The organism is Desulfosporosinus sp. FKA, assembly GCF_002196785.1.
Classification (GTDB): Bacteria; Bacillota; Desulfitobacteriia; order Desulfitobacteriales; family Desulfitobacteriaceae; genus Desulfosporosinus; species Desulfosporosinus acididurans.
Genome location: NZ_NAHZ01000016.1, coordinates 57,672 through 112,379, shown reverse-complemented (window position 1 = coordinate 112,379; position 54,708 = coordinate 57,672). Strand labels below are relative to the sequence as shown.

The 54,708-nt window shown below is 42.3% G+C and carries 46 protein-coding genes (1 of these 46 cut by a window edge); 33 read left to right on the top strand and 13 right to left on the bottom strand.

What is annotated here, in order from left to right; translation table 11 throughout:
• Positions 1 to 3,367 (bottom strand): cell wall-binding repeat-containing protein (locus B5771_RS04980; RefSeq protein ID WP_088186556.1); only part of this gene is annotated, 3,367 nt, incomplete at its 3' end.
• 964 nt (positions 3,368 to 4,331) lie between these two features.
• A complete protein-coding gene (locus B5771_RS04975) occupies positions 4,332 to 4,634 on the bottom strand; it encodes a hypothetical protein (RefSeq protein ID WP_088186555.1) in 303 nt (100 codons plus the stop codon).
• A gap of 258 nt (positions 4,635 to 4,892) precedes the next feature.
• Between B5771_RS04975 and rlmN the strand changes: the two genes are divergently transcribed.
• The 7 genes from rlmN (at position 4,893) to B5771_RS04945 (ending at position 8,804) form a co-directional block, all read left to right on the top strand.
• Positions 4,893 to 5,954 (top strand): 23S rRNA (adenine(2503)-C(2))-methyltransferase RlmN, encoded by a 1,062-nt coding sequence (gene rlmN, locus B5771_RS04970; protein WP_088186554.1) that lies wholly within the window; start codon positions 4,893 to 4,895, stop codon positions 5,952 to 5,954.
• An 18-nt stretch (positions 5,955 to 5,972) separates the two neighbouring features.
• The gene (locus tag B5771_RS24695; RefSeq protein ID WP_242966739.1) at positions 5,973 to 6,221 is read left to right on the top strand and encodes a DegV family protein; all 249 of its coding nucleotides are present in this window, start codon (positions 5,973 to 5,975) and stop codon (positions 6,219 to 6,221) included.
• A complete protein-coding gene (locus tag B5771_RS04965; protein WP_242966738.1) occupies positions 6,178 to 6,846 on the top strand; it encodes a DegV family protein in 669 nt (222 codons plus the stop codon). The genes B5771_RS24695 and B5771_RS04965 overlap by 44 nt, the downstream gene beginning before the upstream one ends.
• Before the next feature lie 387 nt (positions 6,847 to 7,233).
• On the top strand, positions 7,234 to 7,665 hold the full coding sequence (locus tag B5771_RS04960) for a DUF2089 domain-containing protein (RefSeq protein WP_088186553.1): 432 nt from the start codon (positions 7,234 to 7,236) through the stop codon (positions 7,663 to 7,665).
• 17 nt (positions 7,666 to 7,682) lie between these two features.
• A complete protein-coding gene (locus B5771_RS04955; RefSeq protein WP_047810080.1) occupies positions 7,683 to 8,138 on the top strand; it encodes a hypothetical protein in 456 nt (151 codons plus the stop codon).
• Positions 8,128 to 8,454, top strand: a complete 327-nt coding sequence (locus B5771_RS04950) for a hypothetical protein (protein ID WP_088186552.1) — start codon at positions 8,128 to 8,130, stop codon at positions 8,452 to 8,454. Before B5771_RS04955 ends, B5771_RS04950 begins: the two co-directional genes overlap by 11 nt.
• Before the next feature lie 14 nt (positions 8,455 to 8,468).
• On the top strand, positions 8,469 to 8,804 hold the full coding sequence (locus tag B5771_RS04945; RefSeq protein ID WP_088186551.1) for a phage holin family protein: 336 nt from the start codon (positions 8,469 to 8,471) through the stop codon (positions 8,802 to 8,804).
• A 160-nt stretch (positions 8,805 to 8,964) separates the two neighbouring features.
• Here B5771_RS04945 and B5771_RS04940 read toward each other — a convergent pair whose 3' ends face one another.
• On the bottom strand, positions 8,965 to 11,322 hold the full coding sequence (locus tag B5771_RS04940) for an N-acetylmuramoyl-L-alanine amidase (RefSeq protein ID WP_088186550.1): 2,358 nt from the start codon (positions 11,320 to 11,322) through the stop codon (positions 8,965 to 8,967).
• Between the two features lie 195 nt (positions 11,323 to 11,517).
• Here B5771_RS04940 and ilvB point away from each other — a divergent pair, with 195 nt between their 5' ends.
• Positions 11,518 to 13,206, top strand: a complete 1,689-nt coding sequence (gene ilvB / locus B5771_RS04935) for a biosynthetic-type acetolactate synthase large subunit (protein ID WP_088186549.1) — start codon at positions 11,518 to 11,520, stop codon at positions 13,204 to 13,206.
• A gap of 4 nt (positions 13,207 to 13,210) precedes the next feature.
• Positions 13,211 to 13,705: an acetolactate synthase small subunit gene (gene ilvN, locus B5771_RS04930; protein WP_047810085.1), complete on the top strand. Its 495-nt coding sequence runs from the start codon at positions 13,211 to 13,213 to the stop codon at positions 13,703 to 13,705.
• Between the two features lie 184 nt (positions 13,706 to 13,889).
• Here the strand turns inward: ilvN and B5771_RS04925 are convergent, their stop codons facing one another.
• Together B5771_RS04925 and B5771_RS04920 are read right to left on the bottom strand one after the other, a co-directional pair.
• Positions 13,890 to 15,116, bottom strand: coding sequence for a multidrug effflux MFS transporter (locus tag B5771_RS04925; protein ID WP_088186548.1), 1,227 nt, complete (start codon positions 15,114 to 15,116; stop codon positions 13,890 to 13,892).
• 73 nt (positions 15,117 to 15,189) lie between these two features.
• Positions 15,190 to 16,422: an MFS transporter gene (locus B5771_RS04920; protein ID WP_088186547.1), complete on the bottom strand. Its 1,233-nt coding sequence runs from the start codon at positions 16,420 to 16,422 to the stop codon at positions 15,190 to 15,192.
• A gap of 288 nt (positions 16,423 to 16,710) precedes the next feature.
• On the opposite strand from B5771_RS04920, the gene pheA reads away from it, so the two are divergent.
• The gene (gene pheA / locus B5771_RS04915; RefSeq protein ID WP_088186546.1) at positions 16,711 to 17,547 is read left to right on the top strand and encodes a prephenate dehydratase; all 837 of its coding nucleotides are present in this window, start codon (positions 16,711 to 16,713) and stop codon (positions 17,545 to 17,547) included.
• 233 nt (positions 17,548 to 17,780) lie between these two features.
• On the opposite strand, the gene B5771_RS04910 is transcribed toward pheA, so the two are convergent.
• Positions 17,781 to 18,107 carry a helix-turn-helix transcriptional regulator gene (locus B5771_RS04910; RefSeq protein ID WP_047810089.1) on the bottom strand — a complete coding sequence of 109 codons (327 nt, stop codon included), beginning with the start codon at positions 18,105 to 18,107 and terminating at the stop codon, positions 17,781 to 17,783.
• Positions 18,108 to 18,275: 168 nt separating this feature from the next.
• Here B5771_RS04910 and B5771_RS04905 point away from each other — a divergent pair, with 168 nt between their 5' ends.
• The 4 genes from B5771_RS04905 (at position 18,276) to B5771_RS04890 (ending at position 22,601) form a co-directional block, all read left to right on the top strand.
• Positions 18,276 to 18,665, top strand: a complete 390-nt coding sequence (locus B5771_RS04905; RefSeq protein ID WP_242966737.1) for a response regulator — start codon at positions 18,276 to 18,278, stop codon at positions 18,663 to 18,665.
• Positions 18,666 to 18,975: 310 nt separating this feature from the next.
• Positions 18,976 to 20,019 carry an agmatine deiminase family protein gene (locus B5771_RS04900; RefSeq protein ID WP_088186544.1) on the top strand — a complete coding sequence of 348 codons (1,044 nt, stop codon included), beginning with the start codon at positions 18,976 to 18,978 and terminating at the stop codon, positions 20,017 to 20,019.
• 13 nt (positions 20,020 to 20,032) lie between these two features.
• Entirely contained in the window at positions 20,033 to 20,908 is an 876-nt protein-coding gene (gene aguB, locus B5771_RS04895; protein WP_088186543.1) for an N-carbamoylputrescine amidase, read from the top strand.
• 154 nt (positions 20,909 to 21,062) lie between these two features.
• The gene (locus B5771_RS04890) at positions 21,063 to 22,601 is read left to right on the top strand and encodes a Na+/H+ antiporter (RefSeq protein WP_088186542.1); all 1,539 of its coding nucleotides are present in this window, start codon (positions 21,063 to 21,065) and stop codon (positions 22,599 to 22,601) included.
• Between the two features lie 15 nt (positions 22,602 to 22,616).
• On the opposite strand, the gene B5771_RS04885 is transcribed toward B5771_RS04890, so the two are convergent.
• The 5 genes from B5771_RS04885 to B5771_RS04865 all read right to left on the bottom strand — a co-directional run bounded on the left by B5771_RS04885 (position 22,617) and on the right by B5771_RS04865 (position 27,888).
• A complete protein-coding gene (locus B5771_RS04885) occupies positions 22,617 to 24,137 on the bottom strand; it encodes a hypothetical protein (RefSeq protein ID WP_088186541.1) in 1,521 nt (506 codons plus the stop codon).
• A 135-nt stretch (positions 24,138 to 24,272) separates the two neighbouring features.
• A complete protein-coding gene (locus B5771_RS04880; RefSeq protein WP_088186540.1) occupies positions 24,273 to 25,556 on the bottom strand; it encodes an ArsB/NhaD family transporter in 1,284 nt (427 codons plus the stop codon).
• A gap of 94 nt (positions 25,557 to 25,650) precedes the next feature.
• Entirely contained in the window at positions 25,651 to 25,989 is a 339-nt protein-coding gene (locus B5771_RS04875; RefSeq protein WP_047810096.1) for a P-II family nitrogen regulator, read from the bottom strand.
• 59 nt (positions 25,990 to 26,048) lie between these two features.
• On the bottom strand, positions 26,049 to 27,572 hold the full coding sequence (locus tag B5771_RS04870) for an ammonium transporter (RefSeq protein ID WP_088186539.1): 1,524 nt from the start codon (positions 27,570 to 27,572) through the stop codon (positions 26,049 to 26,051).
• A 109-nt stretch (positions 27,573 to 27,681) separates the two neighbouring features.
• Positions 27,682 to 27,888, bottom strand: a complete 207-nt coding sequence (locus B5771_RS04865) for a hypothetical protein (RefSeq protein ID WP_088186538.1) — start codon at positions 27,886 to 27,888, stop codon at positions 27,682 to 27,684.
• 343 nt (positions 27,889 to 28,231) lie between these two features.
• Between B5771_RS04865 and B5771_RS04860 the strand changes: the two genes are divergently transcribed.
• From B5771_RS04860 to B5771_RS04815, 10 genes are all read left to right on the top strand, one after another.
• Positions 28,232 to 29,284 (top strand): LacI family DNA-binding transcriptional regulator, encoded by a 1,053-nt coding sequence (locus B5771_RS04860; protein WP_083996074.1) that lies wholly within the window; start codon positions 28,232 to 28,234, stop codon positions 29,282 to 29,284.
• 148 nt (positions 29,285 to 29,432) lie between these two features.
• Positions 29,433 to 30,455, top strand: a complete 1,023-nt coding sequence (locus B5771_RS04855) for a TRAP transporter substrate-binding protein (protein ID WP_242966741.1) — start codon at positions 29,433 to 29,435, stop codon at positions 30,453 to 30,455.
• Between the two features lie 65 nt (positions 30,456 to 30,520).
• Complete coding sequence (locus B5771_RS04850; protein ID WP_053006382.1) at positions 30,521 to 31,009, top strand: TRAP transporter small permease; 489 nt, start codon at positions 30,521 to 30,523, stop codon at positions 31,007 to 31,009.
• Positions 31,006 to 32,298, top strand: a complete 1,293-nt coding sequence (locus tag B5771_RS04845; protein ID WP_088186536.1) for a TRAP transporter large permease — start codon at positions 31,006 to 31,008, stop codon at positions 32,296 to 32,298. Before B5771_RS04850 ends, B5771_RS04845 begins: the two co-directional genes overlap by 4 nt.
• A 114-nt stretch (positions 32,299 to 32,412) precedes the next feature.
• Positions 32,413 to 33,474 carry an oxidoreductase gene (locus B5771_RS04840; RefSeq protein WP_088186535.1) on the top strand — a complete coding sequence of 354 codons (1,062 nt, stop codon included), beginning with the start codon at positions 32,413 to 32,415 and terminating at the stop codon, positions 33,472 to 33,474.
• Between the two features lie 87 nt (positions 33,475 to 33,561).
• On the top strand, positions 33,562 to 34,968 hold the full coding sequence (gene uxaC, locus B5771_RS04835; protein WP_088186534.1) for a glucuronate isomerase: 1,407 nt from the start codon (positions 33,562 to 33,564) through the stop codon (positions 34,966 to 34,968).
• A gap of 26 nt (positions 34,969 to 34,994) precedes the next feature.
• Positions 34,995 to 35,648: a bifunctional 2-keto-4-hydroxyglutarate aldolase/2-keto-3-deoxy-6-phosphogluconate aldolase gene (locus B5771_RS04830; RefSeq protein WP_047810104.1), complete on the top strand. Its 654-nt coding sequence runs from the start codon at positions 34,995 to 34,997 to the stop codon at positions 35,646 to 35,648.
• Between the two features lie 2 nt (positions 35,649 to 35,650).
• Positions 35,651 to 36,598, top strand: a complete 948-nt coding sequence (locus B5771_RS04825; protein WP_088186533.1) for a sugar kinase — start codon at positions 35,651 to 35,653, stop codon at positions 36,596 to 36,598.
• Between the two features lie 30 nt (positions 36,599 to 36,628).
• Positions 36,629 to 38,077 (top strand): tagaturonate reductase, encoded by a 1,449-nt coding sequence (locus B5771_RS04820; protein ID WP_088186532.1) that lies wholly within the window; start codon positions 36,629 to 36,631, stop codon positions 38,075 to 38,077.
• 12 nt (positions 38,078 to 38,089) lie between these two features.
• Positions 38,090 to 39,580 carry an altronate dehydratase family protein gene (locus B5771_RS04815; RefSeq protein ID WP_088186531.1) on the top strand — a complete coding sequence of 497 codons (1,491 nt, stop codon included), beginning with the start codon at positions 38,090 to 38,092 and terminating at the stop codon, positions 39,578 to 39,580.
• Between the two features lie 273 nt (positions 39,581 to 39,853).
• Here B5771_RS04815 and B5771_RS04810 read toward each other — a convergent pair whose 3' ends face one another.
• A complete protein-coding gene (locus B5771_RS04810) occupies positions 39,854 to 43,087 on the bottom strand; it encodes a DEAD/DEAH box helicase (protein WP_088186530.1) in 3,234 nt (1,077 codons plus the stop codon).
• Positions 43,088 to 43,364: 277 nt separating this feature from the next.
• Between B5771_RS04810 and B5771_RS04805 the strand changes: the two genes are divergently transcribed.
• Entirely contained in the window at positions 43,365 to 43,952 is a 588-nt protein-coding gene (locus B5771_RS04805) for a hypothetical protein (RefSeq protein ID WP_047810109.1), read from the top strand.
• Between the two features lie 214 nt (positions 43,953 to 44,166).
• Here B5771_RS04805 and B5771_RS04800 read toward each other — a convergent pair whose 3' ends face one another.
• Positions 44,167 to 45,312 (bottom strand): aldo/keto reductase, encoded by a 1,146-nt coding sequence (locus tag B5771_RS04800; protein ID WP_088186529.1) that lies wholly within the window; start codon positions 45,310 to 45,312, stop codon positions 44,167 to 44,169.
• 247 nt (positions 45,313 to 45,559) lie between these two features.
• Between B5771_RS04800 and B5771_RS04795 the strand changes: the two genes are divergently transcribed.
• The 8 genes from B5771_RS04795 to B5771_RS04760 all read left to right on the top strand — a co-directional run.
• The gene (locus B5771_RS04795) at positions 45,560 to 46,948 is read left to right on the top strand and encodes an aspartate kinase (RefSeq protein WP_088186528.1); all 1,389 of its coding nucleotides are present in this window, start codon (positions 45,560 to 45,562) and stop codon (positions 46,946 to 46,948) included.
• Positions 46,949 to 46,957: 9 nt separating this feature from the next.
• Entirely contained in the window at positions 46,958 to 47,413 is a 456-nt protein-coding gene (locus B5771_RS04790) for a YbaK/EbsC family protein (protein ID WP_088186527.1), read from the top strand.
• A gap of 60 nt (positions 47,414 to 47,473) precedes the next feature.
• Positions 47,474 to 49,657, top strand: a complete 2,184-nt coding sequence (locus B5771_RS04785) for a DNA topoisomerase III (protein WP_088186526.1) — start codon at positions 47,474 to 47,476, stop codon at positions 49,655 to 49,657.
• A gap of 156 nt (positions 49,658 to 49,813) precedes the next feature.
• Entirely contained in the window at positions 49,814 to 51,406 is a 1,593-nt protein-coding gene (locus tag B5771_RS04780) for a prenyltransferase/squalene oxidase repeat-containing protein (RefSeq protein ID WP_088186562.1), read from the top strand.
• A gap of 206 nt (positions 51,407 to 51,612) precedes the next feature.
• Entirely contained in the window at positions 51,613 to 52,950 is a 1,338-nt protein-coding gene (locus B5771_RS04775) for an AarF/UbiB family protein (RefSeq protein ID WP_242966740.1), read from the top strand.
• Positions 52,937 to 53,890 carry an ABC transporter ATP-binding protein gene (locus tag B5771_RS04770; protein ID WP_088186524.1) on the top strand — a complete coding sequence of 318 codons (954 nt, stop codon included), beginning with the start codon at positions 52,937 to 52,939 and terminating at the stop codon, positions 53,888 to 53,890. The genes B5771_RS04775 and B5771_RS04770 overlap by 14 nt, the downstream gene beginning before the upstream one ends.
• Entirely contained in the window at positions 53,859 to 54,659 is an 801-nt protein-coding gene (locus tag B5771_RS04765) for an ABC transporter permease subunit (protein WP_242966736.1), read from the top strand. The genes B5771_RS04770 and B5771_RS04765 overlap by 32 nt, the downstream gene beginning before the upstream one ends.
• A gap of 45 nt (positions 54,660 to 54,704) precedes the next feature.
• On the top strand, positions 54,705 to 54,708 hold the 5' end (the start) of the coding sequence (locus B5771_RS04760) for a class I SAM-dependent methyltransferase (protein ID WP_088186522.1). Its footprint extends 1,043 nt past the window's final position; only the first 4 of its 1,047 coding nucleotides appear in the window; it begins with the start codon at positions 54,705 to 54,707; the stop codon falls past the right edge of the window.

Below are 54,708 nucleotides of genomic sequence, written 5' to 3'. Positions count from 1 at the left end.
CATTTGTAACGGTGAACAATGGAGTTGCAGATGATCCGGTTGAGGTGCCGCTGTCTACTACATAGATCTGTGCTAAGTTCAAACCTTTGCTGCCATAAGAATCTGTAGCATAGAAGTAGATATCCTGACGGCCGGTCTTGGATTCATCTGTGTCGAAGCGTTGCAGCAGAGCGCCTTGACCCAGTTCGGTAGTCATAGCTGTTGAGTTGTCAATATAGATGGTATTTCCGTCATCGGACAGATGCATACCTTTCGTGGTGTCGCTGTTAACAGCAATTGTCTTAGCCACAGGATCGACGTTTGAGGAGGTAATCGGTGTTGTTACGGTGTGGATCAGACCGTCAGCACCTTTAATGGTTACCGTCAAATTAGTGGTTGCGCTGGATACTGTAGGATCTAATTTTAATGCGACGACTTTTACCGTATCATAAGCGTTTGTGGCTGCAGACTTCATACCTTTTACGTTTGTTTCAACGGAGAAGTTTTGGCTGTTGTCAACATATGCGCCTTGAACAAAGCCAGGTGCCATCATTACTTTTGCTCCGGCGGATGTTTTTCCATAAACATAGGGGTTAGCTGCCCAAGCATCTTGCTGCGCTGTAATAGCACTGCCGGTAGCTGAGTCAAAGGCATAGATTGGTTGGGAAACCGAATCGATGGAATAGTCGTTGATATCGCTGTTTTTCACAACTGTGAAGGTTACAGATTGAGAATCAATGGCTTTGCTTGTGTCGCCGCCGAGTACTGCAGATTCATCAGCTTTGTTGATTAAATAGAAGTTAACGGTTTGGGTTCTGTTGACAGAATCTGCAAGATTGTTGCCTGCTACAATTTCAATACCTTGTCCGCCGACTGCTATAGCATTGGTTGTGGTAGTGGTTTTATCGGATTCAATGCCATTTATGCTCAGAGCATTTCCGGAAGTGGCAGCAACAACCTCATAGTTGCCGGCATTGCCTGTGAGACCGGTCATATCCATGGTACGTCCATATTGATCCTTAACAGCTAAGCCGCCATAGTTTTCACCAAAGTCTATGCGCTCATTAGCACCTTCTTGCATTGCGCCAATGACTTTGTTGCTGTCTAAGGACAAGGTGTCAGCTTTAGCAGCCGGTTGGATATTCAAGGTGATGTTGCTGGTGTGACCGGTTGTGGTGCTTGCAGTAAGGACTTGAGGAACGCTTTGATTTGTATCGCCTGAAACTGTGGTAGCTCTGACATATAAGCTGGCAGTTCCATCAGGGTTGCGTTGGAGTCCTACTTCAGAAGCATCAGAACCACTGCCGTCAAAACCATTCAACGTAACTTTTCCTGCCAGATCGGAATATTTGGTGAGTTGTTTTCCGTTTTGATCATAGGCGATAAAGGGAATTTCTTTCAGCTCACCTGAAGCAATATTGTAGGAAGGAGCCATTAAGGTGAAGGTATCAACAGCTGACTGTTTCTTTAAGGTCAGATTTAAGGTTGAAGGAGTTCCTTGGTAACTCATAGCAGTAATGGTTACAGGAAGATCGTTTTCAATGGTGTCGCTGGTTACGGTGACTTGAATTGCGGCTTTGTTGTTGTCTGAAGGATCTTTTACAACTTTAGCGATTACATAGGGGCTGGAAGATGACAATTGATCATGATTATCCCCGTTTAAGATCAAGCCGCCGCTGACAAGGCTGTAATCCGTGGTATCATTGCCGCTCATATCTTTAGCACTGTAATCGATATACCAAGTATCACTGGTGTCTCCAGCTGTGAGAGTTGCATTGTTAGCATTGGTTAAACTGTTAAGTGTAATGCTGCTTAACGTTCCAATAGCTGTAGAAGTGCTTAACGTTGCGCTTACGGAAACTCCGGAGGTTGAATCATACCCTGTGATAGCGACGGTCGGGAAGGTGATAAGACTGGTAGAGGTGGTTGGAGTTACTTTAAGCACACCAGTTGTTGGAATAGTGATAGAACCGACACCTGTTTGGAAGACAATATTATTAGCGAGATAGTTGCCTGTAATGTCATTGCCGTATTGGTCAAGAACCGTAAAGGTAGCATAACCTATACCATCTTGATTAACAGCGAGCTTATCAGAATTAATAGTGATCTTAGCAATTTTTTGCTGACTGATGGTAACATTGCTGGAGCCAAGATCGGTAGCATTATTCTTCACGTCAACACTATAGGTTCCTTCAGCGAAGTTAGCTGAACTGCTCAGTGTAGCTTCCGTATTATCGGAATTCCAAGTAGCGCTTACGGTTACAGGAGCTCCTGAATTGGTAACATTGAAGGTAACCTTGGAGGTATCAGCAGGAGCAGCGCTGAATTGTACTTTAATGCTGTTTGCGCTGACGGCTGTTACAGAAGAAACAGCTAAGTCACCTTGAGGAGGTGTAACTTGACCGGTTGCAATACCGGTGCGCACAGCGTCAGGAACAACAGCAGTTCCGCCCAGAGCCGTCACAACGCCGTCAGAAGCAAGTTTGCTGTGAACGAAGGTTGCAGCAGCCGGAACAGTTCCGTCGGTGAGGACGATAGCAGAGTCGGTTTGAGCTGCCAGAGGTGCACCGGCAAGAGCATCGATACCGGTTTTACCATTGGCGACATAGACGCTGTCAAATTTCAGGGCTGAGCTGAAATCTTGAATAACTTGGTTGTTGGTGTCGTAAGCTGTGGTTCCGAAGTGGCGGGTAGCATTCGGGAATTGAGCTTTAACAGCATCGCTGACAACGGCTGTACCACCGATCACATCAGAAGAGGCGATGCTGGAGTTTGAAGTTAAGAAAGATTGTACACTTGAAGGAACAGAATCCTTCTCAGTTAACAAAATAGGTTCATTAGCAGCGGAAGCGATGGAAGCAATGGAAAGAGCGTCTTGGTTTGACCAGCCATAAGCAACGGCTACTTTAGAAACATGAGCACCAAGCTTGATCATTTCCTTAGCGATGTTAGCGGAGGTTTCAAAACGATCGTTTCCGCCGAGGGAAACGACGGTAATACCCATCCCGGATAATTGATCAAGAACAGATTGACTGATGACAGCCGTTCCGCTGGTTACGTAAACGGTTTTCACACTAAGCTTTTGGAGCTCAGCTTTAGTATCAGCGTTCAAGGTATTTCCTGCACCTTGAAGAAGAATTGGGGCTTTAAGGAAGGTAGCGAGCGGTCCGGCAGTTAAAGCGTCAACCATGCCGTAAGAGGTGGAAGAAGCCAGAACAGCAGCACCTGTCCAGCCGGTTTGATCAGCAATAGCGACAGCAGTTTGCTCAGCAGTAGTACCGGCTAAGCGAGTAGGAACAGTCGTAGCAGCAAAAGCGTTGTAAGGAACGGCAGATAAAGCCATACCAGCAATTGCTAAGGAAGCTAAAGCCTTATTAGTCTTTTTCATGTGTAATATTTCTCCTCTCAAAGTTAGAAACGTTTTTCTTTTGGTATAACCATCTTTTGTTCCTTATTTAATAAGGAAATCGTTTAATAAGGGAATCAAAATCTGATAAGGGAAAGGGAATCAATCGAATGAACAAATGAACAATAAATGAACAATAAATGAACAATCTAATCCTTAGAGACGCTTAAATTCGCCTCTCACCTCCTTAGAAGTTTTAATATTAATCTTTAGACATTGCGCAGTATCTAAAGTATTCCACTGGAAAATTAATGGAAGCGTCCCTCCAGAAATGATTTAGGGTGAATCGCTCCAGTGGGTACCCTTTAGAAACTTGAAATAAACAAGAGAATTAAGAGGCGAGACAATAGCTTAAATTAAATGATTAAAAGTTTAAAGAAATTAAGCTATTGCTTTTTGAAGTTCTGAGCGTTTGGAAGTGTTTTTAAAGCTTTGAACTTCGGGACAAACAGATAATAACATATTAAAAACTAAAATACACTTTAAACATAATGGTTGTGTTTCCAAGTATTTCTTATTAATCGTTAATGTTCATCTATAAGGCAATAAATCTTAACAAATTCAAAAACAACTAATTAGAACTTAACAATATCTTATATATACATATAATGGAAATAATAATAACAGCTAAATTTAACCTTTGAATATTTATACAGCTTTTATTGCTTTTAACTAGAAATCATGCTTTTTTGCATTTGAAATAAAAATAGCCCGCCTAGCAGGCGGGCTATCTGTCATGTTAATCATGCAGCTTCAATTGATCCAGTTTTTAAGGCCCCCACTTCTTGTAATGTGGGTCCTTCGTTAACTTCAGGTGGGTAAACTCCCCCTTCGCCGCTAAGTATTCCAATTGGGAAAGGCGGCTTGGCGAGTTCACTATTTGTTCCTGCTGTATTAAGATCTAATCCTCTTATTAATAGTCAAAGATAAATCAATTCAATTCAATTCAATGTAGCTTATTTGATGGACTATATGATTGCCGGGCGTAATTTTGAAGATCATTTTTCACACCATGTTGCTTCTGAATTTCGTTAACCTGAGGTATCCATGAAAGTAGTTTTTCTTTAACGTCACGATCACTGACTTGATCTACCAGCAGTACTTCTTTTTCATTTAACTGTATTCCAATGCGATATTGATGATTCTCAGCATCAGTACTGACTAGAATTCCTTCAAAAGGTTCCTTTGCGTAAAGAGAATTTTGAAGGAAAGCTTCTTTACTCATTAATTGACCATTGATGTTTTCCATAATATAATCTCCTCTTCAATAGTATTTACCTAAGATATTTTGTGTTCGTTCAGGGTTTTTATGTGAATTCACCTTTGCTTGACTTTTTCACGGCAAGGAGGAATGGTATAATTAAGTGCTAAAATACAATTTTAAAAACAATGTTTGATATTTTGGAAATATAGAAGGCGAAAAGTGTCGTCTGATTACATTTTAATTATTAAAAGAGTATGATTTTGCTCAGCGGGATTTTGTTTCCGTTGACTGTGAGGAAATAGAATGAGTAAAGAATTAATTTATAGTTTAACTTTTGAACAATTAGCGGCGTATCTTTTGGAATTTGGACATAAGAAGTTCCGGGCCTTACAAGTTTGGGACTGGCTTTATCGAAAGAATGCAACACAATTTTCAGAAATGATTGACGTCCATAAAGACTGTATTCAGCTATTGACAGATCACTTTGTCATTAATTCGTTGAGAGAATATGAGAAACAGGAGTCTGAGGATGGAACAGTAAAATTTTTGCTTAAATTACGAGATGAGCATTTAATAGAAACTGTTTTAATGAGACATAAATTTGGATTGTCGGTTTGTGTTACAACCCAGGTCGGCTGTAATATGGGGTGTAGTTTTTGTGCCAGCGGCCTTTTAGTAAAAAAACGCGATTTATCCGCCGGTGAAATTGTTGAACAGATAATGGCTGTTCAGGAGTATCTTAAGAGAAGCAACCGGCAAGAACAGGTAAGTCACGTTGTAGTTATGGGAATCGGTGAACCATTTGATAATTTTTCAAATGTCGTTAATGCTATTCGGATTATAAAGGATCATAAAGGGCTGGCAATTCCCGCCCGTCATATTACTGTATCGACCAGTGGTTTAGCGGACAGAATTTATCAGTTCGCCGATGAGAATTTACAGGTAAATTTGGCAATTTCACTGCATGCTCCTTCGAACGAGCTGCGATCGCAAATTATGAAAATTAATCGGAGTTTTTCAATTCAAAGCATTATGGAGGCGCTTGACTATTATCGACAGAAAACGAAGCGAAGGGTTACTTTAGAATATATTCTGCTTAAAGATTTGAATGATAAACGGGAACATGCTCTGCAAATCGCTGAATTGATCGGAGAAAAGAAGCAGCTTATAAATGTCAACTTAATTCCCTATAACCCGGTGGAGGAACATCCCCAGTATCAACGTAGTGAGCATGAAGTAATGTTGGCTTTCTATGATACTCTAAAAAAGAAAGGTATTAATTGTAGTATCCGTCTTGAGCATGGGGCAGATATTGATGCTGCCTGCGGACAGCTGCGCAGTAAACACTGTTGCTGCTCGAGTTAGGGTGTTAGGATTACAAGATTGCCGAAGAATAACCAACAGAGTACGGGGGAAAAGGTTATGGACTACATAGTTGTCATGGACAGCGGATGTGACCTGAATGAAGATATCAAGGAGCAAATTCCTCTTCGGATAGTACCGCTTAGGGTCGTTTTAGGAGAACACGATTTTCTTGATGAAAACGTAAATTTGCAGAACTTTTTAGAAAAAGATGAAACGTACAGCAGTGGCACCGCGTACTGCCAGTCCTTCACCGAGTGGGTTTCTTAAATGGTTTAACGAAGCAGACAATATTTTTGTCGTAACTCTCTCCTCCAAAATTAGTAGTACCTATAATAATGCTGTTTTAGCCCAAACAATGTTTTTGGAACAGCAAGGTACAGGTTTTATCCATGTCTTTGATTCTCTTACCGCTTCTGTGGGAGAGACTTTGATTGGACTAAAAATTGCGGAATTGATTCAGAATAACCTAAAGAAGGGTGAGATTGTCGAGCGGGTTAATCAATATATACAGGAAATGAGGACGTTCTTCCTTCTGGATTCTTTGGAGCATTTAATTAAATCCGGACGACTGAATCGCTTTGCAGGGACAGTTGCGACTTGGCTTTCCATAAAACCCATTTTAGGTGCGTCAGATGAAGGAACCATTGACTTGATTGAGAAAGTACGAGGATCGAAAAGAGCCTTTCATCGCTTCCTTGAAGTCATTGGGGAAAAAGGAGAAAAGATGGAGGACAAAGTGTTGGGAATTGCCCATTGTAATTGTTTAGACAAGGCCTTGGCCTTAAAAGAAGAAATACAGCGACGATATAGTTTTAAAGATGTAATTATCGTAGAAATGGGAGCAACGATTTCAGCCTATGCCGATGAAGGCGGGATTTTAGTTGCATATTAATCGTTTCTTCAGCTCTTTGTCTTAATCGGGCAAAGGGCTTTTTGTTTTCATTCCATCAATATAAGTGAACTTGTTCAGCTAAATCTGAACATCAGAGCTTCGGTGACGAAAGTGTCCTATGGACAATTTCTCCGAAAGCGCCTAGCCCATAAAAAATACTATTGCGCTCAAGGATAGATTTTAACCCACCAAAGCAAGGTTGGAACCACTCTCACTTATGAAGTGGGAGTCTTGCGATTGAATAAACATTTTAATATTTGTCAATTAATATGTTAATATAGTTAACATTAATCTTAAATATATTAACATATTAATTGACATTATGAATACAAAAGCTTATTATATTCAATATAAAAGCAGTAAGTTACTTAATGAGAGGTGATAAGCTTGAATTATAAGATACCCCATCGTTGTCCGGTATGTGATCATGAATTAAAAATTAGTAAATTAACCTGTACTTATTGCCCGACTAAGATTGAAGGAGAATTCTCCTCTTGTAAGTTTTGCAGACTCCCAAGGGAACAGATTCTATTTATCGAGGCGTTTATAAAATGCCGGGGGAATATTAAAGAGGTCGAAAAAGAATTGGGGATCTCTTATCCGACGGTACGCAGCCGTTTAGACAGTGTCATTGAGGCCCTTGGCTACAGTTTAGAGAAAGAAAAAGAGCCTGTCTCTGAGAATGCAGCGATAACCAAAGAACAATTGCGGCGGCAAGAGATACTTGAGGCTCTCAATCGCGGAGAAATATCGGCGCAAGAGGCAGCATTTCAGATGAGGAAACAGAGAGGCTCAAATTTCGAAGAAGAAATAGATTAAAAAGGAGTAATTCAAATATGAGCAGCGAAAAAATGAAAATACTCGAGATGATTCAGGAGGGAAAACTAACAGCCGCGGAGGGAATGGAACTGCTTAAGGCGATGGAAGAAGAAATATCGAGTGATAGGGCTTCAGCGATGCCGGAAATCGATTTGGTTAAACCTGAAATGGCTAAGTCAAACACAGGGGATCGCTTCCTGCGGGTTCGAGTTCTAGGGGAAAAATCTCTGAAGGTTAATGTCAATGTTCCCTTGAGCCTAATACGCTCTGCGTCAAAGTTAGTGGTTTATGCTATGAGCTTTGTTCCTGCTGATAAGCGTACGGAATTAGAACAAAAAGGTCTTGATTTGCAAGCTTTGGATGTTGAGGAACTTGTCCGCTTAGTTGAAGAAACTGTGGATGGTAAGATAGTGGATGTGGAAGTATCAGATCCTCAGGAGGGCAGAATCAAGGTGGAAGTGTGTGTGGAATAATTACACCACGTTCTTGATCGTCAGAGTAAAGTTAAAATGGCACCGCTGGTTTGTATTTCCAGTTCCACTCTGGGTTGCGGATGAGTTTTGCGAAGCCTTGGCTGAATTGGCTTGGGCAGGGGAGAAGACATTAAAGTGCATTCCTTATCATAAGGATCATAAGGACCGTAAATTGTTGAGTTGGATCAATACTATTTCTCCAAGTCATCTCTTGGATGGCCTGCATAATATGGTTCTGGAATTGAGTAGACAAAAAGGCTTGGATATTATCGAGGTTGAAACGGGAGAGGTTAAGGTCAAAATTAGCTTAAAGTGAAACGGGGGTATCTAATGAAACGACCTATTTACCGTATTTTAGTCAACACGCTTGTGTTTTTAGTGGCCGCACAATTTCTCCCCATTCATGCTTCTTCACCCCTGCATTACCTTGGAGCGGGTCTAATACTCTGGATCGTAAATTTGCTGATTCGCCCAGTTTTGATTGTTTTAACCATTCCTTTAAATCTTTTGACTTTGGGGATCTTCACTCTCATCATAAATACTTGGATGATCATGCTTACGAGCGGGCTCGTACCGGGCTTTTATGTTAGGGGTTTTGGTGCTGCCTTTACAGTCTCACTGATGGTATCCCTAGCTAACTGGGGAATTAAAAGAATAAACAGCTAGTAACCTTTGAAAGTTACTAGCTGCTTTTTTGTAATGGCCTCCTTTTAGAGGTCTCCATCTGAAGTCCTGATGTTCAGCTTTAGCTGAACGAGTTCACTTTGCTTTATATTACAAGCAATTTATTATTGAATCTGTGGTTAAATAGTTTCTGCATGCTTTTTTAGTTTTTGGCTGTGGAACCATTGTAATAATTGTAAATCCCATGAAAAATAGCTGCGGCGACATTTTTTCGGAATGTGTCGTTCTGCAGTCTTGCTTCTTCATAGGGACTGGAAATAAAGGCGGTTTCGACTAAGACTGCAGGCATCGTTGTATATTTGATGACATAGAAATTTGCGTCTTTAACTCCTCGATTGTTGGTTTTTACCGTGTCGATCATTGCGCTTTGAATACTGCTGGCCAGCTGCTTGCTCTTCTCTTCTTGAGGGTTGCCATCGCAATAGTAGGTCGTTGTGCCTTGAACGGAGGGGTTGCTGAAGGAGTCGTTATGAATGGAGATAAAGAGGTCAGGATTATTTTTGGCAGCATCATCAACTCGGTCTTGAAGATCATTGATTTCCGAAAAATCACTGGCTGCGGGAGAAGGGTCATTGTCCCGGGTTAAGAGAACCTTCGCCCCTGCCTGTTGCAGGACTGAATTTAAATCTTTTGCAATGGCTAAAGTATTGTCTTTTTCATACGTTCCGTTGGGGCCGACTGCTCCGGTGTCAGGGCTTCCATGTCCAGGGTCAATCATAATGGTCTTTCCGCTTAAAGCATTGGCAGGGATTCCGGCGAAGGGATCGACAAGAACCTCTTGAGAAGGATCATAATTCGTTGGCGTTGAAGAGGAACTGCCTGAGGAGGAGTTCCCCGAAGAAGAGCTTCCCGAAGAAGAGCTTCCCGAAGAAGAGCTTCCCGAAGAAGAGCTTCCCGAAGAAGAGCTTCCCGAAGAAGAGCTTCCCGAAGAAGAGCTTCCTGAAGAAGAACTACCTGAAGAGGAATTGCCTGATGAAGGTGGCTGTGTCGAAGAAGGAAGCTGAGGAAAAGCTTTTAAATTTGAACTGTAATTTGAAGATGCCTTTCCTTCAATAATGGCTTGAGACGTTGTACTGATAATGCCTGTTCCTCCGAGAATAAAGACTTTGCCGTTCGGACTCAAGTCAATGGCAGAGGCAGAGTTTGATGTGGAGAGAGTCACATAGCTGTCTGAAACCCAACCTGTTAATGATTGATAAGTGGTCTGATACCAATCGTTTTGGTAATTAAGAAGTTCAAGCGTTGTGTCTTTAGGTATTGTCGCCAGAAGTTTTCCCGTAGAAGAGGGTGTATCCCTCAAATTTAATCCTGCTGAGGCATTGACGATTCCTTTTTTGGTGTTGTTGGAAGTCGATGAAGAGCTGTTTGAGGAAATCGTAATGTAAGCATCAGAAACCCAGCCAGTTTTAGATTGATAGGTCGTTTGATACCAGTGATTTTGATAGGTGCCAAGTTCAAGAGCAGCGCCGTTGGGGATAGTTCCCAGGAGATTCCCTGAAGAAGAAGGGCTGTCACGAAGATTTAATCCATTTGCAGCCGTAACGACGGCCGTTTTAGATGTGTTGCCTGAGGCAGAAGTGGAAGAAGTTGATGCAGGTGGCTCGACGACCATATGTAAGCGCATAACGCTGTAAACAGAGGGAGGAATATCATTTTGTTCAGTAAGCAAAAGCGGGGCCTTTTCTTTTGAGGCGAGAACTGTACCGGCTACAGCGTCCGGAAAGGTGATTCCTGAGGCTAAGAAAAGGTCATTTGATTGATAGATATCTTTCATGCTGGAAACAACTTTGGCGTTGGTGTCGTAGCGGTCTTCTCCGCCAAGACGGGTTTCGATTGTAAAGTTGTTCTTCGTCAATTCCACTGAGGGAACGACAGCTTCTCCCCCTATAACGGTGATATGTTTTGGGGCATTTTCCTTTAAGTACTTCAGGACGGAGTCGGGGAGAGTTGTTGAAGTAAGTACAACGGGAATTTGTTTAATGCCGGCATACGTCGCTGCCGACAGAGCATCCGGAAAATTATCTCCATTGACTATGATCAGAGAATCTGAAGTCAAACGCTTAGCGAGTAGAACAGATGTCTCGTAACGATCAATTCCTCCTATCCGTTCCCAGTTTAAGGATAATTGCTCCAGGCCTTTTTCAATAGCGGGTGTCAAACAAGCAGTTCCACCGAGTAAGATAATTTTCTGAGGTTTCAAGCGCTGCAGTTCTTGAACCACTCTGGGGTCAAGAGCGTCTCCTCCTGTTAAAAGGATTGGGGCATTTAGGTTAACTGCATAAGGAGTAGCTGCGATAGAGTCCGGATAATCTGAGGCCTGGCATAAAATAACAGTTTGAGCAGAATCCCACCCTTTTTGAGAAATTTTCAAGGCTGTTTCGATCTGGTCTTGTCCTGCTATTCTTTCTGTTACATAAGCTAAGGGACTTGCTTGAGTAATTATTGGTAAGGCAAATATAAGTACAAGCGAAGCTATCATCGCGATGATGATTTTTTTCACATTAATTCATCCTTTCTCCTGCCATTATGTCGATTATATCACAGAAACCCACTCTAATTGATAGAATTTGCAAAACGTAATTTTGCAAGTATTCTGTAGGTTTAGAGAAGATTTGTGCTATAATAGAGTCTAAAAATAATTATTGTCGTAATGGCAGACACCATGGATTGTGCAGATCTATAGGGAGGGGCAAATATGATAATGACGGGTGCGGAAGCGATTATCGAATCGCTGAAAAAGGAAAACGTGGATGTAGCCTTCGGCTATCCCGGCGGGGCAGTGCTGACACTATATGATGCTTTATATAAAGCGAATTTCCGGCATATTTTAACGAAACATGAACAAGGTGCCGTCCATGCTGCTGATGGTTATGCCAGAGCCACGGGAAAAGTCGGAGTTGTTATTGCCACTTCCGGTCCGGGGGCAACGAATCTGGTGACGGGAATTGCTACTGCTTACATGGATTCGATTCCAATGGTAGCAATAACGGGTCAAGTTGCCGTTCCCTTAATTGGCAGAGATTCCTTTCAAGAGGCAGATATTCGGGGAATTACAACTCCCATTACTAAACACAACTATCTGGTTAAAACCGTTGAGGAGTTGCCCCGGGCTTTAAAAGAAGCCTTCTATATTGCGCGTACAGGCCGGCCTGGTCCTGTCGTTGTAGATATAGCTAAGGATGTTTTCGCAGCTACCTTTGACTACGAATATCCTTTAGAAGTTAAGCTGCGTGGTTATCATCCTGTCTATGAGGGAAATCAAACGGTCATAAATCAGGTCTTTGAGGAAGTGAGCTCAGCCAGCAAGCCTTTGCTTTTCATCGGCGGGGGAGTCAATTTATCTGATTCCTCGTCGGAACTGAGAGAATTTGTGGAACAGAGCGGTTTTCCGGTAATTACCAGCTTAATGGGTTTAGGGTGTATTCCCTTCGACCATCCTCAATTTTTGGGAATGGTTGGAATGCATGGGACATACGCCGCAAATATGGCAACGACAGAATGCGATTTGCTTTTAGGAATCGGGGTTCGTTTTGATGATCGGGTGACAGGACTTTTGAGTGATTTTGCCTCTAAGGCTAAGATTATTCACTTTGATATAGATCCGGCGGAAATTAACAAAAATGTTATTGCTCAAATAAGGGTCATCGGAGATTTAAAATGGTCACTGCCAGCGTTAATGAAAAAAGTCGGGGGAGTATCCGGTGAATTAAAAGAACGGGTTCGGCCTTGGCGGGAAAAGGTTTTAGGCTGGAAGCAAGATTTTCCGTTGACTTATGAACACGGGAAAGACCTTGTCATGCCGCAGGCTGTGGTTGAAAAGGTCAGTCAATTGACTCAGGGTGAGGCTGTGATCGTCACGGATGTTGGGCAAAATCAAATTTGGGCGGCTCAGTTCTACGGCTTCAAATATCCGCGTCGATTTTTAACGTCAGGTGGGTTAGGAACTATGGGATATGGTCTGCCGGCTGCCTTGGGGGCTCAATGTGGTTTGCCTGATCAAAAAGTGGTTCTTTTTGTTGGCGACGGCGGTGTGATGATGAACTGTCAAGAATTAGCAACCCTTGCCGATTGCAATTTCCCAGTGGTTGTTCTGGTTCTCAATAACCAAACCTTAGGGATGGTTGCCCAATGGCAAAGAATGTTTTATGGCGGCCGTTATTCCCATACCAGCCTCAAAGGGCATACTGATTTCGTAAAGTTGGCAGAAGCTATGGGAGTAACGGGCTTGAGAGTAAGTGAGCCTGCAGAGCTGGATAAAGTTCTTGCCCAGGCTTTAGCAGTCCAGGGTCCTGTTTTAGTGGATATACGAACTCCTGAGACGGTAGACGTCCTCCCGATGGTTCCAGCGGGAGCTCGCCTGGATCAGATGATTATGGGAGGGTGAGAAGATGAAGCATACATTAGCCGTTTTGGTTGAAAACCGACCGGGCGTCTTAACACATATTTCGGGATTAATCAGCCGCAGGGCCTTCAACATCGAAAGTATAGCAGCTGGTTATACCGAAGAACCGGACACAACAAGAATTACCATTGTAGTAGAAGGGGATGAGATAGAACAAGAACAAGTTGTAAACCAGTTATCCAAATTAATTGACGTAATCAAAATCAGTGATTTAACGGCTGTTGAGTCCATCCAGCGGGAACTGGCCTTGATCAAGGTTAAAGCAAGTCTGGAGACTCGTTCGGACATTATCAATATCGTTAATATTTTCCGAGCCAGCATTGTGGATGTTAGCCGGGAGACGATGGTGATTGAGCTTTCCGGTGATGAAACTAAGATTGATGCTCTTTGTCAAGTCCTTGAAGAGGATCATGGAATTATTGAAATTGTGCGGACTGGTAAGATCGCCCTTTCACGTGGCCCTATACCGGCAAAAGCTTAGTCAGCTAATCTTGTCAATGAATCGAAGCAATCTATAGTTCAGCTTAGTGCAGTTCTTTCCGGAACCGTTTGTCGTCTGCGATATTATTTAATATTAAACAAAGCCCTGCATAATTGGTATATATCACCACTTATGCAGGGCTTATTTATAAAGACGGATAGATATTCATTGTGCAACGGGCCCCTTATTTTGAGTGAACTCGTTCACCTCTTAATATTACATAACACAGAATTGCTCCAACTTCACATATCGCAATAACAGTTCCCATGGGAACTGCGGTGTTGCCGCCTCCCAGACCAACAAGCGGGGCGACGGCTGCACCAATGACAAAAGCAAATAATCCCAGCAAGGCCGAGGCGCTTCCTGCCGAATGACCGTAATTCTCCATAGCGAGTGATGAGCCGGCTGTTGTTACAACTCCAACGCTGGATACGGCAATGAATAACGGCAGCAAAATGGCCATTAGTCCTGCTCCCAGGAGAATTGTTGTCAGTAAGCACAAACCACCCAAGGTAGCTAAGATGAGGCCTGTAATAAAGAGTTTTGTTCCGGCAATGCGGCTGGCCATTCTGCCGGCAATTTGACCAGCGATGATAATGCCCAATCCATTAATGGCAAAAAAGAGGCTGAATAATTGCGGAGACGCACCAAAAATATTTTGAATGACAAACGGGGAACCAGAGATATAGGCAAACATAGCGGCCATGACGAGTCCTTGGGGTAATGCATATCCCATAAATACTCGGTCACACATTAGATCGCGAAACGTAATTAAAACGTTCTTTAGGCCTCCTTGTGAGCGACGTTGAGGCGGAAGGGTTTCTGGTAAGGTAAAAAAGACCGCCAAGAACATAGCGATTCCTACCAGAGTTAAAACAAGAAAAACACCACGCCACGAGGTGAACTCTAAAAGCTGTCCGCCAATAATCGGAGCTACTATTGGCCCAACACCATTAATTAACATTAAAAGAGCAAAGAATCTTGTCATTTCAGGACCAGAATAGAGATCTCTAACAACAGCTCTGGAAATGGCAATACCCGCAGAACCGGCAAAACCTTGAATAAAGCGGAGTAAAATTAGTGTCCAGATGGAGGGACTGATAACGCAGAGCAACGAAGAGACGGAGTAACAGAAAAGTCCTATGAGAAGAGGCATGCGGCGTCCACGAACATCGCTCTGGGAACCCGTCAATAATTGACCAAAGGCGAGACCGAGAAGGCAGGCCGTTAGACTGAATTGAGCAAAAGAGGCGCTGGTATGCAAATCTTTAGCTAAAATAGGTAATGAAGGTAAGTACATGTCGATGGAAAGTGGTCCGAAGGCAGATAAGGCACCTAAAATAAAAGCGATCCACAGTCGGCGGGAGCGGGAGAAGGTTGCGCTGGAGATAGAATTGAGACTATTATTCAAAAATTTCCGGCCTCCTTAGTTTAAAGATTAAACCTAATCAAGAATAAAAATTTTACCTAATAAGGGTATACGTTTAGTTGCAACATCTTTCCATGTTACCTTTTCGCTGATTATAAAGTCCCATTCCCCAAATGATTAGACTAAGCAGGATGAGGGAGCTTCCAACCAGGCAGACACCCTTCCACTGCCAGAGACTCCAAGCATGCATGCCCAAAAATGATCCCAGTGAGCCTCCGATAAAATAAGTAACCATATAGACGGTATTTAACCTGCTTTTAGCTTCAGGGACTAAAGCGTATACACGTGCTTGGTTCGATATTTGGGCACCTTGAACGCCTAAGTCTAATAAAATAACACCTAATATTAGTCCCCATAAGTGTTTGCCGAATAACCAGAGGAAGCCATAGGCTACTAAGGTCACTGCCGCAGCAATTCCAACGACGATTCGGGGACCTTTTTTATCAGCTAATCGCCCGGCGACAGGAGCAAATGAGGCGCCTGCTACACCAATTAAGCCAAATAGGCCAGCGATTTCTGTACCATAGTAATAGGGCGGCTGTTTGAGGAAGAAGGCTAAGGTTGTCCAAAAGACACTAAACGTGCCGAAGAGGAGTCCCCCCATCAGAGAGGCTTCCCGCAATAAGGGGAGCTTCGTTGTATATTCCCATAAAGAATGAAGTGTTTGACGGTAAGATAAACGTGATGTAGAACCGGTCTGAGGTAAGAAAGCCCACAGCGTTAGGGCCAAACTAAACATTAGAGCCGCGGCAATATAATACATTATACGCCAGCCCCAAAGACTGCCGATAATTCCGCTGATGGTTCTGGCTAATAAAATCCCAAAAAACAATCCGCTCATGACGATTCCGACAATACGGCCCTGTTGATCGGGTCTCGCCAATTGGGCTGCCAAAGGAACAATGATTTGAGGAACGACGGTTGTTGTTCCCACGGCAAAACTGGCTGCGCCTAACATGGTGAGGTTTTTAGATATCCCTACGGACAACAAGGAGAGCGTCACTACGCCGAGTAAAATAACAATTAAGATCTTTTTTTCTTTGATATCTCCGAGCGGAACAAATAAAAAGAGACCCAAGGCATAACCTAATTGTGTAAGCGTGGAGATGCTTCCGATTTGAGCGGCAGAAGCATGGAATGTTTGAGCCATGTCAGCAAGCAGAGGCTGATTGTAGTAGAGATTAGCGACAGACAGTCCGGAACTAATGGCAAGTATCAAGAGAAGCCCTCGTGAAAGTTCGGGATGTTGTGGTTTGTCTGAAGAGTTTGTGCTCGAATTAAGGTTCATACTATCCCTCTCAGTTCTAAAGTCCTATACTTGTTCGGTTTGTTATGTTAAGTCTACGCGGTAAATGTTGCTAAGGCAAGCCAAAAGATGACAGAAGGTTTAGACGGATAAAATCTTCGAGGGGAGACTGCAAAATAATATTCACTTTAGAAGTATATTTCTTCGACAGGAAAGTTCTAACAATGTTATAATTATTTGAACTGCTTATTGCTTATTAAGGAAGGCTAACATAACTGACCGTTAGAGAATAGTAATTGATTTTCTGTTAGTTGGAACAGGAGGGTTATATTGCATAAGATAGGCTATCTCGGACCGGAAGGAACCTTTTCCCAGCAAGCGGCTCAACATTATTGCTATAATAAACAAGAAGCTGCTTTAGTTAGTTTGCCAAATATTCGTGAAATTCTTTTGTCCGTTCAACGCAATGAATTGGATTTAGCCGTTATCCCTTTTGAAAATTCCTTAGAAGGGTCAGTTAATATTGTCTTGGATGTATTGGCCTGGGAAGTAGACCTCGTGATTGTTGATGAACTTATTTTACCCATATCTCAAACATTAATGGTTACTCCAGGGGCTGATTGGGAGAGAATTTCTTCAGTTTATACCCATCCTCAATCCGCAGGGCAATGCCGGCTCTTTCTGGAAACTCATCTTCCCCAGGCAAAAGTATACTTGACGAGCAGCAATGCTGAGGGAGCTAATCAAGCGCAGATGTCTGGAAGAACTGCGGGTGCAATCGGACCGGAAGCTGCTGCAGATAAATTCGGACTCCAAGTAGTCTTGCGTAATATCCAAGATAAAAATAATAACTTCACACGATTTGTGGTTGTCGGCAAAAAGCCGATTCATCTTCCGGCAGGCCGAAACAAGACTTCAATTGTTTTTTCAACGGAACATACGCCAGGGAGCTTAGCGTGTATCCTAGACATTTTCAATTTATGGGATATTAATATGACTAAAATTGAATCGAGACCTTCTCGTGGTCAATTAGGGCGCTACATTTTTTTTATTGATATCGATGGACATTTATCTGATCCGGATGTTCGTGATGCTTTGACAATGGTACAGCGTAAAACAAATTTCTATAAATTTTTGGGCTCTTACCCCATGGCAGAGATTGATTAAATCATAACAGCTTATTATTTTTTCATCTTCAATGAGGGGTTCTAACTTATATATTTGAACTTGGGGGCTTTATGTGAAAACATAAAGCCCCTTTTTGGGCTGCTCTCGTTATGCCCAATAGCGGAAAGCTTTAGGTATGACCATAGTTCCGCAATTAAACAGCTGTACTGTCTTTGTTTTAAAAATTAATGTTAAAATCGCTAAAAGATAGCGGAGATAGCTGAAATAGTTATCTACTTAATAGATTCAAAATAGGCGACAGCAACTTCATAAAGGAAATTAATTGGGATTGGATCTTTCCCTATTAGGAGAGCATTGAGCTTTCTGAGTATGGGTTCGGTCTCCTCTGAAGAAGTATCGAGCAGTACTGTTGGTTCGACGTCTAAGGCAGTGCCTATTCTTGCTAAGAGGTCTAATGAAGGAGACCTTAGGCCTCGTTCAAGATAGCCGATATATGAACTACTGACATTAACAAGTTCTGCTAGCCTTTCTTGTGTAAGTCCCTTAGTCTGGCGGAATAATTTTATATTTTTTCCGACAACCTCTTGAATGTTAGACACTCTATCACCTCCTGTTCCAATTTTAAGGTAGTCACTTGAAACATCTTAGCGACTGTGTGTATGTAATTATATTGAAAACGCAAACAAATAGTTATACAATGTGAAAGTAATGTATCGAAATTTCATATTATAGCTAAGTTTGTAATATATCGGAGATGATTTAAAGGAGTGAGAAAGTTGTCAGAATATATTCTTGTTGTCGATGACCAATTTTCAGTTCGCTTATTTATCCAAAATGCTTTAGAACAGTTTGGTTACGAAGTTAAGGCAGTGGCCAGTGGATCAGAATGTTTGTGCCTCGCCACATCCCTTCACCGACCTTCGCTTATTCTTCTAGATCAAAACATGCCGGGAATGACAGGCTTACAGGTATTAGCACAAATGGCTCAGGACGATCAAGCTAAGACTATTCCAGTGATTATGATCAGCGGAGAAGAGGATATCGAAGCTTCTGCCCGAAGTTTGGGTGTCTGCGAAATCCTGAGTAAACCTCTTGATCTGGATCATTTTTTAAAAACTGTTAGAGCAACCCTAGAAAAGGAAACGGCTAAATCTTGATAAAAATGGATATATTTAGATTATATAACTATGATTATATAACTATGATTATATAACTATATTGATATCCTAAGTGCATTTGTATACTTAATAAATGTGTCGAAAAGAAAGGGGCAATAGTTTAATGAAATAACTATGCGGCTCTTTTTTTGTTTTCGCAGCTAATAGCGATAATACATTTAAAATACGATTCGAATCTACAATTCGAATTCCAATACCATATAGAAACAACTTTAAATTCTCCTAATGATGAAGTAGAATTAAATGAATCAATTAAGAAATAACCTAGAGTTATGAAGGGGAATATATAATGTATCCAATCAATTTCAATTACCGAATGCCTGCTGAATGGTCTGAACATAGGCGGACTTTCATTTCTTGGCCTGTTCAAGCCTCTATGTGCCATCCTGAGGATTATGAAACTGTATGTAAGGGGTATACAGAGATTATCCAGGCAGTTGCTGAATTCGAACCTATCACGGTGCTTGTGAATCCTGACGATTCAAAAGCTCTGTGTTCGATTTTCACCGATAAAAGGATTGAATTTTTGGAGATTGAGCACAATGACGCTTGGCTAAGGGATAACGGCCCAACCTTTTTAGTTAATAACTTGGGGCAACTTGCTGGGGTGAATTGGCGTTTTAACGCCTGGGGCGGAAAATATGAACCCTGGGATTTAGATGACCGAGTCGCGTCTAAACTCTTAGAGTATTTCAGTATCAAACGGTTTGACGCTCCTCTCGTTATGGAAGGAGGATCGCTCCATGTTGATGGTGAAGGAACGCTCTTGACTACTGAAGAATGTTTGCTTAATCAGAATCGAAACTCTGAATTAACCAAAGAACAGATTGAAGCTGAACTTAAAAATAATCTGAATGTCCGGAAGGTAATCTGGCTGAAAAGGGGGTTGGAAGGGGATGAGACAGACGGGCATGTGGATAACATTGCCTGTTTTGCTGCCCCAGGCAAAATCCTTTTGCAAGTTTGTAATGATCCTAATGACGGAAACTATGAGATTACCCGCACAAACTTAGAGTTGCTTCAAGGGGAAACCGATGCCAGGGGAAGATCTTTTGAAATTATCCCTATCCAGCAGCCTCCCAAATTATATGATCCTGAAACGGGAGCACGTCTAACATTAAGTTATCTCAATTTCTATTTTGTTAATGGAGGTATCATCCTACCGATCTTTGGCGGCCAGGCGGCTGAGACGGATGAATTAGCTAAATTGACTCTGACGGGAATTTTCCCACACCGGCGGATCCGTACTGTAAATGGTATGGGAATTATCAGAGAGGGCGGAAACATCCATTGTACTACTCAGCAAATGCCGGCTGGGATCAATAGACTATAGGAAAGGAACAATTATGAGAACAGTAAAAGTTGCTGCAACCCAAATGAGTTGTTCGAATAACATCACTGAAAATATCACTAAGGCAGACAGATTAGTTCGAGAAGCTGCAGGGAAAGGTGCACAAATTATTTTATTACAGGAGCTTTTCGAAACCCCTTATTTTTGTCAAAAAGAAAAGGCTGAATTTTATCGTTACGCTTCTGAGCTGGAAGAAAATAAAGCAGTTCAACATTTTAAAAAGGTTGCTAAAGAGCTTCAGATTGTTTTGCCCATTAGTTTTTATGAAAAGAAAAACTATGCCCGTTACAATTCTTTAGCAGTTATTGACGCCAATGGAGAAGTATTGGGTAAGTATCGTAAGAGTCACATACCTGATGGTCCCGGATATGAAGAAAAGTTTTACTTTAATCCTGGCGATACCGGCTTTAAAGTTTGGAAGACCCGCTATGCCAGGATTGGGGCAGGGGTATGTTGGGATCAATGGTATCCTGAAGCTGCTCGGTGTATGACCTTAATGGGGGCTGAGTTGTTGTTTTATCCGACTGCTATAGGTTCTGAGCCGCAAGACGGTTCCATTGATTCCCGGGATCACTGGCAAAACTGCATGCTGGGGCATGCAGCAGCTAATTTAATACCAGTCGTTGCCTCAAATCGCGTGGGTGTTGAAGACGATGAGGATTCCAGTATTACCTTCTACGGTTCGTCGTTCATTGCCGGCCCTCAGGGAAATAAGATTGTTGAAGCCGGTCGTACAGAGGAAACTACTTTAGTGACTGAGTTTGATTTAGAACAATTAGAGATCCAAAGGTTAGAATGGGGAATTTTTCGAGACCGACGACCTGATTTATATAAAATTATTTCATCCTATGATGGTGAGATAACGATTTAAATAGTTTTGGTTTTACTGTCATATAGAGACTAAGAGACAAGTTGATAGGCACTTTGCTTTCATGTTGAAGCGAAGTGCCTATACTTAAGTTCTGGAATCATCCGATTCCAAAAGCAAGATAATGCGGTTAATTTGGTGAAACAAGGAGGGTGTCATGACAGGACTTGTTCATTCATCGGTTTTTATCTGGCTGTTGCTCTTAACCTCAGTTGTGGCAATGTTAGGACGATTTATTAAAATACCTTACACTATTGCCTTAGTATTAACCGGCTTATTTGTTGGTTATTTGAAACTTTTGCCGGGAGTTCATTTGGAACCAGAGGTTTTATTTGCAATTTTCCTACCGCCCCTTTTGTTTGAGGCTGGGATTAATATTCACTTGGAGCCTTTGAAGAAAAATTGGAAGATTATCACTGCCTTGGCTTTACTGGGAACAGTATTATCTACCTTCGTTGTTGGCTATACGCTGCATATACTCTTGGGACTACAGTTACTGTTGGCACTCTTGTTTGGGGCAATTATCTCGCCAACGGATCCGATTTCTGTTTTAGCGATTTTTAAACGTTTAGGAGTTGCTAAACGACTGTCTGTTATTGTCGAAGCGGAGAGTCTGTTTAATGATGGAATTGCCGTGATTTTATTCAGCGTTATCCAAGGTATCCTTATAACTGGAACCTTTTCTCTGGCTCAGAGTGAATTAGCCTTTATTCGAACTTTTTTCGGCGGTGCTCTTGTGGGCATTGCTATTGGAGCAGCTGCCTCCAGAATTACTCAGGAATTCGATGACCATTTATTGGAAATAACCTTAACGACAATTACGGCTTTCGGTTCTTATATGGCTGCTGAAGGATTTCATGTTTCTGGGGTCATTTCTGTGGTTGCCGCTAGTTTAGTAGTTGGGAATTATGGAATGAAACGTGGTATGACTTCTGTATCGCGTTTGGCGGTACTTTCGTTCTGGGAATATGCGGCTTTTGTAGCCAATTCTTTGGTATTCTTACTCGTTGGTTTGGAAATGACGAATATATCCTTCAGAGAAAATCTTTTCTCAGTGGTGATTGCTGTTATCGCTGTCTTGCTGGGACGGGCATTTTCAATCTATGGATTGTCAGGAGTTTTAAATAGGTTCGGATTATCAATCCCTAGGAATTATCAACATGTTTTAGTCTGGAGCGGTCTGCGGGGGGCTTTGTCAATGGCTATGGTCTTGGGTCTTGAGGCTTCTATACCGGAACGCAGTTTCTTAATTCCCGTTACCTTTGGGGTAGTTCTCTTTTCTTTGGTAGCACAGGGCTTGACGATAGAGCCTCTGATTAACAAATTGGGACTGACTACTACTAATGAGGAGCTGAGAGATTACCAAAACCTGTTAGGAGAAAGTATGGCCTTACGTTCAGCTTCAGCTGAGATTGATCGTCATGTGCATATGGGGAACGTTTCCCAAATAGCCCGTGATGATGCGGTGAAATCATTACTCGAGAGACAGAAGGAAATTGACGATTTGATTAAGGAGCTTCATTTAAACAATGAGGTAATTATAGCCGCAGAGCGAGATAAAGCAGGCAAAATTGTTTTGACGGCTCAACGAAATGCTTTGCAAGAGGCAGCGCGCAATGGAATTATGGACTATACTATGGCGGCCAAAATTATTGGCGATCTAGAAAATGACCATAATGAGAAACATAATGATTAGAACATTTAGCTTTTTCTAATCGTCTTCTCGCTTTTTTAAAGAATATCGGGTGAAGTCAAATTCATCAGCAAAAGTATATTTCAGGAGACCCTGTAAAAAATAACTGTTTGAAATATTACTTGTTTGTAAAAGTTCTTTTTTAAAGGTTTCGAATAGTTCTTTAAACAGGATTTCGTGTTTTTTAGATGCCTTTATGGCTTCGTGGATCTTATTCAGCAAATCCAGGGAGACTTTGACACCGCTTGGCAAAATGCGCTTTCTCCTATCGCATAAGATTGTAAAGTCAGCTAGACGCACATCGAGGGCGCGATTATTTTTGGGGAGATTTACCTCCCCGAATAATCTTCGTACATAATTACGAAAACAATTCGCTTCGGAAGGGTTATAAAGTTCGATCCCATTGGGATAAAACCTTTCGAGGACAGCATGGTACATTTGAGAAAGGCTGATTTTATTTTTTAAATATACTTTGCCAGATAGACTGTACCCGGAAAGAATGACCGTTTTTGTGTCTTTAAAGCTTATAGGAAGTGAGAACTTTAGCATAATTTCATGAATTAAAGGATCTACGAAATCATAATCGAGCATCTCAGGCAGTAAATTTTTATAGCCTTTTAATAGTGAATACCAATGCCCGTCTCCAATAATAAAACCGTTAAGTTCGCTGCACCATTGTAAGCTAGAGCAATCACTTTCTTTTAGGCAATAGGAAAGAACATCTGATAAACTGCCAAAATATTCTTCGAGGGCGTTAACTGAAACATAAGTTGTAGTTTCGGCAAAGGCAGAAAGAATATAATGGGGCCAAAACGTTGCAACATAATTATTAAAATGATTTTGCAGCGTTTTCTCGATTTGACGTACTCTTTGCCGGGTGATTCCTAAATCTAAACTGATTTCATGAAGTGTTGATCCCATGGCACGACTTCTCATTAGTTTAAATGTTCGAGATTTGTTAAATAATCTTTGGAGGTCATTACATAAAACCGCCATAAGGTCTTCCTTTAACCATCCCATGAATCCTCGAAGATCAGATTCATCGTCGGCACATAACCTTTGGGAGAATATCCCCTTAAGGTCACTCACAAGGGTTATGTTGATTCTTTGAAAGAGGTCGATTAGATTTGTGGGCTGATCCTTTTTATAGGCTTTAACTAAGGAAACAGCCCTAGCCTTGTAATTGTTGCTATTAATCCTTTGGAAAAGATGATTGAGATGCTCTTTATTTTTTTTATTAATTTCATAGGTGTTTACATACGAGTCTAACAAAGTTATTAGGTTCCTGAGGTTTGAATAGTTTCGTGAACACCAGAGACAGAACTCTTCCCCCAAATCTTCTTTTGCTTTAAGAAGTTCATTGGAAGTGACGGAAGATATCCCTTGTTTTTGATCAAAATCTGCAATAGCAAATGAGAATAACCATCCAAAAGCGGTTGCTTTTTCTGGGCTTTCAAGACAAACATTGAACATTTCCTCACCTAATACATCCCTTAGTTTATCTTGTAGTTTGTCTTGAGGTTCTAGGTTATACTTCATGAGCGCATCCTCCTAACCGTAAAAAAGCAAAAGTGAGCCCTGTTTTCTATAGACAGAGGGCTCACTAAAACACTTTATCACTACAAATCCTGGCAAGATTTGGTGCCCGGTTGTGAAGTTTTTCAATGAAAAATTTTAACTCAGATATACTGCGAAAATATAAACAGTGGAAATGATAACCGACAAAATCATTAAGGGGAAAGCTATTTTAAGGAAACCTTTGTAAGTGAGGATAACTCCGTTTTTTTCAGCTAGCCCAGCTACAATGACGTTGGCAGAAGCTCCAATAAGTGTCCCGTTGCCACCCAAGCATGCTCCCAAGGATAAAGCCCACCATAAGGGTTTCAAGTTTGTAATTCCTCCGATTTGCCCCATCTTTTGGATAAGTGGAATCATTGTAGCGACGAAAGGGATGTTATCGATAAATGCGGATGCAATTGCAGATAACCATAAGATTAACATCGTCGTAGCAGAGATAACTCCGCCTGTAGCTTCAATAGATCTCCTGGCAACCCATTCAATCACTCCGACTTGATTTAAAGCGCCAACAATGATAAATAAGCCTGCAAAGAAAAAGAGAGTCGGCCATTCGATAGTTAGAAAGATATCTTCAGGTTCTTCCTTGGTAATTAACAATAAAAGCGTGGCTCCCCCTATGGCAATAGTCGCTGGTTCAAAATTAAGTACTTTATGCAATAGAAAGCCTAAAATTGTCAAAGTTAGGACGAACAGAGACTTCTTTAGCAAAGCAAAATCTTTTATAGCTTCGAGTTCCGGCAAATCCATAATTCGAGCCCTGGCAAGTTCCGACGCTGTCAGCTTTTTACGATAAATAACCCGTAAAATCAGCATGGTTATTAAAAATGTAGCGGCAATGGGGATGAAGAGATTTTGAGCAAAATCCAGGAAGCTCAGGCCGGAAGCACTGCCAATCATAATATTGGGAGGGTCTCCGATTAAAGTTGCGGTACCGCCGATATTCGAGGCGAGGATTTGGCTGATCAGAAAAGGTATGGGATCGATAGACAACTCAGAACAAATGGAAAATGTTACAGGCACTATCAGTAAAACCGTTGTTACATTATCAAGTAATGACGAAGTTATTGCCGTTACTGCAGAAAGGGCCACTAAAATCAATACTGGGTCACCTTTAGCAAGCTTGGCGGCTTTGATAGCCGTATATTCAAAAACTCCCGTTCGACGAGTTATACCAACAATGATCATCATGCCAATTAACAGACCAATTGTATTGAAGTCAATGGCTTGAATTGCTTGTTCCTGATTTAGAACATTAGCGAAAAGTATTAAACTAGCGCCCATTAAAGCAACAACGGTTCGGTTAAGAGTTTCTGTGATTATGAGGCCGTAGGTTAAAAGGAAGATGACTAGGGTTATAACTAAAGGCTCAGCTAATGTCACATTCTGTTCTCCTTTCCAGGTTGGCAAGAAGCTAAAATAAAGGCGGCTGATTATTTATTCGTAAATAATCAGCCTTCTCTAATCTTTGCCATCGCTAAATAGCTTTCTCACCTTTATCGCCGGTGCGAATACGAATAACTTCCTCCACATTATGAATAAACAATTTGCCATCGCCAACCTGACCAGTACGTGCAGTTTTAACGATAATATCGATAACTTCATCTAACTTTTCATCAACAGTGACGATTTCTATTTTAATCTTCGAAAGCAAATGTGAAACAACTTCTTGCCCCCGGTAAATTTGCGTATAACCTTTTTGTCTGCCAAAACCAAGCACATGGGTTACTGTAATGCCTAAGATTCCGGAAGCCGCCAGGGCATCTTTGATTTCATCCAGTTTACCCGGCCGGATTATGGCTTCAATTTTTTTCATAAAAATTCCCCTTTCATATTTATGGGCCGCGTTAATCAATTCTAAAGAAGTATCTGAACTTATTCGCCGGTTGATGACTGCATAACGAATTCTGGATAAGCTAACATGCCCATTTCTGGAATATCCAATCCAGCTAATTCGTCTTCCGGTTTCACACGCATACCGAGAGTTGCATTGAGAATCTTAAAGAAGATATAAGACAAGCCAATACTCCAAACCAGAACTACTGCGGCGTCGATTAATTGGGCGCCAAATTGCCCGACATTTCCATAAAGCAGGCCGGTTACTCCTCCGGCAACTCCGTTGAGGCCATCTCCGTAGGTGCCGTCAGCAAAGATCCCGACACTGATGACGCCCCAAATACCATTAACCATATGAACAGAGATAGCTCCCACCGGATCATCAATTTTCAATTTGCGATCGATAAAGAGTACACTGGCTACTACAAGGGCTCCGGCTATTGCTCCAATAAGAACAGCGGAATTGACTGAGACGAAGGCAGAAGGAGCAGTAATCGCCACTAAACCTGCTAAAGTACCGTTACACATCATAGAAGGGTCTGGCTTTTTATACTTAATCCACATAATCATCATGGCTACAAAGCCGCCCACGGCACCGGCTAACATGGTGTTAACAGCAACCACTGAAATACGTAAGTCAGTACCGGCTAAGGTACTTCCGGGATTAAAGCCGAACCATCCGAAAAACAAGATAATAGTACCTAGAATTGCCATAGGGATATCGTGACCGGGAATAACGTTGACTTTTCCGTTAACATATTTTCCTATACGAGGTCCTAAAACTAAAGCAGCAGCTAAAGCGCACCCTCCTCCGATACTATGAACAACACCGGAACCTGCAAAGTCAACGACCCCATGCCCCAGGCCCCATTTAGAACCAATTTGGGAAAGCCAGCCGCCGCCCCAAACCCAGTTGCCATAAATGGGATACAGAATCATAGAAATGAAGAAGCTGCCAATGACAACTGCGGAGAACTTGATACGCTCCGCCTGTGCTCCTGTTGGTATAGTCACTGCGGTATCCATAAATACCATTTGGAACAGGAAGAGAATAAATACTCCCACGTCATAAGTTCCTCCAGAAGTTAGAAAAAAGCCTGTATGACCGAACAATCCCCAACCGTTGACAGCGAATTCCCCGGTGAGTGGCGGCGTTCCGCCTAAGGCACCCACTGCGCCAACTCCACCAAACATCAAACCGAATCCTACAAGATAATAACCGATAGCTCCCACCAAGAAGACCATTAAATTCATAGCCATGGTATGAGCGGCATTTTTTGCACGGGTAAAACCGGCTTCAACCAGAGCAAACCCTGCTTGCATGAAGAAAACCATAAAACCCGTAAGTAAGGTCCAAACAAAATTGATTCCAATTTTGTTTTTACCAACTTGAGCGGCGACTTCCGATAATGTCGGATCTCCGGCTTTGGCCGCGGCGATATCGGCGATTCCCCCGGTGTTTGCTCCTGAGGGATCACCACCGGCCGCTAAGGCTACTGTAGCAATCATGAGAATCAAAAATACGGTTAACAACGTGATCTTAATCAATTTTGATCTTTTCATTTTTCCCTGCCCCTTTCATTAATAATAGACAATATAGACGTTTTTTAGGATGTTTCAATTTCCACGTATTAATAAAGAAATAATGGCAAATGATGAGTTTATAAAGCTGTTAGGATTGACTTCTAAGTCTTAAATAGGTCCTGCGCAAATGAAAACCTTTGTAGATACCGAATAAAAGCACCAACATTCCTAAAAACGATGATGGCAATGGCCGGTTAAAAGCACTTAAATAGAAGTTCGGAATTATCAACAGCCAGGCTAAACCGGAAAGTATAATAAAAATGTCTGCACCTATCAGGACCTTGAGTATTTTCATGGAATCACCTCCTTAAAATAAAAGAGACGCTCGGACATCATTGCCCAAGCGTCTTTGCTTGAAATAAATAAGGCGCTCTCGAAATTCATTCGAGAGCGCCTTTGCTCATTACGGTTATTATACGGAGTAATAGTTGTGAAGTCTAGATACTTTCGAAAAAAACATTGTATACATTTTGAGAGTACGAATAACAAACTGGTAAATACTTGATGAGATTTTGAAATGGAAGATTGGGGGTGAATTGTTTAAAAAATGTGTATTGACAAAAATCTTGAGAATTATTATTATGGGTTATGTAAACCGGTTTACAAAACTGATTTCTATAACTTCTTCAAAACATTAGATTGAAATTGAAGGAGGTGGGACTGAGATTAAGCAAACAAAAACGACCATTGATGAAGTTGCAAGTAAAGCGGGAGTTTCCAAAACAACGATTTCCCGCTACTTGAATGGTCATTATGAATTCATGTCTGAGGAAACACGAAAACGTATTGAAGAAGTTGTTGAAACCTTAGGCTATCGACCAAATAATCTGGCTAGAGGTTTAAAATCTAACAAGAGTGGATTAATTGGCGCCATAATATCAGATATCACCAATCCTTTTTTCGCAATAGTACTTAAAGGGATTGGCGATTATTGTCAAGAAAAGGGTTATCAAATAATTATTGCCAACACGGACAATGAGCCTGAGCTCGAAAAAAAATACATTCAATCCCTGATTGACAATCGAATTGAAGGCTTAATCGTTAACAGTACAGGTCAAAATATTGATTATTTGCTTTCTCTTCAAGAACAGGGCTTACCTATTGTTTTAACAGACCGTGCCCTTCCAGAATTGAAGTTTGATACTGTAACAAGTAACAATTTTGCGATGACAACGCAGACGGTTCAATATCTTTTCGATGTTGGCTTCCAGCGAGTGGCCTTCTTTACCGAGGAAACCAATTGGAGCAGTTCGCGTCATATCCGGCAGAATGCATTTTTGCACGCTTACCAATTGTCCCAGAATATTGAGGCTCATGACCTTGTCTATGTCATAGATAACAGTAATCCCAAATCCATTGAGGATGCTCTGCAACGCTTTCGTATGGCAGGTGAAACAAAAAAACAGGCAGTAATGGCTGTCAATGGCGTAACCTTGCTCAATCTTCTCCAAGAAATTCGCAAATTAAATTTAGCTATGCCAGACGATTTAGGAGTTTGCGGTTATGATGATATGGGTTGGGCAACACTAATTCCTCCCGGGATAACTGCGATTTCTCAGCCTTCTTACATGATTGGAGTTGAGAGCGCTAAAATGCTGATCAATAGAATCATAGGGAAACGACGTAAGGCAAAGCCGAAATTGCTGGAATTACCTTCGGAATTGATTGTGCGCGGTTCCACAAGTTTGTAACAGGTAAGATAAATCTTTTCCACATCAACGTGGAAAATTTTTTACCACGTTAGTGAACCGGTTTACAAAACCGTTACCTAAACTTTAATTAATTTTAAATTTTTGGGGAATATAAAGAAAAGAGTTTTGGGAGGAAAAAATAGTGAAAATGAAAAAAGCTAAACGATTGGCAATTGTTGGATTGACGATTGCAGCTATGTTAACTCTTACGGCCTGTGGCACCTCGACCGGTCAAAGTACCGGAAGTGCTGGAAGTGCTTCAAGCGGCGCTCATATTACCTTGCGTTTAGCGGATGACCAGCCCACGAATTATCCGACAGTTGCTGGGGATCAAAAGTTTGCTGATCTTGTTAAGCAACGCAGTAATGGTCGGATTACGGTTACAGTTTATCCCAATGCCCAGTTAGGTGACGAGGCTACTGTAGCTGAGCAAGTTCAACTTGGAGCTATCGATTTTGCTCGGATTAATGCTTCACCTTTGGCCAGTTTTGATAAACAGCTTAATGTTTTAAATTTACCCTATCTCTTTAACTCCAGTCAGCAAATGTGGGACGTCCTGAATGGACCCATTGGAGACCAAATCCTTTCGACGTTATCTACGGCCAAAATGGTCGGTTTAACCTATTATGACTCTGGAGCCAGAAGCTTCTATAATTCCAAACATGCGGTGGTTCATCCCAGTGATTTAAAAGGAATGAAGATTCGCGTTCAGCAATCACCGATGTATATTGACCTGGTGAAGGCCCTGGGTGCTTCCCCTACCCCGATGGCCTATGGCGATGTTTATGGTGCTCTGCAAACAGGTGTTATCGACGGGGCAGAGAACAACTGGCCTAGTTATTACTCCACAAACCATTATCAAGTGGCCAAATATTTTACTGAAGACGATCATACCCGGACTCCGGAAATCCTCTTAGCCAGCCAAACCTCTTGGAATAAGCTTTCAGCTGCTGACCAAAAGTTAATTATGCAAGCTGCTAAGGATTCTCAAGCCGCAGAACGTACTTCCTGGACTCAATTAGAAAACAAAGCTAAACAAGAAGTTACTGCTCATGGCAATGTTATCAGTAAAGTCGATGTTGCAGAATGGCAAAAAGCAGTTCAACCTTTATATGACAAATACGGTTCTGAATTCAAAGATATCATCGCCAAAATTCGAGCTACAAAATAAAAGGTTTTGGATGGCCAGGTTGACTGGCCATCCCCTTCCGCAGTTTTATATGAAAGGAGTCAGTCATGTCATCCATTAAAAGAACTTTAAAAACTTTCGTCGGCGTATTTGACAATGTCGTCGAGTCTATTGGCTCCTATATGATGGCCGTAATGGTTATTATAGTTTTCTGTCAGGTGTTTAGCCGTTATGTTTTACGTAATACACCAGCATGGTCTGAAGAAGTAGCGCTTTTGTTTATGACAGCGTATGGTTTCCTCAGCATTGCCACTGGTATTGGCCGGAAAGTTCACTTGAGTATCACTGTTCTCTATGACCATTTTCCGTCTCCTGTTCAAAAAGCTTTGAATATATTATCTGATGTATTAAGTGTCCTCTTTGGCCTGTTTCTGATGATCGAAGGCTACAAATTTACGGTTCTAACCTGGAGTTCACAGCTTCCCGCCACAGGACTGCCTAATGGAGTTCAATATATGGTGATTCCCTTTACTGGTCTCGTTATTGTAGTTGATCGGCTCTTAGGTCCTTTCTTGGATGAAGGAGGCAAAGTATGAGTACAGGTATAGCTATTGCATTATTAATAGGGACTTTTTTAATCTTAAGCTTTTTGCATGTTCCGGTAGCTCTCAGTCTTGCGGTTTCTTCAGTCTTAACGGGCATATATCTAGGTGTTCCCCTGGAAGTTGTGGGTCAGCGTATGTTGAACGGGCTCAATTCAACCTCTATGATGGCCATTCCCTTGTTTATTTTCGCGGGTGAAATTATGGGGGAGGGCGGCATTTCGGAAAGGCTCATTAAACTTTCCAATCTTTTGGTCGGTCGTTTCAGAGGCGGTTTAGCAATAGTGAACGTTCTCTCAACTATGTTTTTTGGAGGAATTACAGGTTCAGCCGTAGCTGATGCTTCATCTATTGGCAGTATTATGATCCCCATGATGAGGATGCGCGGTTATGATGATGATTACGCTGTCAGTGTAACTTGCACTGGTGCTATACAGGGAGTTTTGCTTCCGCCAAGTCATAATATGATTTTATATTCTTTAGTCGCCGGTGGAGTATCTATTGCCGGATTATTTGCGGCAGGACTAATTCCGGGAATTGCCTTGGGTTTGTCTCTGATGGTTACCAGTTATGTCATTGCAGTGCGTCGTAATTATCCACGAGGGGATGTCATTCCCAAGAATCAACGCTTGCGTGTTATTGCCGAAGGACTGTTAAGTCTGTCCACAGCAGGAATTATCATGTTAGGAGTTTTGGGCGGTGTTTTTACCGCTAATGAATCCGCAGCAATCGCGGTAGTTTATGCTTTGATTATCGTTACCTTTGTCTTCCGGGAAGTTGGACCTAAAGGTGTTCATAATATTTTAGTCAAGACCTTCCGCAAACTTTCCGTTGTACTGTTTTTGATTTCCGCATCTTCTGCTTTTTCTTGGTTTCTTTCTTATCTTCATATTCCGGATGCAGTCATGAGTTTTATCACTGGGTTATCCAGTAACCCTCATGTGGTTATTCTATTGATCGATCTTATCTTACTTGCTTTTGCCTTAATTATGGATATGGCACCGTTAATTTTGGTAGCTACCCCGATTCTTCTCCCCATTGCTACAAAGGTTGGCGTCGATCCAATCCAATTTGGCGTTATGATGATGTTAGCTTTAGGAATGGGCCTTTTGCTGCCGCCAATTGGAGCTGCCATTTATGTCGGCTGTTCCATGGGCAATTTGAAACTTGAACAGGCCTTTAAAGCCATGTTGCCCTTTTTGGCAGTTATGTTTTGTATGTTAATGTTATTATCCTATGTGCCAGCAATTTCTTTAACGTTACCCAAAATTTTAGTTCACTAAAGAGGAAACTTTGAATGCTTGTTGGGTGGCCATTTCATTTTGAAAATGGTCACCCGATTACTTATAACGCAGTTTTGGAAAAATTATAAAAATTAATACTGGTGGTGAAATAATTTGAGCAAAATAACTGAAGTTGGCTTAGTGGGTTATGGAATGGCAGGACAGGCTTTTCATGCCCCGATTATTTCTTCTGTCAACGGTTTAAATTTAAAAACGGTGGTTGAGCGTCGTGAGCAAAAAGCTAAGGATCGTTATCCATGGGTTTCTTCTGTAAAGAGTGTTGAGGAACTTTTAGCTGATCCTGAGATTGAACTTGTCGTCATCGCTACCCCAAATGCAACTCACTTTGATTATGCCCGACTGGCCTTGGAAGCAGGAAAACATGTCGTTGTAGACAAACCATTTACGGCAACGTCTGCTGAAGCTAAGACTTTGATAAAGCTGGCTCAGGAGAAAAACTGTCTGCTTAGTGTCTTTCAAAATCGACGCTGGGACGGCGATTTTCAAACAGTACGTCAGCTAATAGAGCAAGGGCTGCTGGGGCGGGTCGTCGAAGTTGAAGTTCATTATGACCGCTATATTAACTATTTGCGGCCTCATACCTGGAAAGAGGAAGAGAACCCCGGTGCCGGTATCGTTTTTGATTTAGGTTCACATCTCATTGACCAGGCCCAAGTTCTTTTTGGCTTACCAAAGTCTGTAACCGCGGATATTCGGCGTCAAAGAGAGGATAGCCAAATTGATGATGCTTTCGAGTTAATCTTGAATTTCGAGAAGGGAATTAAGGTTACCTTAAAAGCCGGTATGTTAGTAAGAGAAAAAGGACCCCATTTTATTGTCCACGGTACAAATGGTTCATTTGTAAAATACGGTTTAGATCCACAAGAAGCGGCCCTGAAATTAGGGCTGATGCCTAATGATGATCCTTTGTGGGGACAAGAGCCGACAGAGGATTGGGGTGTGTTAAATACGGAGGTCAATGGTTTGCATTATATAGGCAAGGTAGAAACCATCAGGGGTGATTATCGAGCTTATTATGAAAACATCTCCGCTGCGCTCAGCCAAGGAATTAAGTTAGCAGTCAAACCCGAAGAGGCCTTGAATACTATTCGCATCATTGAGTTAGCTTTAGAAAGTCAAAAACAACAGCGTACTTTAACCTATTCTGCTGAGTGAAAATGATTAGTATAAATTCAGTGGGCATATGTAAACAGTAGTAATATGAAGCAGAAAGCACAAATTTACAAAAGGAAGATGGTAACAATGACAACCTTCATGGATGAGAATTTCCTTTTATCAACTGAAACAGCCATCGATTTATATCACAAGTATGCCAAAACTATGCCGATCATTGATTACCATTGTCATATCAGTCCTAAGGAAATTTTCGACAACAAACAGTTTAAGAACATAACTGATGCTTGGCTCTATGGAGACCACTATAAATGGCGTGCCATGCGAAGTGTTGGCGTTGATGAAAAATTTATTACCGGGGATTCCAGTGACTACGAAAAGTTTTTGGCCTGGGCCCAAACCATGCCGAAGCTGTTGGGGAATCCTCTTTATCATTGGACCCATCTGGAATTGCAGCGCTATTTTCAAGTCTATGAAGTTTTAAGCGAAAAGACTGCACCGGCGATTTGGGAAAAGGTAAATTCCTTGCTGGCAGGGGAAGGCTTTAGGGTTAGAGATATCATCAAGAAGTCCAATGTTAAGGTGATTTGTACCACGGATGATCCGACAGATTCCCTGGAATATCATCTCAAACTTAAAGACTGTGCTGATTTTGAAGTAAAAGTTTATCCGGCCTTCCGGCCTGATAAGGCTCTTGGCATCGATAAGGAAGGTTTTAAAGATTGGGTGGATAAGTTAGCCCAGGTAGCTAAGGTAAATATCGAAAACTACTCTGACTTTCTTGCGGCCTTGAAAAACCGCCTGGATTTCTTTCATGCAGTCGGCGGAAGAGTTGCGGATCATGCATTGGATTATGTCCCCTTCCAAGAGACCTCTGAGGCAGAAGTCAGTGGAATATTTGCCAAAGCGCTCCAGGACCAAGGAATTAGTTTTGAGGAGGAACAAAAATTCAGAACTCATACCTTGCAATTCTTAGGTCAAAAGTACACGGAACTCGGCTGGACCATGCAGCTTCATATCAATGCCCATCGCAATAATAACTCCCGCATGCTCAAGCTGTTGGGGCCTGACACAGGTTTTGATTCTGTCAATGACAGTAAAGCTGCTTATCCTCTTTCCCGACTGTTAGACTCCTTAGAGACCAAAAATGCTCTGCCTAAGACTATACTCTACAGCTTAAATCCTAATGATTTCTATGTTCTAGCTACTTTGATGGGATGTTTCCAAGGCAGTGGTATTGCCGGAAAGATACAGTTGGGAGCAGCTTGGTGGTTTATTGATCACAAAGAGGGTATGCTGGAACAAATGAAAACCTTGGCCAATTTAGGGGCCCTGGGTACCTTTGTTGGTATGCTGACAGATTCACGCAGTTTCCTTTCCTATACGAGACATGAGTATTTCCGAAGAATACTTTGCCAAATGCTGGGGGTATGGGCTGAAAACGGTGAAGTCCCTAAGGATCGAGAACTTCTCGGTAACTATGTTGAAAATATCAGCTTTAAAAATGCTAAAGCATACTTTGGAATGGAATTTTAGGTAAGGAATAATTGAGGTGCGGAAATATGAAGAGAATAAAAATGATTGAAAAAATTCTTGAAGCCGGGGTTATCGCTGTAATACGTGCGGAATCCAAAGAGAAAGCTATTCAAATTGTCGAGGCTGTCCAAAAAGGCGGTATCAGGGGTATAGAATTAACGATGACTGTTCCAGGTGCAGTAGATATCATTAAAGAGCTATGTAAAGCGAATACAGACCATGAGCTGATTATCGGAGCTGGAACGGTCTTAGATACGGAAACGGCTGCAGCTTGTATAAGGGCGGGCGCGGATTTTATTGTAAGTCCCAGCCTGAATCCAGAGGTGCTTAAACTCTGCAACCGCTACCGAGTGGCTGTTATGCCTGGAGTGGTTACGGTTAGAGACGCCGTTGAAGCTTTAGAATACGGTGCGGAAATTATCAAGGTCTTTCCGGCCAGCTTATTTGGGCCGGGAATTCTCAGCGCTCTCAAGGGACCTCTTCCACAAGCTAATTTTATGCCAACCGGCGGAGTCACTTTGGACAATATTAAGGATTGGGTTAAGGCTGGTGCAGTAGCTGTTGGAATAGGCAGCGAATTGACTAAGGGAGCTAAAACAGGAGATTATGAACTTGTTGAAAAAACGGCGGCCCAGTTTGTTGGGCAGTTTCAAAAGGCTATAGCCGAGGTGAGGAAATAGCCATGGACGTCGTCAGTTTTGGAGAATCTTTGGTAGTTTTTAATCCCGATACACCTGGGCCTCTAAGGCAGGTGAATGGTTTTCGCAAATCCTTAGGCGGAGCGGAGTCAAATGTCCTTATCGCCCTTGCCAGATTAGGCCATAAGGTAGGTTGGTTTTCCAAGCTTGGTGACGATGAATTTGGACGCTATATTTTAAATTCCATACGAGCAGAAGGGGTCGACACCTCCCAGGTAAAAATGCTTAGACAGGAAAGTACAGGCTTATTATTTAAGGAAAATTATCAAAGCTCTAATCCCAATGTCATTTATTACCGTAAAAACTCAGCTGCCAGTACCCTTAGTGTTGATGATATTAATGAAGACTATCTAAAACAAGCGAAAATACTTCATTTTACGGGAATTACTCCGGCTCTTTCCTCAAGTGCCTGCGAAGCTGTTTTTAAAGCCGTTGAAATAGCTAAAACTAATGGAGTTTTAGTATCCTTTGACCCGAATCTGCGCCTCAAGCTTTGGAGTCTTGATGAAGCAAGAAGTACAATTTTAGAACTCGCTCATTATGCGGACATTATTATGCCAGGTATTGATGAAGCTGAGCTTCTGCTTGGCATAAAGGATGTGGAAGCTATAGCTGACTATTTTACTGCCCAAGGCAGTAAAATAGTCGCAATCAAGCTCGGGAGTGAAGGGTGCTATCTGCGCCAGGAATCTGAATCACGATATGTCCCTGGTTTTAAAGTAGAGAAAGTGATTGATACCGTCGGAGCCGGTGATGGGTTTGCTGCTGGTCTCTTAGCAGGAATTTTACGAAAGGAAAGCTTGGAGGAAAGCGGCAAATATGCCAATGGAATAGGGGCCATGGCTACGCTAGCGCAGGGTGATTCCGATGGCTACCCCTATTTTGAACAATTATTAGAGTTCATGGGTCGTAAACAACGTATTGAACGATAGCTATAAAGACAAGTAATGGAGGTCTTGGACATGAAATTAAGCAAAGAGAGTTTTCCTGAGTATAAAAAGCATCCGGAAAGAGTTCTTCAGTTCGGAGAAGGGAACTTTTTAAGGGCTTTTGTTGACTGGCAAATCGATACAATGAATAAATCTGTAGGTTTTGACGGCAGTGTTATTGTGGTTCAGCCGATTGAACAGGGGCTTGTTGACAAGTTAAACGACCAGGATGGTTTGTATACTCTCTACCTGCAAGGCATTAAAGAGGGAAAAGCCGTCAAAGAACATTCTGTGATTAATAGTATAAGCCGGGGTATCAATCCCTACACTCAGTACGATGAGTATTTGCAAGCAGCTGAAACTCCAGAATTACGCTTTATCATTTCCAATACGACAGAATCGGGAATTGCTTTTGCGGAAAACGATCAATTGGCTGACGCTCCTCAGAAAAGTTATCCTGGGAAGTTAACCGCCTTTTTATATCACAGGTTTAGGACCTTTGGCGGTGACAAGGATAAAGGGTTGATTATTATACCATGTGAACTGATTGACCGAAATGGTGAAAAACTTAAAGAAATCGTCCTCAAGTATGTTGAATTCTGGAAGCTTGGGGAAGAGTTTAAAACCTGGCTGGAAAATTCTAATACCTTTTGCTGTTCTCTCGTCGATCGAATTGTCACTGGGTACCCAAGGGATACGATTAAGGAGATTACAGAAGAACTGGGTTATGAGGATAATTTAGTTGTAGTCGGTGAGCAATTCCATCTCTGGGTTATTGAAGGCCCAGAGTGGGTAAAGAAGGAATTTCCGACGGAAGAGGCAGGGCTTAACGTTAAGTTTGTCAGTGACATGACTCCTTATAGAACGAGAAAGGTAAGAATTTTAAACGGAGCCCACACGTCCTTGGTTCCGGTAGCGTATCTTTATGGCCTTGATACCGTCGGGCAATCTGTAGACGATCCGGTTATTGGTCAATTCATTAAAGATGTTATTTATGAAGAAATTATTCCGACCTTGGATCTGCCTCAAGAAGAGTTAAAGTATTTTGCAGGTGCTGTTCTGGAGAGATTTGCTAATCCTTTTGTCCAACACTATTTACTCAGCATTGCTTTAAACTCAATGTCTAAATTCGAAACCAGAGTACTGCCGACACTTTTAGAATACGTCAGGAGAAATCAGCAGCTGCCTGAAAAAATTGTCTTTTCCCTGGCTGCTTTAATAGAATTCTATAAGGGTAAACGAGGGGACGAAGCAATTAAACTGGCTGATGATGCGGATATTCTGGGGCTGTACCAAGAAGCCTGGCAGAAGTGTGATGGTTCTGAGGCAGCTCTGAGTGAGCTGGTCCGCACGATCCTTGGGTACCAAAAGAACTGGAAGATGGACTTGAATGAAGTAGCGGGGCTTACTGAAGCAGTTACCAGGGACTTGACAGCTATTGAAAAACTGGGCATGCCCGAAGCCCTTAAAAACTTACTATAAGAGTGATTGATTATGAAAAAGGATTTACTGAAAATTCATCAAGCCGATAATGTCGCTATTGCCTTGCGAAAATTGAATACAGGTGACGTTGTTGATCTGGACGGCCGAGCAATCCCTATTCATGAAGAGATTAACCGGGGGCACAAAGTTGCTGTTCAAGATATTAAACAAGGCGAAAACGTCCTGAAATATGGTTTTCCCATTGGCCATGCCTTACAGGATATTTCTGCGGGTGATCATGTTCATACCCATAATCTTAAAACCAATCTGGAAGGTATTAGTGAGTATTCCTATGAGCCGCAAAATTTCCAGCAGAAAGACTTTCAGCGTAATTTGAACTTCCTTGGCTATCGTCGGGAGGATGGCCGGGTAGGAATAAGAAATGAGCTTTGGATCGTTCCCACGGTGGGCTGTGTCAATGGCACGGCAGAACAGATTATTGAGCGTTTTAAAGAAGAAGTGAAGAATACTGCCATCGACAATATTATGGTTCTCAAGCATAACTATGGTTGTTCTCAGCTGGGTGATGATCACGTCAATACACGGACAATCCTGGGCGACGTGGTGAAGCATCCCAATGCCGGAGGGGTTTTGATTTTAGGCTTAGGCTGTGAAAATAACACCATGCCCGAATTTATAAAGTCCTTAGGGGATTATAATCAACAGAGAATTAAGTATTTGGTTTCTCAGGAAGTGTCTGATGAAGTGGCCGAAGGGGTCAACATTCTAAAGCAACTTTATGAGCAGATGGTTAGGGATCAGCGGGAGGAGATACCTCTTTCTGAACTTAAGGTAGGGCTGAAATGCGGAGCCTCCGATGGATTTTCCGGGATAACGGCTAATCCTCTGCTGGGGAAATTCACGGATTTTTTGGTAGCTCAGGGGGGAACAGCCGTCCTCACTGAAGTACCTGAAATGTTTGGCGCGGAGACGTTGCTCATGGCGAGGGCCAAGGATAAAGGAGTTTTTGCTAAAACGGTGGATTTAATCAATAATTTTAAAGAGTATTTTATTGAATATAAGCAGCCGGTCTATGAAAATCCTTCGCCAGGCAATAAAGCAGGAGGAATTACTACCCTGGAAGACAAGTCGCTGGGCTGTACCCAAAAAGCAGGATCTGCCACTGTTATGGATGTTCTAAAATACGGCGATACTTTGCAAACCAAGGGATTAAATCTCCTCAGTGCACCAGGCAACGATTTAGTAGCTTCCTCAGCTTTGGCGGCAGCAGGATGTCAGCTGGTTCTCTTTACCACAGGACGAGGAACTCCTTTTGGCAGCTTTGTTCCGACGATGAAAATATCTTCCAATAGCCAGATTTATGATCTTAAGCCCCATTGGATCGATTTTAATGCTGGAAGCTTGATCGAAGATGTGACGATGGAGAATTTGCTTGAGGATTTTATTAATTATATCCTTGCAGTCGCCAGTGGACGCTGGGTTAATAACGAAAACAATCAATTTCGGGAGTTAGCTATTTTCAAAAAAGGTGTCACTTTGTAAATATATTATGATAACAATGGTTATCTGAGAAATGGACATTTCACCGTTGGTCAGAGGCAGCATGGTGTATTATGCTGCTAAGACTTAAGGTTGTTTTGGTTCGAGAATAAGCAAAGGCGCGCTCGTATAGTACGGGCGCGCCGAATTTTGTCGGGCAATAATGTCCATTGGACATTATTGTATCTGAAGCCCCAATGTTCAGCTTTAGCGTAAGCGAGTTCACTGGGTATATATATCGGGTGTTACTAAGTTATGATGCCGTTGTGTCACGACTTAACTTAAATCAAAAAGTTCCTTAAGTTCCTCTTCCGATAATTTGGAAAGAAACGTTTCCCCCGGCTGAATCACTGAATCTACGAGAGCCTTTTTTTTAACTTGTAAAGCACTGATTTTCTCTTCAACAGTGCCTTGGGTAATAAGCCGAATGACCTGAACAGAGTTTTTTTGGCCGATTCGGTGAGCTCGGTCTGTGGCTTGATCTTCCACTGCGGGGTTCCACCAGGGATCATAATGAATAACCATGTCGGCACCAATTAGATTAAGGCCTGTCCCTCCAGCCTTGAGGGAAATTAAAAAGACCTGGCCGGTTCCTGCATTGAAGGAGTTGGCCATTTTTAGCCGTTCGGCAGCTTTGGTTGCTCCTGAAAGATAGAAATGCTCAATGTTCTGTGAGTTTAAAAACTTTTGGATAAGATTCAGCATGGTTGTAAATTGGGAGAAAAGAAGGATGCGGTGACCGCTGCCCAAGGCATCTGTGAGGATTTCTTGCAAGAGCAGCATTTTCCCGCTTTCACCAGCATAATCATCGAGGAATGTGGCGGGGTGGCCGCAAATCTGCCGAAGTCTGGTAAGGGCTGCGAGAATCTTAATGTGACTTTTATTAAAGCCTACTGTAGCCAGTTCTTGCGCTATCTGACCTTTTGCTTCTTGTAAATAGGCGAGGTATAGTCTTTTCTGTTCCTCTGTTAAAGACGCATAAAGCTGTGTTTCAATTTTATCCGGCAGTTCTTTAAGAACATCTTTTTTCAGGCGGCGTAAGATGAATGGATTTACATGGCGGCTTAGCTCGGTAAGAGGCGTGTCTTCCCCTTTGGCAATGGGTAGTTCGAACTTTTGGCGGAATTCTGGGTAAGTGAGGAGATAGCCGGGCATGATGAAATTGAAAAGAGACCATAGCTCAGAAAGAGAATTTTCGATCGGCGTTCCTGTTAAGGCAAAATATCCTTTGGCTTGAATTTGTTGAACAGATTTAGCATTCAGGGTTTGTGAGTTTTTGATATGCTGGGCTTCATCAAGAAAGCAATAAGAAAACATAACATCCTTTAAATTGTCAATCTCACGGCGAATAATGGGATAGGAGATAACTACAAGATCCCACTGGCCGATACGTTCTATTTGAGCCTGCCTCTCCTGTGGTGTTCCATCGATGACAAGAATTTTTAAAGAGGGGGTAAACTTTTGAGCTTCTGTCTGCCAGTTATAAATCAGTGAGGTCGGGGCGATAACCAGGGCAGGATCTGGTGAAGCCTCTTTTTCGGATAAAATGAATGAGAGAATTTGGAGAGTCTTGCCCAGGCCCATGTCATCGGCCAGTATACCGCCTAAACCGCAGGCAGCTAAAGTCTTTAACCATTGAAACCCAGTTTTTTGGTAATCTCTCAAAACATGACTCACGTCTGCGGGAATTACATAGTCGCCATCCTGTGGCTCAAGAACGCTTTGCACGAGTTGTTTAAAGGCCTTGTTGCGCTGCATTCCGGGGAGATTAGCCTGACGAAGAAAACTGTCAATATACATGGCTCGGTATTTGGGAATATTAATAAGTTTTTGATCCAGATCTTTGACATTGAGATTTAAATTATCAAAGAGCTGAGCTACTGAGGTTAACTCAGGTTGGTTTAAATCAAGAAAGGAACCATCGCGAAGGCGATGGTATTTTTTCTTTAAATGCAGGGAATGAAATAAATCTGTCAATTCGCTGGGATCAATATCGTTGTATTGAAAGGATATTTCAAGGATGTCTGAGGTTTCATTTAAACGAACTTGGCCGAAAAAGGCCGGAGCGGAACGAATTTTGAGTTTGAATTGATCGGAATAGTATATCTCGGCCAGATTCTGAAGCAGAGGGAGTCCTTTAGCTATGAATTGAAAGATTTTGTCGTCGTCATCAAGGTAAATGCGTCCTTTGGAAACGATAAATTCGGCCTGCTCCAGAATACTAAGGATTGTCCGCTCTTGGGTGATGGAGCGAATGAGGATGGTTTCATCGGCAGAGTCATTGATAATGTCTCGAGTTGAGGTAAAAGGGTTTATGGCAACATTTCCGTAATGAAATTCTAAGCGGGCCGTAATGCCCAGATCTTCAGAGCGATCAAAGAATAGTTTGGCTTCTAACGCATCTTGACTGAATTTATCTTCTAAGACAGGGTCTATAGAGACCGTTCCTATTTTTTCAATCATGGGCAAGGATTCAGAGACAAACGTTTCTTTCTGAGCGGCCGGAATAACAATGTCTGTCACAGCATTTCTGTCAAGACTGCTTATAAGGGATGGGAGCAGGTCTTTTTGAGCTGTAGTTGCTTGATAAATCGTTTGTCGGTACAAATAATAGCTGCCGTCAGCAGTTAATTGCAGAGGGATATCGGTGGACTCCAGGGTCAAGGAGAGGTCTTGATCTTGGGAATTCAAAGAAAATTCCAAGGACAGACCGTCTCTGACAATCCGCATTCTTTGAGGACTCGAACTATTAACTTGGCAAAGAAATTCTTTATTGCCCATTGCATCTAAAAATTTCGTCAGATAATAGCCGGATAAAGGCAGGGGTCTTTGTTTAAACAAACTTGAACTATAATAGTTTCCCTGCATTTCAAGAAGAGAAGCGTGCTGTTCATACATCTTAATTAACATGGAAACCAGTGCTTGATCTTCTGGCTTAAAGGTTTGACGCTGAGGCTCAAAGGTGAATTGTTTGCCAAATTCCAGAGATTGGCCTGTTTTAAGAGCAGTAAGGAATTGCTCTAAGTCTTTAATGACATAAAGGCGCTGCAGCCCAATTTTAAGCTGCAAATCAGCCGATAAGTGATAGCCGGTCATAATAGTGAGCTCTGCATTTAAGGTTAGCTCTTCTAAATGAAAGTCCCGCTGCTGATGAGAAAAGGCTTGAAGGAATTTCTCCACAGCCTGATTCTGTTTCGAGGACTTAGACCAGGACATTGTTTTTTGCAGAATAGTTTTTAGAACTGCAATGACGTGTTTACATGCGCCGTGATATTCGGCAAAGGCAGGGCAGGTACAGTAATAGGAGTGTAAGGCACCCTCTTTGGCGAAGACTAACTGGACTTCATAACGTAAATTGCCGATGACAGAAGCGCTGACAGTACCTTTCTCAGGGTCATAGTTACAATCGCGAACTCTATTGGTTAAGAAATAGGAAACTCCCTTCTTATAGACACGGTCATTATCAGCCAGTTTCATAATTTGGGGTTCTGAGATTGAAAAACGAGGCATGAATTTACTCCTTTAGCGGCATAATGCCACTAGACTAATTTTTACAGGAATCGAGTTAAGAATATCATAAATGAGGTTAGGCGTCTAACTTGAAATTATACTGTTTTCTTCGTCAAGATGGGTCGAAATTGCTCTTCATTGTGAGGATTGAGGCCGTTTTTTTGTGAATCTTGTTAAATCATCAGGATAATGTCATTGCTTCTGTTGCAGGATAAATGAGCCTATATGTAGAAGAGGTAGACAAGCTATAATACGAAGCTTGGGGGGGAGATGTGCTATGCTTATCACTTGTGACAACAATATGCAAATGGGCTATATTTACTTGATGCCCAATGATACAACTGTTGAGTATACCCTCGAGGAAAGCGACATTGGATTATATTACGACCTCAAAAGTCTCAGTATACCAAGAATAAAATGGCCAGGCATGGGCCAACTTTTAAATCAGATGCGCTTGTCGGTAAAAACCTATCGAGAGGCAGTCAATAATGTGTTTCATTGCGAGTATTGGAATGATCTTGATGGTGAAGGTTATATGATGGGGATTGAACTTTATTTAACAGAGGACATCCTCTTACCCCTTGTGGCTCATCAGGCCTTTAAGCTTTACGATGTGCGGTGGCGGAATCAAGATTTCAGAGTGCTGACGTTGGACGCTTATCTGGATGTTTTAAATAAGGACAACGTTATTTATCCCTTAACTGCAGACAAAGATGTCTTTGTTATTCTTTCAATAGATCCCCTTTCCAATGTGGCTAGAGTCATGGCTTTAATTTCTGGAAGAGATGATCTTTATCCGGTGGACTATCTCCGGCAGCCGCTGTTTATTCTGGCTAATTCAAGCCGCAGTTTTGAAAGTCAGTAAGTTTAGGGCTTATAATGCTATGAATTTAACATCTTATTAAATGGTAAATGAATCGAATCAGAAATGGTTTTTCAAGAAAGCGGCACAGTATATAGGTTGCTAATTTGATTTTTAGGTATAATGAAGTTGATTCGGATTGACACGTGAAAAATTATAGAAAAGGGTTGTAACAGGTTCATTTTCTGAATCTGTTACAACCCTTATATTTTTAAACTTAAGAGGGGTTTGGCTCAAAGGCTTTTTGAACTTCCTTCAAGTGTTCTCGAATGGGAAGCTGCTGAGGACAGGCTTCTTCACAGGCACCGCATTCAATACAGGCAGAAGCTTTACTTTCCGGGGTAAAGAAGGTGTTATACGCAAAACGGGAAGAACTAAAATCATCATATATATGGGCGTCATTATAAAGGGCGAAGTTGTTGGGGATATTTACGCCGGAAGGACAGGGCTGGCAATAGCCGCAGGCAGTACAGTCAACCTTGTTTAGGGATAAGTACTGTTTTCTAACCTCGTCTATTAATTTATGTTCCTTGTCTGTCAGGGAATCGGCTTCGGAATTACCTGCCAGGCGCAAATTCTCGTCAACTTGCTCCTTAGTACCCATTCCGCTTAAGAGTAAGGTCACCTCAGGATGGTTCCAAACCCAGCGTAATGCCCACTCTGCAGGCGATCGTTTGACCTCCGCCTTGTCCCAAATGTTAAGTATGGAAGACGGAGGATTTTTAACGAGCTTGCCGCCCTTCAGAGGTTCCATAACGATGACGGCGAGTCCTTTTTCTGCCGCATACTTTAGCCCCTTATTGCCCGCTTGAAACTCTGTATCCATGTAATTATATTGGATTTGACAGAAAGTCCAAGGGTAGGCGTCGACAATTTCCTGAAAAACGGGGAATTTATCATGGAAGGAAAATCCGACATGTTTTATTCGTCCGTCTGCCAAAGCTTTTTTGAGAAAGTCTGCAAAGTCAAAGCTCTTGGCCTTTTCCCAGGTGGCTTTGTTAAGGCCGTGCAAAAGATAGAAGTCAATGTGATCCGTTTGAAGTTTTTTTAATTGTTCGTTGAGGATAAGGTCAAAGTCTTCAGGACTTTGGCAGCGAAAAAGAGGGAGCTTCGTAGCAAGCTTAACTTTTTCCCGGTAACCGTTTTGCAGCGCTTTTCCAACTAATACTTCACTTTGTCCTTGATGGTAGGGATAGGCCGTATCAATGTAGTTAACTCCGTTGTCGATAGCATAACGGATTAAGGAGATCGCTTCCGGCTCATTGATTTTACCGGGATCTCCATTCAAGAACGGGAGACGCATACAGCCAAATCCCAGAACTGAAGCTTGATAATCTAAACTGCCAAATTTACGGTATTTCATAGACCTACTTCCCTTCTTTCGTCGTTTGGAATTAATAGTTATAGCGTATACTCTTGAAAACAAGATTTCAAGGGGGCGCTAATTCTTTGATCCAATCGTAAGAGTAGAACAGTACTGTCAGGGGAGTGTGTATTAAGGTGGACAATTGCTGCCGATCGAGGTATAACTAAGATACGACTGTTATCATATAGTCTTAAAATTGGGATTTCTGTATTTTAGAATTAAGAAGAGGGGTTCAGGATTAACTATGTTAACTGTAGAAAAAATTGGCGGCACATCTATGTCTCAATTTCAAAATGTGCTTAATGACATTATTGGTTACCCGGGTTCAGAGGGCTTTCACTACGGTAGAGTCTTTGTAGTCTCCGCTTATGCCGGGGTAACGAATTGGTTGTTAGAAGATAAAAAGACTAAAGCGCCTGGAGTTTACCAACATTTTATTAAAGGGGAAGACTATGAAACTTCCATAAATCAGTTATTGGAACGGCTGCTTCAGATTAACGAATCTTTCGTGGAAATTGGTTTGGACTATCAAGTCTGCCGTGATTTCTTAGTGGAGCGGATTAATCAGACCAAATCCTATTTGAGCAGTATGGAAGATATTATTGCTTCAGGGTATGTCGAACGGGGAAGTATCTTATCGGCAGCCAGGGAACTTTTGGCCTCTATTGGAGAAGCCCATTCGGCCTTTAATACGGTTAATATTCTACGCAATCGGGGGATTCGTGCCGAACTTGTGGATCTTACCGGTTTCAGGGATCCAAAGCAGCTTTCCATTAGCGAGCGCATTGAAAGAACATTTAAAAACATTAATCCCTTTGACGCCATTATCGTGGCAACAGGCTATACTAAAGGAGTCGAAGGGATTATGCGGCAATATGAACGAGGATATTCGGAAATTACTTTTTCCAAGATAGCAACGCATTTACAAGCTAATGAAGCGATTATTCATAAAGAGTTTCATCTGTCCTCAGCAGATCCCAAGATCGTCGGAGTTGAAAAGGCTGTTCCCGTCGGCAAGACGAATTATGACGTTGCTGATCAGCTGGCAGATATCGGAATGGAGGCCATTCATCCTAATGCTTCCAAACCTTTGGAAATGGCCGGAATTAATTTGCGCATCAAGAACACCTTTGAACCGAACCATCCGGGAACCCTTATTTCCAAGGATTATATTGGACCCAAGGCCAGAATAGAAATCGTCGCTGGTTCTGACAAGATTGTGGTCTTAGAGATTCATGATACTTTAATGGTCGGGGAAATTGGCTTTGACTATGAAATCATGAAGAAGTTTAAGGAACACAACATTAGTTATATTACCAAAGCAACAAATGCCAATAGTATTTCTCTCGTGATTTGGGAATCAGATCTCAATGATCAATTAGTTGCAGAGCTGAAAGAAAATTATCAGACAGTAACAGTTCAAGAGGCTGCTATTGTCTGTGTCATTGGTTCAAATATCGCGATGCCAAAAATTTTAGCACGAGCAGCCAACGCTTTGGCTAAAAATGATATTAATATCAAATGTGTCGCTCAGTCCTTACGGCAGGTCAATATGCAATTTGTCATTGATCGAAAAATGTATGCCAAAGCTATTGCTTGCCTGAATGAAGATTTGTGTGTCGCTGAATATTAGGAGGAAGTTATGTCTGTTGAACTTGTCAAGGAGTTTTTAAAAGAGAACAAGCAAGATATTGAAATCTTAACCTTTGAAGATACCAGCACCGTTGCTAAAGCGGCAGAATCCTTAAAGGTAACCCCCGGAGAAATCGCTAAATCCTTGCTCTTTAAAACTAAAGAGCAATTTGTTATGATTTTGATGGCTGGCGATAAACGTTTGGATAATAGGAAATTTAAAGGCGTCTTTGCGACAAAGGCTAAGATGCCTGAGGCTGAAGAAGTAGTAAGTGTCACCGGGCATCCGGTCGGCGGTGTTTGTCCCTTCGGCTTAAAGAAACCTATTCCGGTCTATTTGGATTATTCACTGCAAGCCTATACTCATGTGTTTCCTGCGGCCGGTGAACCCAATACGGCCATTAAGTTAACAGTGGATGCTCTGCAGGAACTAACCTGTGGACAATGGATTGATGTTGCTCAGTGAATTTGTATGGGAACCACTCCCACTTTGTTGAAGTGGGAGTTTTACTAAAAGGAGTATGACATGGCAAAAACCTTGGTATTAACTGAAAAACCTTCCGTTGGCCGCGAAGTAGCAAAAATTTTAAACTGTTCCCAGAAGGGAAATGGTTGCCTTATAGGAGCAAAATTTATTGTTGCCTGGGCTTTGGGCCATTTGGTAACCTTGGCTGACCCTGAAGTTTATGATGCTGGCTACAAAACTTGGAGGGCCGAAGATCTCCCTATGCTGCCATCAAAAATGGAATTGGTAGTCATTAAAGAAACTGCTAAACAGTTTGGGGCTGTTAAGAGTTTAATGAGAAGTCCGGAAGTGAATGAGTTGATTATCGCCACTGATGCAGGGCGTGAAGGCGAACTGGTGGCGCGCTGGATTATTAAGAAAGTCGGCTGGCGTAAACCGATTAAACGGTTGTGGATCTCGTCTCTGACCGAGAAGGCAATCAGGGACGGATTTAATCACTTACGGCCCGGTAAAGATTTTGACGCGCTGTATTCGGCAGCGGAATGTCGTGCAGAAGCCGATTGGCTGGTAGGTTTAAACGTTACCCGCGCGTTAACCTGTAAGTTCAATGCCCAGCTTTCAGCTGGTCGTGTCCAAACCCCCACCTTGTCTATGGTCGTTGACCGGGAAAGAGAAATTAAGGAATTTGTTCCGCAAGAATATTGGTCGGCGATTGCCTCCACAGGAACTTTTGATCTGCGCTGGCAGGGCCAAAATGGTCAAACCCGCATTTTTGACTTCCAAAAGGCGAATGGCATTTTAACGAAAGTAAAGGGTCAAGTTGGAGAAATTGTTGACGTAAAAAAAGAGGCTAAGAAAGAGCTGCCCCCCCTAGCTTACGATCTTACAGAACTACAGCGGGATGCTAACCGTAAATTTGGCTTTTCTGCCAAAACAACGTCGAACATTATGCAGCAGCTTTATGAAAATCATAAGTTGGTGACTTATCCGCGCACTGATTCGCGTTATATCAGTGAGGATATCGTACCGACACTATCTGAACGCTTGAAAAGTGTTGCCCAGGGTCCTTACGTTAATTTGGCTCGAGGAATCTTAAGAAATAAACTCAACATTAGCAAACGTTTTGTTGATAATTCTAAAGTTTCGGATCATCATGCAATCATTCCCACAGAACAGCCCGCTATGTTGAATAGGCTTAGTTCAGAAGAACTTAAGATTTACGATTTAATTGTGCGCAGGTTTTTGGCCGTTCTTTCGCCGGCCTTTGAATATCAGCAAACGACCGTTAAGATGAGAGTCAATGGCGAAATATTTACTACAAAGGGGAGAATTGTCCTCAAAAAAGGCTGGAAAGATGTCTATTCGACTTACTCAGGGGCAGAGGATGAGGATGAAGGAGAAGATCAGGGGCTGCAGACCTTACCCCAAATCAGTCCTGGTGACACGCTGAGGAATTTGTCAATACATCTGGAAGCCAAGAAAACGAAGCCTCCGTCGAGACATACGGAAGCCAGCTTGCTCTTTGCCATGGAACATCCCGGCAAGATGATTGAAGACCGGCAGTTGAGAGAGGTTATGGATCAAAGTCATGGCCTGGGTACTCCGGCAACACGGGCCGAGATCATTGAAAAGCTCTTTAACTCGTTTTATATGAGCAGGCAGGGCCAGGAAATTATGCCGACGTCCAAAGGGATTCAATTGATTAACTTGGTTCCTCCGGAACTTAAATCACCGGAGTTAACCGCCCAATGGGAACAACAATTAAATGAGATCAGCAAAGGGCGGGTAAATGCTCAGACATTCTTAAAGGAAATGCGGGAGTATGCCACTCAGCTCGTTGGTACGGTCAACGGCAGCACTCAATCCTTTAAACATGATAACTTAACTAGAACAAAGTGCCCTAATTGCGGTAAGTTCCTCTTACAGGTGAAGGGCAAGAAAGGGGAAATGTACGTCTGTCAAGACCGCGAATGCGGTTACAGGCAGGCTATTTCCCAAGTATCTAATGCGCGCTGCCCGGAATGCCACAAGAAAATGGAGATTCGGGGAGAGGGCGACAATAAATTGTTCGTTTGTGTCTGCGGTTACCGGGAAAAACTCTCTGCTTTTAAGAAACGCAAAGAGGCTGACAAGAGTACCGGCAATAAAAAAGAAGTACACGCTTATTTGAAAAAGCAAAATGATGAAATTCTAAAAAATACAGCCTTAGCAGATGCTTTAGCAAAATTGCAAGTGAAGAAATAAATTTTGAAAAAGGTTTTTCGGTGTAGAATGAAAAACCTTTTTTTATTTCCAATGTTTCAGAGGTTTGACATGAGTAAAGGAAAAGAAGACTATTGGAACGATTATCCCTCTCCAAACATAAATCATATTATGGGATGCCTTAAAGGAGAGGGTGCTATGGAGCTAAAAGGTGATGTTAACGAATGTCTTGCTAAAGCCAGGAGCTATGTAGCAGAGGGCATAGAACAAATTGTAACAGGAAATCTTGATGAAATGCACGGAGTATCTCCAAGTCCGGGAGCTTCAGCCCTCGCTGCTCTTGCCCTTCTGGCAATAGGAAGAGGGTTTGAAAGCGCCCAAAGGCAAGGAGTTCAGTGGTTATGGCAAAATCGCCGCGGAGGTTGGGGGAAATTTCCCGGCGACCAGCCTGATCCGGAAATAACTCAGATCGTTAATTCAGTTATACAAGGAAGTGAGGGGGGCTGGAGAGCTAAAATCCGGCTTTTATCTCAGGCCCGGCAATTTTCAGAGATGATATTATCTTTAGGTCAAAGGGTTGTGCCAGGTTTAGAAGGACCTACTCCGGAAGAAATCTTGCTTCCCAATATTCTTCAAGACCAAGTTTTGACCAAATTACCTCTCTATGGTCGTCCGGTCGTCGTTGCAGCATCAATTCTTGCTTCCGATTCCCCAGAGGGAATCAGCCAAGGAGTCAACTATCTTCTGGAAACGCAAATGTCTGACGGTTCCTGGGCCGAGGATATTGTGGCTACAAGTTTAGGTATCTTAGCTCTCCTGCGGCGGGGCGGCAATAGTAAACGCGCGGAGAAAGCAGGGCAATGGTTGGTTTCCAAGCAGTACTCCAGCGGCGGCTGGCCGGCCTTCGACCAGCTTAAAGTCTGGGCGGTGGGCTGGGCAGTATGTGTTTTTGGCGAACAGCTGAAAAGGAATGAAACGTATCCTTGGCTTTCTCAGGCAGTGGATTATCTTAAGCAAGGGCAGAATTCCGACGGGAGTTACGGAAGCACTCCTCCGCATACTCATCCGGATCTGGACGATACCTCTGTTGCCTTAATGGCTTATCATCAGATGCTTGGAAAGCAGAATAAGCAGGGTGTAGAGCTGCTGAGAAGACTGCAAAATTCTGATGGAAGCTGGGGAACATTTCCCAGCTTTACTGGAGCCCCCCCCGCTGTCTCCTCGGATTTTCCTGTCTATATCTCAAGTGTTGATGTGACGATTCATGTTTTGGAAGCGTTATGGAGTTTCTCCCGAGGGCAAAATGAACCAATTTGGCGAGGACTTAATTGGCTGATTTCTCAACAAGATAAGGAGGGAGGTTTTCCGGCCTCTTGGTTTGAAGGGAGAGTCTACAGCACGGCTCAGGTCCTCGAACTTCTTAGTAAATGGAGAATTAGCTGGGAACGTTGGACAATTCCGCGTAATATTCAAGCGGCTCGCAAAAAGGGATTGGAGTTTTTGCTCAAAGCTCAGAATCAAGGAGACTGGGGTTCGATTGTGGAGACGGGATTGGCCTTATCGGGATTATGGAGGTATGGCCAATTCGTACCCAAGGAGGTCATAGATAAGGGCATCCAGAATCTTCTTAGTGCGCAAAAAGCCAATGGCTCCTTTCGGCCGTCATATCGCGGAATCTATGCTAAAGGCTGGAATTATGAGGAACCCCTGACAACGGCTTTAACTGCTATTCGGGCCTTACAGCGATATCAGATCATAAATACTCCCAAACGATCGTTTTTGGGTTTCTGAGTTAAAGATTAAAATTAATACTATCCAGGCCGGATTTTTAGCAATAAAGATTTTGGCCTGGATAGTTTAGTTTGTTTCATTGAGATGATTGTAAGAACTTTGGAAATTAGTGTGAGTTAGAAAAAGAGTCATAATTGGGTATCTTGGAATATTATAGATTATGACGTTGAGGAAGGTTAAAAAGGAGCGCTTTTCCCGTGCTTGAAATGATTTTTCAGCATTTTGGCCGATATCAAGAGATTGTTTCCGTGCTGATTCGCCATGGATTTGGCTTTATTCTCTTTGAAAGCAAGAGCCTAAAAAGCCAGGGGAAAAATGAAGTTGTCATGGCACATCTTGGTCAGCGGATTCGCCGAGTTTTGAACGAGCTAGGTCCAACGTTTATAAAACTTGGTCAGTTTGCGAGCACACGCCCGGATATTATCCCTTTACCCATTATTCATGAGTTGGAGCAGCTTCAAGACAGGGTTCCACAGGTTCCCTTTGCTCTTATTAGCCGTACTATCGAGCAGGAGTTAGGAGCTCCAATCCAAGAAATATTTCAGGACATTACTCCTTCTCCCTTAGCATCGGCTTCGATTGGCCAAGTCCATGTTGGCCGCTTGAAATCCGGCGCACCGGTTGCGGTTAAAGTCCAGCGCCCCGATACGGGAGTCATTGAAACGGATTTGGAAATTTTGAGAGAAATCATTCCTGTCGTGGAGTATCGTTTCCCAAACTTAAAACGCTATTACCTCCGGGGAATACTTGCGGAATTTTCGAGATGGCTGCAAGAAGAACAGGATTATTTAGCGGAGGGCAAAAACGCTGAGAGGATGGCACAGGGATTCAGCAAAGATCCGCATGTAATTTTTCCACAAATCTATTGGGCTCATACAACCAAAAAGGTTCTGACTATGTCCTATCTTGAAGGAATAAAACTTAATGAGCGACAGAAAATCTTAACTCTTTATGATGGCAGAACAATCGCTGAGCTTTTAGGACGGGCATTACTCCTGCAAGTTTTAAGGGACGGTTTTTTCCATGGAGACCCCCATCCCGGAAACATTATCGTTTTATCCGGAGGAAGGATTGGATTTATCGATTTCGGGATTGTAGGAGTTTTAAATCCGCGTTTAAAACGACAGTTGTTGAAGGCAATCTTGGCCTTAAGACGGCGTAATTCTCAAGCCTTGGCTGGAGCTATATTGCGGTTGGGAGTTTCTTCGAAAAGGGTTGACTTTGCAAGTTTATGTCAGGACCTTGTGGAGATACAGCGAAGACATTTGGACGTTCCCTTTGGCCAAGTGGATTTGCAGAAGGTCATTAACGACTGTATGAATCTGGCGTTTCAATATGAGCTTGAATTTCCTCCTGAGTTTATCCTCTTAGGTAAATCACTGTTAATTCTTGAAGGAATTATTCATGAACTCGATCCTTCCATGAGTTTAGCAGAGTTAATCAAACCCTTGCGGCGTTTTTGGCTATGGGAGCAGTGGAGCATAAAAGACTGGTTCAAAAAAGTATTTACGTCTAAGAAGGTGTTAAACCATGATTCAGGTTAATGGATTATCGAAGATTTATACAAAAGCTCGGGGAAAGAATAAGGAGGCAATTTCAAACAGCATTGTTGGGCTTAAAGATGTCACCTTTCATGTTCGGCTGGGTGAAGTATTTGGCTTATTAGGACCCAATGGCGCAGGGAAGACCACGATAATCCGCCATTTAATGGGCTTTCTAAAACCGGACGCCGGATTTGCCCGGATCAAGAGCTTAGATTGTTGGGAAGAGTCCAAGGAGGTTAAAGCTTTCGTGGGGTATCTTCCCGGAGAAATGAATTTTCTTAAAGAGATGTCCGGACTTGAGTTTTTGAATCTAATGGCAGGAATGCATGGGAACCGTCTCGTTTTTTCAAGGCGGCGAGATGCTTTAGCTGAGCACTTGGATCTTAACTTAAAACAGCCTATTAAAAAAATGTCCAAAGGGATGAAACAAAAATTAGGGATTATTAACACGATGATGTTGGATGCCGAGGTTTTAATTTTAGATGAACCTACCTCCGGTCTCGACCCCCTGATGCAAAAAGTATTTATCGATTTAGTTTTAGAGGAAAAGAGCCGTGGAAAAACCATCTTAATTTCTTCACATATGTTTCCGGAGATAGAACGGACATGTGACAGGGTAGGGATCATTCGGGCAGGGAAGCTGGCCGCTGTCGAAGGTATTCAAAAACTGCGGCAGGAACAACGCCGGACGTTTGAAATTACGCTGGAAACTCCTGAACAAGCTCAACTTATCTGTGAAAGCGGTTTAAAAGCTGGCCGAATCGGCGCTAATCAAGTTTCTGTTGAAATTCAGGGTGATATGAATCCGCTTTTAAAGGTTTTAGCTCAAGTTCAGGTTAAGGATTTTTTGCAGAGGATGACGGAATTAGAAGAAGCATTTATGCAGTTCTACGAAAGGGGGGAGGCGGTTGAACAGAGCATTATTTCGAGCCATGTTTAAAAGACAACGTAAAAAAACCTGCAGCTATGCCTTGGGCCTGTCCCTTTATAATCTTTTGTTGATTGGGGTTTTTCCGACCTTGTCTCAGTCGAGTAGTATAACTAAATTATCTCAGAACTTGCCGAAATTGGCGCGGGTTTTTAGGCTGACTTCAGATTATGCTCTCAGCCGTTTTGAATCTTTTGCCGCCAGTCAATGCTTCGGGCAGGTTTGGGTCCTGGTTATGGGAATCTACACTATAAGTACGGCTAACGAATTAATAGCCCAATATGTTTCCGAGGGTGGAATGGCTTATTTGCTGTCCTCTCCTGTAGGACGGCGGGAGGTTTTTTCAACCCAGGCTGCGGTACTCATCAGTGGATTGGTTCTTATGGTTCTTCTGACGGAGTTAGGGATATGGGCAGAAGCAAAACTATTCGCCTTATCGTTGGCCCAAAAAGCCTATTTTAGTCTGGGAGTCCTGGCTATCGCCCTGTTTCTCACCGTAGGCTCCTACAGCTTATTCTTTTCAACCCTTTTTAATAATGAGGAATACGTTATTCTGAGCGCTGCTTGTTTGGCGTTTAGCGGTTATGCCCTGGACATTTTTTCGGGTCTTGATGATCGCTTTGCCTGGGTTAAATATCTTACGATCTTTGGTTGGTTTCGTCCTCAAGAAGTACTGGAAGGAGACACGCCCGCTTGGCAAACCGTGTCATTAATGACCCTATCAACGGCCTTTTTGACCCTTGCCTGTTATGTTTTTGAGAGGAAAGACCTCTGCCTTTAGAACGGAGAAACGATTTGCTTGGAAAAGTATGGAGGAGTGAGACACTTGG

Coding starts and splice junctions, on each gene's coding strand:
- B5771_RS04975 (WP_088186555.1), bottom strand. CDS start 4,634: ATGGAAAACATCAATGGTCAATTAATGAGTAAAGAAGCTTTCCTTCAA.
- rlmN (WP_088186554.1), top strand. CDS start 4,893: ATGAGTAAAGAATTAATTTATAGTTTAACTTTTGAACAATTAGCGGCG.
- B5771_RS04955 (WP_047810080.1), top strand. CDS start 7,683: ATGAGCAGCGAAAAAATGAAAATACTCGAGATGATTCAGGAGGGAAAA.
- B5771_RS04945 (WP_088186551.1), top strand. CDS start 8,469: ATGAAACGACCTATTTACCGTATTTTAGTCAACACGCTTGTGTTTTTA.
- ilvB (WP_088186549.1), top strand. CDS start 11,518: ATGATAATGACGGGTGCGGAAGCGATTATCGAATCGCTGAAAAAGGAA.
- ilvN (WP_047810085.1), top strand. CDS start 13,211: ATGAAGCATACATTAGCCGTTTTGGTTGAAAACCGACCGGGCGTCTTA.
- B5771_RS04920 (WP_088186547.1), bottom strand. CDS start 16,422: ATGAACCTTAATTCGAGCACAAACTCTTCAGACAAACCACAACATCCC.
- B5771_RS04900 (WP_088186544.1), top strand. CDS start 18,976: ATGTATCCAATCAATTTCAATTACCGAATGCCTGCTGAATGGTCTGAA.
- aguB (WP_088186543.1), top strand. CDS start 20,033: ATGAGAACAGTAAAAGTTGCTGCAACCCAAATGAGTTGTTCGAATAAC.
- B5771_RS04890 (WP_088186542.1), top strand. CDS start 21,063: ATGACAGGACTTGTTCATTCATCGGTTTTTATCTGGCTGTTGCTCTTA.
- B5771_RS04885 (WP_088186541.1), bottom strand. CDS start 24,137: ATGAAGTATAACCTAGAACCTCAAGACAAACTACAAGATAAACTAAGG.
- B5771_RS04875 (WP_047810096.1), bottom strand. CDS start 25,989: ATGAAAAAAATTGAAGCCATAATCCGGCCGGGTAAACTGGATGAAATC.
- B5771_RS04870 (WP_088186539.1), bottom strand. CDS start 27,572: ATGAAAAGATCAAAATTGATTAAGATCACGTTGTTAACCGTATTTTTG.
- B5771_RS04865 (WP_088186538.1), bottom strand. CDS start 27,888: ATGAAAATACTCAAGGTCCTGATAGGTGCAGACATTTTTATTATACTT.
- B5771_RS04855 (WP_242966741.1), top strand. CDS start 29,433: ATGAAAAAAGCTAAACGATTGGCAATTGTTGGATTGACGATTGCAGCT.
- B5771_RS04850 (WP_053006382.1), top strand. CDS start 30,521: ATGTCATCCATTAAAAGAACTTTAAAAACTTTCGTCGGCGTATTTGAC.
- B5771_RS04845 (WP_088186536.1), top strand. CDS start 31,006: ATGAGTACAGGTATAGCTATTGCATTATTAATAGGGACTTTTTTAATC.
- uxaC (WP_088186534.1), top strand. CDS start 33,562: ATGACAACCTTCATGGATGAGAATTTCCTTTTATCAACTGAAACAGCC.
- B5771_RS04830 (WP_047810104.1), top strand. CDS start 34,995: ATGAAGAGAATAAAAATGATTGAAAAAATTCTTGAAGCCGGGGTTATC.
- B5771_RS04825 (WP_088186533.1), top strand. CDS start 35,651: ATGGACGTCGTCAGTTTTGGAGAATCTTTGGTAGTTTTTAATCCCGAT.
- B5771_RS04820 (WP_088186532.1), top strand. CDS start 36,629: ATGAAATTAAGCAAAGAGAGTTTTCCTGAGTATAAAAAGCATCCGGAA.
- B5771_RS04815 (WP_088186531.1), top strand. CDS start 38,090: ATGAAAAAGGATTTACTGAAAATTCATCAAGCCGATAATGTCGCTATT.
- B5771_RS04810 (WP_088186530.1), bottom strand. CDS start 43,087: ATGCCTCGTTTTTCAATCTCAGAACCCCAAATTATGAAACTGGCTGAT.
- B5771_RS04805 (WP_047810109.1), top strand. CDS start 43,365: ATGCTTATCACTTGTGACAACAATATGCAAATGGGCTATATTTACTTG.
- B5771_RS04800 (WP_088186529.1), bottom strand. CDS start 45,312: ATGAAATACCGTAAATTTGGCAGTTTAGATTATCAAGCTTCAGTTCTG.
- B5771_RS04795 (WP_088186528.1), top strand. CDS start 45,560: ATGTTAACTGTAGAAAAAATTGGCGGCACATCTATGTCTCAATTTCAA.
- B5771_RS04790 (WP_088186527.1), top strand. CDS start 46,958: ATGTCTGTTGAACTTGTCAAGGAGTTTTTAAAAGAGAACAAGCAAGAT.
- B5771_RS04785 (WP_088186526.1), top strand. CDS start 47,474: ATGGCAAAAACCTTGGTATTAACTGAAAAACCTTCCGTTGGCCGCGAA.
- B5771_RS04780 (WP_088186562.1), top strand. CDS start 49,814: ATGGAGCTAAAAGGTGATGTTAACGAATGTCTTGCTAAAGCCAGGAGC.
- B5771_RS04775 (WP_242966740.1), top strand. CDS start 51,613: ATGATTTTTCAGCATTTTGGCCGATATCAAGAGATTGTTTCCGTGCTG.
- B5771_RS04770 (WP_088186524.1), top strand. CDS start 52,937: ATGATTCAGGTTAATGGATTATCGAAGATTTATACAAAAGCTCGGGGA.